Raw genomic sequence first — 56,131 nt, 5'->3', positions numbered from 1 at the left:
GAGCCAGGCGTTGCGGGCCGGGTTCATGGACTGTTCGCCGGCGTGGGTGACGGTGCCGCCGACGATCTGTTCGACGCAGTCGGCGTGAATGCCGGTGCGGCCGAGGAGTTCTCGGTAGGTCTCGCCCAGCAGATAGCCGGGGTGCAGATTGGCGAGCGCGCCTCCGCGCTTGCCGATGGGGGTGCGTACGGCTTCGACGATGACGGGTTCCGCGGCCATGAGCTCGTCCTCTCCTCGCGCTTCCGCAGGGGCGTCCCGGCGCCCGCGGATGGAACTAGTACGCGTTCTAGTTCTGCAAGCAGTCTTATGAGGCTTACCCCCGGTACGCAAGAGTGCTGCACGCCCTTGCGCACCACTTCATACCGGCCTCACTCACCCTTCACGCAACAGAACGGACCGCCGCTCTTGCCAGTTGTAGAACTCGTTACTACCTTTCCGTCAACATCTGATGGGTCGTCAGGCAACGTCCGGGCGGCCCTCGGACCGACCTGGAGCTGCCGATGTCCTGCCCCCATCTGCCCGCAGGGTTCGACTTCACCGATCCCGATCTGCTCCAAGCCCGCATCCCGCACCCCGAGTTCGCGCAGATGCGGCAGACCGCACCGGTCTGGTGGTGCGCCCAGCCGACCGGCATCTCCGGTTTCGACGACGAGGGCTACTGGGTCGTCACCCGGCATGCGGACGTCAAGTACGTCTCCACCCACCCCGAGCTGTTCTCCTCGAACACCAACACCGCGGTCATCCGCTTCAACGAGTCGATCAGCCGGGACCAGATCGAGGTCCAGAAGCTGATCATGCTGAACATGGACCCGCCCGAGCACACCCGGGTCCGCCAGATCGTCCAGCGCGGCTTCACCCCCCGGGCGGTGCGCTCCCTGGAGCAGGCGCTGCGCGACCGCGCCCGTTCGATCGTCGAGACCGCGCTCGCCTCCGCCGACGAGGACGGATCGTTCGACTTCGTCACCAACATCGCCGTCGAGCTGCCGCTCCAGGCGATCGCGGAACTCATCGGCGTACCGCAGGAGGACCGGTCCAAGATCTTCGACTGGTCCAACAAGATGGCCGCGTACGACGATCCCGAGTACGCGATCACCGAGGAGGTCGGCACCGAGGCGGCCATGGAGATCGTCTCGTACTCGATGAACCTGGCGGCCGCCCGCAAGGAGTGCCCGGCCAAGGACATCGTCTCCCAACTGGTCGCCGCGGAGGGCGAGGGGAACCTCTCCTCCGACGAGTTCGGCTTCTTCGTGATCCTGCTCGCCGTGGCCGGCAACGAGACCACCCGCAACGCCATCAGCCACGGCATGCACGCCTTCCTCACCCACCCCGACCAGTGGGAGCTCTACAAGAGCGAACGCCCGGAGACGACCGCCGAGGAGATCGTCCGCTGGGCCACCCCCGTGGTCTCCTTCCAGCGGACCGCCACCCAGGACACCGAACTGGGCGGGCAGCGGATCAAGAAGGGGGACCGGGTCGGGCTGTTCTACTCGTCGGCCAACAACGACCCCGAGGTCTTCGAGAACCCGGAGACCTTCGACATCAGCCGCGATCCCAACCCCCACCTCGGCTTCGGCGGCGGCGGACCGCACTTCTGCCTCGGCAAGTCCCTCGCCGTGATGGAGATCAACCTGATCTTCAACGCGATCGCGGACGTACTGCCCGATCTGCGGCTGGTCGGCGATCCACGGCGGTTGCGCTCGGCGTGGCTCAACGGGATCAAGCAGCTTCAGGTCAGCACCGCCAGGAGCTGACCCGCTGCCGTCCGTACGCCGGAGACGTGCGCAGGAGAAGTACGCAGGAGACCTGGGCCGGAAACGCACGCCGGAACCGTACGCCGGAGACGCGCCTCCCTCCGAACCCCCGCGCGGGAGGCGCACAACGGCGCGAGGATCATGGCGGGCATGCACGCCCTGCTCTCCGCCTTCGCGCCCATCTGGATGCTCACCGCGGTCGGCTACGCGGTCGGCCGCAGCGGACTGCTCGGTGCGCAGGCGGAGGCTGTGCTCGGCCGGTTCGTCTTCCATGTGGCCATGCCCGCCGCGCTGTTCACCATGGTTTCCGGGGCCCGGCTGAACACCTTCGCCAACTCCTCGATGGTGGCCTTCGCGGCGGGCACCGCGCTGGTCTGCGGCCTCGGATTCCTGGCGGCCGGGCGGCTCTTCGGGCGGGGCACGGCGGACCGGGCGATCGGCAGCATGACGTCGGGCTACGTCAACTCCGCCAATCTCGGCATCCCGGTGGCGGTCCAGGTGCTCGGCGACGCGTCGTTCGTCGCCCAGATCATCCTGTTCCAGGTCCTGTTGGTCTCCCCGGTGATCCTCGCGCTGCTGGACTCGGGGACGGGGGCCGGGGCTGGGGCTGGGACGGGGGCGAAGCCGGGCTCCGGGAGGGCGGTCGTGTTCCGGCGGATGCTGACCATGCCGGTCCGCAACCCCATCATCATGGCCTCGTTGCTCGGGGTGGCCGTGTCCGCGCTCGGCCTGCGGCTGCCGCACGCGCTCGCCCACTCCTGCGATCTGCTCGGCGCCGCCGCCGTACCGACGGCCCTGATCACACTGGGTCTGTCCCTGAACGCCCGCCCGGCCGCCCCCGGTTCGGCGGAGCTCGTGCGAAACACGGCACGGCCGGAGCGCACGGCACGGCCCGAGCACATGGAACAACCGGTGCGCACGGCGCGGCCGGTGCGCACGGCGCGTGCCGAGGTCGTCGTGGCGGTGGCGCTCAAGACGCTGGTCCAGCCCCTGACGGCCCTGGCCGTCGGCGGCCCGCTGCTGCATCTGCCGGAGCACCAACTGCTCGCCGTGGTGCTCTGCTCGGCTCTGCCGACCGCTCAGAACGCCTTCATCTACGCCCAGCAGTACGGTCTGGACACCCGGCCGGCCCGCAATGCCGTGGTGACCTCGACGGTGGTCTCCATGGGCACGCTCTCCCTCGCCACCTGGGCCCTGGGAACGACCGGCCCCTGAGCCGTTCGAGTGGCGGACTCGGGCCGGCGGGCGGATGCTGGTCAGGCGGCGATCCACGCCGAAGGGGTGCCAGGACGATGTGTTCGTCCCGGCACCCCTTCGGCCCTCCGGGGCTCCGGCCCATCGGCGCCGTCAGAGCTGCTTGCTGCCCAGTGCCTCGTCCGTCGCTCTCGGTTCCGGCACCGGCGCCGACGGCTCCGGGCCGACCCGCGTTCCGGTCACCGCCGGTACGGCCGCCGGGCGCGGCCTCCGCGGACCGGCCAGCGCGTGGGTGAGCGCGAAGCCGAGCATGACCACGGCCGCTCCGCCCACCGCGTCCAGCACCCAGTGATTGGCCGTGGCGACGATCGCGGAGACCGTGAACAGCGGGTGCAGCAGCCCCAGCGCCTTCATCCACGCCCTCGGGGCCAGTACGACGACGACCGCACCGCACCAGAGCGACCAGCCGAAGTGCAGCGAGGGCATCGCCGCGTACTGATTGGTCATCGCGGTCAGGCTCCCGTAGTCCGGCTTCGCGAAGTCCTGGACGCCGTGGACCGTGTCGATGAAGCCGAGCCCCGGCATCAGGCGCGGCGGGGCCAGCGGGTAGAGCCAGAAGCCCACCAGCGCGAGCACCGTGGCGAAGCCGATGGCGGTGCGGGCCCAGCGGTAGTCGGCGGGACGCCGTACGTAGAGCACACCGAGGATCGCCAGCGGCACGATGAAGTGGAACGTCGAGTAGTAGTAGTCGAAGAAGGCCCTCAGCCAGCCGATGTCCACGACCGCGTGGTTGACCCGGTGTTCGATGTCGATGTGCAGCCACTGCTCGATGGCGTGGATCCGGCGGCCGTGGTGTTCGGCGGTGCCGCGGCCGGCCGTCGCCGCGAGCCTGACCTGGGCGTACGCGGAGTACACGACCCTGATCAGGAGCAGTTCCAGCAGCAGGTTGGGCCGGCTGAGCACCCGCCGCCAGTACGGCGGCAGCGGAATCCGGCTCCGGCGGGCCGGGACCGGGTCGGCCCGGTCCGTGGGAACCGGGTGCTGCCAGTGCTCCGAGGCGCGCGGCAGGAACGGCACGACGCAGGCCGCGGCGAGCGCGGCGATCAGCAGCACGTTGTCGCGTAAGGGGAAGAGCACCTCGATGTTCGGCAGCAGCATCGTCCCCGGCAGCGTGAGGACGAGCGCCACGACGGCGGGCCAGACCAGCCGGTCGCGGGCCCGCCTCCCGACCCGGCCGACCACGGCGAGCAGCACCCAGAGCAGCTGGTACTGCCAGGCGGCCGGCGAGACGGCGACGGCGACGCAGCCGGTCACGGCGACGGCGAGGAGCAACTGCCCGTCGCTCGCGTACCGGGCGGCACGGCGCAGCCCCAGGAGGCAGACGGCGACCGCCAGCGCCGCGAAGAGCGCGGCCTCCGGCGGACCCGTGAGCCCGAACCGGAGCAGGGCACCGTGCAGGGACTGGTTGGCGAGGCTGTCCGCGCTGCCGCCGAGCCCGGTGCCCGCGACATGGTGCACCCAGTACGTCCACGAGTCGCCCGGCAGCGCGGCCCAGGCGAGCGCCGTGCAGACGGCGAACAACGCGCCGCCGGTCGCCGCGGCCTGCCGACGCCCGGTCAGCCGGAGGAGTACGGCGAAGAGCAGCACGGTCGGCTGGAGTGCGGCCGCCAGCCCGATCAGGACACCCGAGGCGCGTTCCCCGCGGACCGCGCAGCAGCCCAGCAGCACCAGCAGGACCGGCAGGACGCTGGTCTGCCCCAGGTGCAGCGCGTTGCGGACCGGCAGCGAGAGCATCAGCAGGCTGATCGCGACGGGTGCGGCCAGCAGCGCGGTACGGCGGGCCACCGGCCCCGGCAGCGCACGCGCGGCGACGACGCCCAGCGCGGCGACGAGCAGCAGCGAGCCGAAGGTCCAGACGACGCCCAGGTTCTGTTCCGCGGCACGGATCAGCGGTTTCAGCACCAGCCCGGCGAAGGGGGTGCCGGTGAACCGGTCGCTGTCGTACAGCGACCCCGGCACGCGCAGGACGCTCTTCCCGCTGATCCAGGCCGTCAGGTCGGTGAGCCGTTCGCCCGGTGGCTGCCCTATCACCACCGCCATCTGCCGTACGGCCAGCGCGGCCACGATCAGCCAGAGCAGGACCCGGGCCGCCCCGGTCCTCGCTCCGGTCGCCGGATTTCCCCGCACACTGTGCTCCGCATTCGCCACGCCGCGCGGCCCTCCCGCCGTTCCGGTGCCCCCTTGATCCGGGCACGCTGTGAAACCATCGCATTACGCTATGAGACAGCCACAATCACCCTTGTCATTGCTTGACCGCCATGCCGGTTTTTTCCGAATACGCGTTCGTGCAGTCGAAATCGGAAACGAAGCCGGAGCCGAAACCAGGGCTGGAACCGGGGCCGGAACCGGATTCACGGCGCGCACGTCCTTCCCCCGTGTTGTCGATCACGTCGTCGATCACGGGGGAGCCGGACGGGACATGCGGTGCGCAAGGGTGAAACGGAGTGCGCGGGGCGTACGGGGCGTGCGGGGTGTGCGAGGCGGGGAGCGCGGGTGGCCGGCGCGGGCGCTGTCACTGCTGCTGATGGTGGTGTCGTTGCAACTGGGGTCGCTGATCAGCCCGGCGTACGCCTGTGGCTGCGGGGCGATGGTCCCGAGCAAGGAGTCCCAGGTCTCGGTCGACGAGGAGACGTCGGTGGTCGACTGGGACGGCCGGACCGAGCAGATCGTCATGCGGCTCACGGTCCGCGGGAACGCCCCCGAGGCGGCGTGGATCATGCCGGTGCCGCACCGCGCGAGCGTGGAGCTCGGCGATCCGGCCCTCTTCTCCGAGCTCTACCTCCTCTCCGCACCGGAGCGGGTGACCAGGCACTACTTCTGGCCCCGCTCCCGCGACTGGCCGCTCGGCGGCTCCGGCGGCGTCGGGGACTCGGCCGCCGCTCCGTCGGCCGGGGCCCGGACGGTCGACGTGGTCGGCCGGCAGCTCCTCGGCCCCTTCGATGTGGCGCGGCTGGCGGCGACCGACCCGGAGGCGCTGCAGAAATGGCTGGAGGACAACGGCTTCGACCTGCCCGACCGGCTGGCGACGGCACTGAAGCCCTATGTCGAGCAGAAGTGGGAGTACGTCGCGATCCGCCTCGCTCCCCGGGACGACGGCATTCCGCTCGGTGGCCCTCTCCAACCACTGCGGTTGACCTTCGCCAGCGACCGGCTGGTCTACCCGATGCGACTGTCGAAGCTCGCCTCGACGCCGCAGCGCCTCGGCCTGTACGTCCTCGCCGATCACCGGATGGAGCCGAGCGGGCCGATCGGCGGCGATGCGCCGCAGGTGACGTACGCGGGCAGGATCGATCCCCGGTCGTCATCGGAAGACACGGACTCGGTCGAGAAGCTGACGGGGGCGGATCCGGTGTTCCTCACCGCGATCAAGCAGTCGTTCCCGCACCCGGAGCGGATCGACGGCGACCACCGGCTGCGCGCGGCCGACGCCGACACCCCGTACCGGATGACGGTGTACCGGGACCGGCTGCTGACGGTGGGGGACATCCCCGTCTGGGTGCTGTCGCTGCTCGCGGTCGTACTGCTGGCGGTCGCCGCGGTGCTGCTGAAGCGGCGGGCCCGGCGGCGGGGCGCGAGTACCGGGGGAACCGAACACCTGCGTACGGGGTGAAGGGCGGTACCCGCAAACCATTGGTCCACTTGATCGTGTTCAGGTCAGAATGACCGGCATGACCTGGACGCTGGCCCACGAACCGTTCGACTCCCCCGACTCCTCGCTCCTGCGCCGCGACTACTACGACGAGGTCGCCAGCCGCTACTGGGGACGGCCCGCCACCGCCGAGGAGATCGACGAGGGTCTCACCGACGACGGGGCCGACCGGCTCGTACCGCCCACCGGTCAGTTCGTCGTCGGCCGGTTCGACGGAAAGCCCGCCGCCTGCGCCGGGCTGCTGGTGGTGGACGCGGACACCGCGGAGCTGACCCGGGTGTTCGTACGCCCCGGGCACCGCGGCACGGGCGGCGGCGGGCTGCTCCTGGCGGCCGTCGAGAACGCGGCGCGCGCCTTCGGCGTACGCACCCTCCGGCTCGACACCCGCGACGACCTGGTCGAGGCGCGGGGGCTGTACGCCAAGCACGGTTACCGTGAGGTCCCGGCGTTCCACCGGCGGCAGTACGCGGAGCACTGGTTCGCGAAGGAGCTGAGCCCGAGGCCGTAGGCCGCGGGGCTGATGGGGCCGGTGAGGGTCAGGCCGCGTGGTCCCGCTTCGGTTCGGGGCTGTGCGGCCGTTCCCTGCTCGACCCGTTCGTCTCCGCGGTCAGCTCCTCCACGAGCCTGACCAGGTCGGTCGGCCGGTCCGGCCCCCACCAGTCGCCCAGCAGCTCGGCCATGGACGCCTCACGGGCCTCCGCGAGCTTCACCACGGCCTCCGAACCCGCCTCGGTGAGCACCAGTTGCACGCCCTCGCGGCGGGCCAGCCCGCGCTCCTCCAGTTGCCGGGCCGCGTCGCTGATCACCCGCAGCGGCACCGGGGTGATGTCGGCGAGCATGGCCGGTTCGACCGTGCCGTGCCGTTTGATCCGCAGCAGCATCCAGCTCGCCGCGGGCAGCAGGTCGTAACCCGCCCGCTCGGTGATCTTCACGTAGATCTCCCGGCGCCCCGCACGCGTGGCGAGCACCGAGAGGGCGCGGGCGCATTCGTCGTACGAGGACCGCTCGACCGGGTTCGACGCCAGGGTCTCGCTGGCCTCCGGAGCGGTCACCGAGCCGCGCAGCTTGTCCTCCTTGAGGAACCAGGCGAAGACGAAGGCGATCAGCACGACGGGGGCCGCGTACAGGAACACGTCCGTGATCGACGTCGCGTACGCGTGGAGCACCGCCGGCTGCAGCGCGGGCGGCAGTTGCCCGATGGAGCGCGGGTCGGAGGCCAGCCCGTTCACACCGACCCCGGGGGGCAGCGGTTGCCCGGCGAGCGCGACGGTCAGTTTGTCGAGGAGCCGGTTGGTGAAGATCGTGCCGAACACGGCGACGCCGAACGAGGCGCCGATGGAGCGGAAGAAGGTGGCGCCGGAGGTGGCGACGCCGAGGTCCTCGTACGTGACGGCGTTCTGCACGACCAGCACCAGGACCTGCATCACCAGGCCGAGTCCGGCGCCGAACACGAAGAAGTAGCTGCTCATCACCCAGGTGCTGCTGGTCTCCGTGAGCCGGTGCAGCAGCAGGAGTCCGATCGCGGTGAGGCCGGTGCCCGCGATCGGGAAGACCTTCCAGCGGCCGGTGCGGCTGACGATCTGCCCGGACGCGGTCGAGGTGATGAGCAGGCCCAGCACCATCGGGAGCATGTGCACGCCGGACATCGTCGGCGTGATGCCGTGCACCACCTGGAGGAAGGTCGGCAGGTAGGTCATCGCGCCGAACATCGCGAAGCCGACGACGAAGCTGATGACGGCGACGAGGGTGAAGGTCCTGATCCGGAAGAGCTTCAGCGGGATGACGGGTTCGGCGGCCCGGCGCTCCGCGTACACGAAGGCGATCAGCAGCAGGACGCTCAGTACGGCGAGGCCGATGATCTGCGCCGATCCCCAGGCCCAGGTGGTGCCGCCGAGCGAGGCGACGAGAACCATGCAGGTGGCGACGGAGGCGATGAGGAAGGTGCCGAGGTAGTCGATGGTGTGCTTCGTGCCGCGGACCGGGATGTGCAGCGCGGCAGCGATCACGAGGAGCGCCACGACGCCGATCGGCAGGTTGATGTAGAAGACCCACCGCCAGCTGAGGTGCTCGGTGAACAGACCGCCGAGGAGCGGTCCGAGGACACTGGTCGCACCGAAGACCGCACCGAACAGGCCCTGGTACTTGCCGCGTTCGCGCGGCGCGACGATATCGCCGACGATCGCCATCGAGAGCACCATGAGCCCGCCGCCACCGAGGCCCTGAAGAGCCCGGAAGCCGATGAGCTGGGGCATGTTCTGGGCGATGCCGCAGAGCGCCGAGCCGATGAGGAAGATGACGATGGCGGCCTGGAAGAGCTTCTTGCGGCCGTACTGGTCGCCGAGCTTGCCCCAGAGCGGGGTCGCCGCGGTCGATGCCAGCAGATAGGCCGTGACCACCCAGGAGAGATGTTCCAGGCCGCCGAGCTCGCTGACGATGGTCGGCAGTGCGGTGGAGACGATGGTCTGATCGAGTGCGGCCAGGAGCATGCCGAGGAGCAGCGCACCGATGGGCACGAGGACCGACCGCGTGGAGGGCTCCTCGCCGGGGGCCGGGGCCGGGGCCGGGCGGCTCAGGTGCTGGGCCATGGACATCTCCTCGGATCCGCTACATCCCCATCCTGGCCTTCTCATGCCGTTATGGCCTGCCGAGTCGGCGATACGGGAGCGGGCGACGCGCCTTGGTGCGCGGCGCCCGGGTGCGGCGTTGGGCGTTCCGGCGGCGCGCTGCATAATCGCAGGGCATTCAAGGGGAGGGATCCACAATGACCGGACATATGTGCCCGGAGTGCGGTATGGACAGCAGACCCGGGGCCGGGGCCGGAGACGTGCCCGGGGCCGGGACCGGGGCCGGGGCCGGGGACGCAACCGGGGCCGGAGCCGGGTGCGTATGTGCGCTGCGGGCCGCCGAGCAGCACCGGGCCACCGAGCGGTCGGCGGCCGAGAAGGCGGAGATGGCGGCCGCCGAGGACTTCAATCCGTTGCGGATACGTCCGTACGTGACGCTGGGGGTCGACGGGGCCCCGGCAGGCGGCGACGAGACCCCGCAGGAGCGGGGACCGCACCACCCCTCGCAGGACGCGGCCACGACGATGCCGCTCTTCCTCGGCCCGACCGCGGTGGGCCCGCTGCCCGACACCGCCGGTCCCGACGGCCCCGGCCTTCCCGACGGCCCCGGCCTTCCTGCCGGGGCGCCCGACGAGGAGCCCGGCAGCCCTCGACGCCGCCGCCCCTTCGCGGCCGTCGCCGTGGGGGTGGCCCTGACCGCCGTGGTGGGCGCGGCGGCCTTCGCGGCCGGACTGCTCGGTGGCGGCGACAACGGGGACACGGACCGGCGGCAGGCCCTGCCCGGCGCGGCGGTCGACGTGCCCGAGGCGAGCATCCCCGCCACGAAGCCGGCACCGGCCTCCGGACCGCCCTCGCCCTCCGCGTCGGCCTCCGTGTCACCGTCCGCACCGGTCTCGCCCTCCCCTTCGGCGAGCACCTCGCCGTCCCCCTCCACGTCCACCGCCTCCTCGCCGCCGGCCTCCGTCGCACCCTCGCACCCCGCGAGCAGCCCGCCGGCGGCCGAACCTCCCGCGTCCCTGGCCGGCCCCACGCTGCGCCCCGGCGACCAGGGGCCCGCGGTGGCCGAGCTGCAGCGCCGCCTGGAGGAGGTCTGGCTCTACCACGGACGCGACGACGGCGACTACACGAACCAGGTCGAGCACGCGGTGAGCGTCTACCAGTCGTACAAGTCCATCGAGGGCGATCCGCCCGGGGTGTACGGCCCCAGCACCCGCCGCGCGCTGGAGGCGGAGACAACGGGCCGGTGACCGGCCGGTCACGCTCCGCCGGACCGGCCGGTCGCGTTCCGCCGCCTCCGCCCGCACCCTGCCGCGCCGGCCACCCGAAACCGACGGAATTGGCTTTCTCGGACAGGTTTTTGTATCGTGATGAAACAAAGTAGCCTCCGCCCGCCACTCCCTGACCGGCGGGCGAGGCTGCTTGTTCTCCTTCCCGCGTCGTCGCTTCCCGGCGCCGTCGCTCCCCCGCGCCCTGGAGCCCGCCCATGCCGGCCACCGTCCTCACCGCCCGCGCCCTCCTTTTGGACATGGACGGCACCCTGGTGAACTCCGATGCCGTCGTGGAGCGCTGCTGGCGGCGCTGGGCACTGCGCGAGGGGCTGGACCCGGAGGCCGCGCTCAAGGTCGTCCACGGACGGCAGGGGTACGCCACCATGGCGGTACTCCTCCCGGACCGCCCGATGGAGCAGAACTACGCGGACAACCGGGCCATGCTCGCCGAGGAGACCGCCGACACCGAAGGCGTCGTACCGATCGGCGGCGCGCCCGCCTTCATGGACGCGATCACCGCGCTGCCGCACGCCCTGGTCACCTCGGCGGACGAGGCGCTGGCCCGGACCCGGATGACCGCGTCGGGCCTGCGGATGCCCGCCGTCCGCGTCACCGCCGAGAGCGTGGGCGCCAGCAAGCCGGACCCCGAGGGCTTCCTCAAGGGCGCGGCCGAGCTGGGCTTCGACCCGGCGGACTGCGTCGTCTTCGAGGACTCGGAGGCGGGCATCGCGGCAGGCCGGGCGGCGGGCATGCGCGTCGTGGGCGTCGGCCCGCGTGCCGGAGCGCTCTCCCCCGACGTGCACGTCGAGGACCTGACGCGGATCCGGGTGGAAGCGGCCCCGGACGGCGCGATCCGGCTGCACATCAGCGCGCGCTGACGTCACCCCCGGTGCAGCCGTCCCCGCGCCACCAGTTCGAGCACCGCCGTGACGGCCACCGCCTGCACGGCCATCAGGGCGACCAGTACGAACAGCTGCACGGCCCCCGCCTGCACCGGTGAGGCGCCGCCCAGCAGCATGCCCACGAAGGCCCCGGGCAGGGTGACGAGCCCCACCGTCCGGGTCTGATCGAGCCCCGGCAGCAACGCGTCCGACGCCGCGGGCCGGGCGATCTCCAGCCGCGCGTCACGGTCGAGCAGCCCGAGCGCCATACCCGCCTCCACCTCCCCGCGCCGGGACGTCAGCTCGTCCAGTGCCCGCCTTCCGCCGAGCACGGTCGCGGTCAGCGCACCGCCGATGAGGATGCCGGTCACCGGGATCAGCGCGATGCCCCGGACCGGCACGAGCCCGGTGAGCAGCAACAGGGCGACCACCGGAACGACCCCTGCCGCGATCGGCAGCGCCGCCCACCACCAGGTGCGATTGCGGGTGATCCGGCGCCCCGCGGTCCGTACCGCCACGGCGTACATCAACGCCACGAACCCGAGCAGCGGCGGCAGCGAACGGACCACCCAGCCGATGAGCAGGGAGACGGCGGCGAGTTGGACGGCGGCCCGCAGCCCGGCCAGCAGGATCTCGCGCGACCGGCCGAGCGAGGCCAGAGCGGCGACCGTGGCCGCCGCCGCGAGCAGCAGGGCGAGTACGACCCCGAGCGTGATGTTGACCGGTAGCAGCACGCCGCAACCCTACGACCGGCCCGGCCGACCCTGCCCGACCCGATCCGATCCGATCCGGTCCGAGCCGGTCCGGTCCGGTCCGGTCCGACCGAGCCGATCCGGTCCGCCCCGATCCGGCCCGATCCGGCCCGATCCGGTCTGATCCGGCTGGCCTTGCCCAATCCGAACCGGCCCGGCCCGTCCCGACCTCCGACCCACCGCGCGAATCAGCCACCGGCGTACCCGAACTGTCGCCGCGTCAGCCTGTGCGCCCGCGCAGATGCGGACGTACGCCCCCATGCTCCAGCCCTGTTCGTCGGAACTCTTGATGTGACGTGCCCATGTCGTCACTCTGTTACCTGGTGCCCACCCCACGGAAACCTGGCTTGGCCACGATGGCCGGGCTTCACGGGTCACCCGTCCAAGGTCCCCCCACATCAAGGGAGTTCGCATGTCCGGTGTCTACGCGCGTCGCGTCGCCGTCCTCGCCGCATCCGCCGCCTTTGCCGCAACCACCACCCTGCTCACCGCCCCCACCGCGCAGGCAGCCATGCCCACCCCGGTCTCCGCCTCGACCGCCCGCACCTACCTCAGCCAACTGACCGTCGCCGCGGAGGGCTCGTCGACCGGCTACAGCCGCGACAAGTTCCCGCACTGGATCACCCAGTCGGGCGCCTGCAACACCCGCGAGGTCGTCCTGGAGCGCGACGGCACCAACGTGACGCAGGACTCCAGCTGCGCCGCCGTCAGCGGCACTTGGTACTCGGAGTACGACGGCGCCACCTGGACCGCCGCCTCCGACCTCGACATCGACCACATGGTCCCGCTCTCCGAGGCCTGGCGGTCGGGCGCCAGCAGCTGGACGACCGCCGAACGCCAGGCGTACGCCAACGACCTGACGCGACCTCAGCTCATCGCGGTCACGGACAACGTCAACCAGGCCAAGGGCGACAAGGACCCGGCCGAATGGATGCCCTCACGCACCGCGTACAAGTGCACGTACGCGCGCGCCTGGGTCCACGTGAAGCACTACTACGACCTGACCGTCGACTCGGCCGAGAAGAGCGCCCTGCAGTCCATCCTGAACGGCTGCTGAGCGGAGGTGCGGAGCCGTGCGCACCGCGCGGCTCCGCACCCGCAGGCGCATCCCCGTCCCCGATTCCGCCCCCGGCGGGTTTTCGGCCGAGTACGGCCGGCCCCGGCCGGCACCCGCACGCCCCGGGAGCCCGACGGGCAGCGGTGACCGGCGCACGGCACCGGGCCGGCCCGCCGGCCACCCGGGAACCCCCTTGCCACCCCGGCCCGTACGGGGCCGGGGCACCCCACCGCCGCGGCTCCGGCCGCCACTGGTCCACACAACGTCGCCGGAGCGTTCGGAGCCGCCTCCCCTCCGAACACTCCGGCGACATTTTGTTCACCGTCAGGCGATACACCCCATACCTGCACAGCCACGCCGCGCACCCCCGCCCAAGCACCGGACGGCACCCCGGGACCCGCATCCGGCAGCTGACCTGCCCCGCCCGCGCACACCTCGCCGCCGGACGCCCCGGAGCCGGTATCCACTCCGGCCGGAGCGGGACATGACGGCGAACCAGCAAGCCGCACCGCACGGCACGGCCGGGCGAAGACATCAACGGCCCAGTGGTACACCACCGGCGGACCAGGACTCGGCAAGCAACCCACCCCCCTCGCCCCGCATGGCCGGAAAGCTGCGCCGCCATTGGTTCAGGCCAAGACAGCAGGCAGGGGTTCGCAGTTGGAGGCGGTGCCGAACCGAAGCCTGACCGAGAACCATGGGGCAACTTTCAGCCAGTCGACAGAAACTTGAACTTGCAAGCATTGGTGAGGTTTCCCTAATCTGAGGCACTCAATCGGTTCACGTCCCCATCAGACCGAAGGAGCCCTCCCCCCATGCACACACGCTTGAACCAGGCTCAGCCCTACGCACTCGGCCTCTTCCGGATCGTCATCGGCCTGTTCTTCACCTGCCACGGCACCGCCTCGCTCTTCGGCGTCCTCGGCGGCGCCATGAACGGCGGCTCCATACCCGCCGGCACCTGGCCCGGCTGGTACGCGGCGGTCATCCAACTCGTCGGCGGCGCCCTCGTGACGGTCGGGCTCGGCACCCGTGTCGCCGCCCTGATCTGCTCCGGCTCCATGGCGTACGCGTACTTCAAGGTCCACCAGCCCGAGGCGCTGTTCCCGCTGCAGAACGGCGGCGAGCCCTCGGCCGTCTTCTGCTGGGCGTTCCTGCTGCTGGTCTTCACCGGCCCCGGCGCACTGGCCCTGGACCGGCTGTTCGGCCGGGGCGGCACGGAGCACGGCAAGGACCGCGTACCCGAGCAGGCACCGCCCGTAACGGTCTGATCCACCCCCCTCGCCACCCACCCGCACCCGCCCGCGCCCGCCGCCCACGGGACCGCTCTCCCGCAGTCGGCGCGGGCCTCCTCCCACCCGCGCACAGCGGACCATTCCTCACGTACATCCGGCCGGACACCCGGAACCGATGCTTCCCATTTCCGGATGTACGTGAGGTTCCCAACATCGCTCGTATTTGTGGATCACCGGATGAACGCCAGGCGTACGCTCTACAGCTGACCCTGCCGCTCCTGCCGCTCCCCTGCGACGTCGCGGCGTTGTTCCGAATCGGGGAGTAGTAGGTGCTTGAGAGTGTGGGCGCACTGACCGGCAGCCCATGGATATACGTCGTGGTCGCCCTTTCGGTGCTCCTGGACGTCTTTCTGCCCCTGCTGCCCAGCGGGGTCCTGGTGATCACCGCCGCCACGGCCGCCGCCGCCGGTTCGACGACCGTCGCGGGCGCGGGCGCCGCCGAGCAGGTGACCGAGGTTCCCTCGCTCCTCGCCCTGATCCTCTGCGCGGCCACCGCCTCGGTGCTCGGCGACCTCGTCGCGTACCGGCTGGCCTGGCGCGGCGGGGAACGACTGGACCGGGCCATAGCCCGCTCCCGCCGCCTCACCTCCGCGCAGGAGCGGCTCGGCGCCGCCCTCGCCCGGGGCGGCGGCATCCTCGTGATCATCGCGCGCTTCGCCCCGGCCGGACGCTCGGTGGTCTCCCTGGGCGCGGGCGCCGCGCACCGCAAGGTCAAGGAATTCCTGCCCTGGTCGGCCCTGGCAGGCGTGGCATGGGCCGTCTACAGCGTGGGCCTCGGCTACTTCGGCGGCCAGTGGCTCGGTGCGACATGGGTGGCCACGGCCATCTCGGTCCTCGCCCTGTTCATGGCGGGCGCCCTGGCCGCGTATCTCGTGCGCCGCCCGACGGCGGAGGCGGCAGCCGCGGCATCGGCGACCGCCACGGCCACTACGACGTCCTGACCGCGCCCCGGACCTCCAGCCCGTCCAGCAGTCCGACGGTCGCCTCGGTGATCTCGTCGACGGCCCGGTCGAACACCTCCTGGTTGTGCGCGGCCGGAGCGCGGAAGCCGGACACCTTGCGCACGAACTGCAGGGCGGCGGCCCGGATCTCCTCCTCGGTGGCCTCTTCGGGGATGGCTGGCGGGCGAAGGGTCTTGATGCTGCGGCACATGACTCAAGTGTGAACCGCACCACTGACAACCGCCCGCCTCGCCCCCACTACCCGGCTTCCCGGCTCCCCTCACCGAACCCGTTCGACGGCGGGGAACTCGTACGTACCGTCGAGGATCCCGGCCTCCGGCGCACAGAGCCCGAGCACGGCCCGGAAGTCCCCGTCGGGCACGGGCAGCCAGTTCGCCGCCGCGACCGGATCGCCCGGCCGCTCCCGCTGGACCCGGACCGTCAGCGAACCGTCCTCCGCATACGCCGGGCCGCGCCCCGCCGGGGACTCGCCGATCCGCCGACCGGCCGTGCCATGCCCGTCCAAGCCATGCCCGTCCATGCCCCGCCCGTCCACGCCGTCCCCGTCCACTCGACGCCCGGCCATGTCGTACACGGCCAGCGACCAGCCCGCCCCGGCCGGCGGCCGCCCCGCGAACCGCAGCACGTAGGAGCGGGCCCCGTTCAGCCGCTCGCCCCCGGCGTCACACAGGGTGTGGGCGTGCACCGCCTCGTAACCGTGGACGCCCCACAGCGCGCTCCGTGCCGCCACCGCCCTGGTCAGGTAGGACTCCTCGCGGTCGGCGATCCGCCACTGCGGGGAGTCGATGGTCCCGACGCCGTAGTGGTCGAGGTTGTAGTCGAAGAGATGCGGCTCCATCACCCACCCCACGGGAACCGCATCGGCCCGGCTCGCCTCCTCCACGCGCGCCCTGCCCCGCGCCGCCCCCTCGGTCAGTGCGCGCACCAGGGCGGCGTCGGCACGGACGTAGGGCGAGGGCCCTTCCTCCAGCAGCCCCAGCGGCTGGAACCGGTCCTGATACGCCTGGTCGGGCGCGGCCGGTGGGAAGTCGGCCATCCACACCCTGAGCTGCTCGAAGAACCGCAGCGCCTCCGGTACGTCGGGGTCGGGCGCGGGCAGCCCCGTGCGGTGCGTACCCGGTTCGGTGTACGTGACGGTCAGCTGCTCCTGGAACGCACGGACCCGCTCCAACCCGTCGCCGTCGCCGTCGGCATCGCAGACGCTGCGGCCGATGACGGTGACGACGGAGGTGGGCGCGTCGATGACCCCGAGCACACCGTCGGGCTCGCGGCCCGCCCAGCCGGGGGGAACGACGAGCCAGTCACCGGCCCGGACAGCGGTGGCGCGGCGGCCGACGTACGCGAAGTTGTTGGTCCACACGTCGACGAACTGCAGCACGCGGTACGCGCCGTCCGGGCCGGGGACGTGGAGCAGGACCGGCCCGCCGGTGAGGTCGAGATGAGCGACGGACCGGACGGTGTCGTCGCCGACGGACACGAAGGGTGTGTCGGCAGGCACCGGCCGGTCCGCGTGCGCGAAGTGGTTGAAGGGGGTGGGAGGCAGCGGACCGAAGCCCGTGTACATGGCGCCTTCGACCACCGACAGGTCCCGGACCAGCGGATACCCGTAGATGTACGCCTCGGCGGCAAGTGCGACGAGTTCCACCGCTGCCTCCTCCCGGCCTCCGCACCCCTCGGAACTCCCCTCAGATGACCGCCTTCGAGCGGTCCGTGCACAGGGCCCAGATCACGAACACGTCGATGGCGATGGAGATGATCGCCCAGGTCGGCTGGTACGGAAGCCAGACGAAGTTGATGATGATGCTGATGGCGGCCAGCACCACACCTGTGGCACGGGCCCATTCGGCACCCTTGAGGATCCCCCAGCCGACGACGGCGAGCACGATGCCGAGGACGAGGTAGATCCATCCCCAGGAGGTCACATCGAACTTGAACGTGTAGTTCCTGACGTGTGCGTACACATCGTCGGTGGCGAGACCGGAGATGCCCTTGATCACTCCGAGGGCACCGTCGACGAGCAGCAGGACACCGGCGAAAATGACTCCGCTGGCCGCCCAGGGATTGATGTCCCCGTGGCCGGCGGAACCGGCGGTGCCGGGCGTGGGCGCTGTGTGAGCCATCGGAACTCCTTGGACCGGATCGGGACTGCGGAACAGAACCGACCCTGCGCGCCACCTCCCCGCACGACCACCCGGCCGCACCCATCCGGGTGAACCACCCCGGACGAACCCCCGGACAGAACACCGGGCAGGCCACGCGGACAGAACGCCCGGCCACGACCGTCGTCACGACGAGGGAAGCCGCGTCACCTTCGAGATCTTGCACGTCATCTTGCCCGGGACCTTCCCCAGTCCCTGGGCCTTCTGCACCGACTTCTGCCCCGCCGCCAGGTCGGTCGCCGTCGCCAGCCCCGAAGCCCGGCGCGTACCGTCCCCGTCCACGAACTCCACGGACACGATGTAGGACGCCTGGGCGTCGCCGTGGTTCACGATCTCCACATCCGCATCCGGCCACTCGGTCAGCGAGTCCACCTGGCACCGGGTGATCCGCACATCGCCCTCGCCGTCCGTACCCTCCAGGGCCGGCAGTTCCGAGGGCGCGTCGGAGGCGTCTCCGGGCGCGGGCGCACCGCTCGCAGCGGGGGACCCGCTCGCCGTGGCCTCCACCCCCGACGGCTTCGGCCCGGCCGTCGACGACGTGCCGCCCCCGCTCGTCACGGCGACCAGCACCCCGGCCGCCAGCAGAAGGACCACCCCACCGATCACGGACAGGGTGACGATCAGCCCGGTACGGGACTTCGTGGGCGGCTGCGGACAGCCGTACGCCCCGGGCACGGGCTGCGGCCAATGCGCGTACGGCGACGAGCCCGGCGGCTGCTGACCGGACTGGAAATCCTGGCCGGGCCAGGGGGACGGACCGGGCTGGGGCTCCTGGCCGGGCCGGGGTTGCGGACCGGGCTGGGGCGGCGGATAGCCGTACGACATGTATCCCCCCTGGGACGGTACTGACGTGACCAGGACACGTTACGGCGAGCCGGGGCTTGACTCTCCCGCAGGGGGAGGCCCGAGGGTTACGGACATGAACGGCGACGCGCTCCTCCCGATCGGGGATCTGGCCAGGCAGACCGGGCTGACGGTGAAGACCGTCCGCTTCTACTCCGACCGCGGGATCGTGTCCCCCGCCGCCCGCAGCCCTGCGGGCTACCGCCTCTACGACCCCGAAGCCGTGGCACGCCTCCGCCTGGTCCGTACTCTGCGCGAGCTGGGGCTCGACCTGTCCACGACCCGCAAGGTCGCCGACCGCGAACTCTCCCTGCCCGAGGTCGCCGCGACGCACGCCCGGGCGCTGGCGGTGCAGATCCGTACGCTGCGGATGCGGCAGGCGGTACTGACGGCTGCGGCCGGGCGCGGTTCCACACCCGAGGAGCTGGAAGCCATGCACGAACTGACCAGGCTCTCCGAGAACGAACGCCGCCACCTGATCGGCGACTTCCTCACCGCCGTGTTCGGCGGTGAGGACGCCGCACCGGCATTCGCCGGAATCATGCGCTCGATGACCCCGGAGCTGCCCGAGAACCCCGACGCCGAACAGGCCGAGGCCTGGATCGAGTTGGCCGAACTGACCCGAACCCCCGGCTTCGCCGCCTTCATGCGCCGCCTGGCCACCCACGTACCGGCCGACCTCACCCGCCCGGACCCCACCGCGACGATCCACACCCACGTCGCCCCGGCCCTGCGTGCGGGCATCGCCCCGACATCATCCCGGGCCGCCCGGATCGTCAAGGCGGTCGAGGCCGAGTACGCCGACACCACTACGGGCCACGACCTGCTGACCTTCCTGAGAACGGCGAACGACCCCCGCCGCCTGCGCTACCTCCAACTGCTCGCCGTGGTCAACTCCTGGCCGCCCCCCGAAGACCCGACCCCGGCCTTCACCTGGCTCATCGAGGCCCTCACCGACACAGCTGATGCGGCCGGGACGGGCCGAACCTAAACTGGCCAAGGCCCAGAAACCCCCAGGTGAGGGAGGCAGGTCATGGCCAAGCGAGGAAACAAGCGCCGCGCCCGCAAGAAGAAGAACGCCAACCACGGCAAGCGCCCCAACGCCTGAACCGAGCCCCCGTGGTGCCCCGAGAAGCGCTCATGCTCCCCGGGGCACCACGGACGCTCCGGCAACCTCCCCTGAGTCCACCCTGCCGGTAGCCGCTCACCTCTTGGGCTCAGGTCTTGGGCTCAGGTCTTGGGCTCAGGCGAGACTCTCCAGGCCGAGCTTCGCCAGCCGTGACCGAATGGCGCCGGGCTTCCGGCCGAACTGCTTCCCGAGGACGTCGAGATCGCGTTCGCCCTGTTGGTAGAGCGCGAGAAGCCTGGCGTCGTCCTGCTGTGCCCATGGCTCACCCATGTGCGGGTAGCGGGAGCGCAGTTCGTCCGGCGACGCCCGCCTCCTGCCGGGGTCTCCTTGTGGACAGACCGACTCGATCACGTCCAGCGGGAAATCGCCGACCAGCGTTCCCGTGAGCCAGAGCTCCAGCTGGTTCTCCCCGAACGTGATGCGGTCCGCCAGGACGGTGACCGCTCGCCGGAGGACGTCGCTGTCGTCCGGGTCCTGCTGGTAGTCGGTGAACGTCACACGGAACGCTGCCTGCGCACTGGAATCCCCCATGTGGCCATCCTGGCCCTGTGGCCATGGATGCGGAAGATCATTTCTCGCCCGTCCGAGTGCGGTGGCAGGCACCGACCGCGTCCAGGGCGAGATGCCAGGGAAACCCCTCCGGCCGGCGCTCGCCCGGTTGGTTCGGCTCGAAGCCCCCTTCCCCGTAAAGCACCGTCACCCCGGCGCCCCGCAGTGTCTCCAAGGACCGGGCGAACTGCGGATGCTGCGCGTAGGCGGCGTTCACGCACGGCATCGTCACCGTGGGAATCCGCTTCCCGACGGCTTCCGCGACCACACCGACGACGAAGCTCGAAGTCAGGCCGTACGCCCAGTGATTGATCGTGTTGAAGGTGGCCGGGGCGAGCAGGATCGCATCCGCCGGGGGCCACACGTCCGGTTCGCCCGGCATCTTGTACTCGGAGCGCACCGGGTGCCCGGTCAGCGCCTCCAGCCCCTCCAGCTCCTCCGGTCGCGCCCCCACCCACTTGGCCGCCGTCGGCGTCAGCCCCAGACACACGTCCCAGCCCCGGGTCCGGGCGTCCGCCACGACCCGGGCCGCTTCGAGGACCGGCGGGGCGGCGGAACCGAACAGGTACAGGGTCTTCATCCACCCATCCCACCGCGCCGGGCCCAGGGCGCGCAACCACCCCCGAACCGGGTGGAATCGGCGGTAACGCCGGGTCCCGCACCGCACGGCACGGGTACCGTCCCGGATGACGAGTCAGGAACGGAGAGCGACATGCCCCGACTGGACGGCGATCACACAGGTGCCCGGATCAGAGAGCAGCGGAAGCTGGCCCGCCTGACTCAACGGCAACTCGCGGAACGGATCCCGTACTCCTACAGCCTCCTCAACCAGGTCGAATGCGGCGCCAAACCCGCGAACCTCGACTTCATCGCGGCGGTGGCACGGGCCCTGCGGGTCGACGTCGCCGTACTGACGGGGCAGCCCTACGTGACCGAACTGCGGCAGGACCGCCTCGCCGAGCTCGTACGCCCCATCCGCGAGGCCCTCGACCTGTACGACCTGGGCGCCGACGACGCCATCCCCGGCCGCCCGCCGGGCCACCTCGTCGAAGCCGCGGCCGCCCTGTGCGAGCAGGTGCGCGCCACGCGTCTGCGCAAGGCCGCCCTGGCGCTGCCCGGAACGATCGCGGAGCTGACCACCGCGGCCTGGCGCACCCCGTCGACCGAGCTGTGGCAGGCCCTCGCTTCCGCGTACCGGACCGCCCACGACATCAGCGTGAAGCTGGGCTACTACGACCTGTCCGCGGTTGCCCTCGACCGGATGGACTGGGCCGCCCGGCGGGCGTCCGACCCGTGCCTGTCCGCGATCCGCCAGTACATGCGGGCCCTGGTCTACTTCCGGGAAGGGGAGTACCGGATCGGCCGGCGTCTCGTGGAAGTGGGCCACGGCATCGTCGGCGCCTCGGAGCAGACCCGTGAGGCCGTGGCCGTCACCGGGCAGCTCCACCTGGGAGCGTCCGTGATCGCCGCCCGCGCCGACCAACAGGATGCCGTCGACACCCACATCGCCGAGGCGGGGCGCTGTGCCGAGCGGACCGGCGACGCGTCCGAAGTCCACTGGCTCTCCTTCGGCCCCACGAACGTCGCACTGCACAGAATGTCGGCGGCCGTCGAGATGCGGCAGTACGACGAAGCCCTGAAGCAGGCCCGGACGATCAACCTGCCGACGGCTCTCGCCACCTCCCGCCGCGCCCATTTCCTCATCGACAGGGCACGCTCGGAGATGGAGACCGGGCGCACGGAGGCGGCGCTGAGCAGCATCGTCGACGCCCGGCACGCCGCCCCCGAGCAGACGCGCTACCACCCGGGAGCCCGCGAGACGATCAAGGGCCTGGTGCACATCTCGCGCCGCACCCCGGACACCCTCGGCCACCTGGCCGCCTGGATCGGCCTGTGACCCCGCCCGCTCCCCGGCCCGGCCTGCCGACACTCACGGATCCGTGAGCGCTGGGCCCTCCCCGGCCCGTCACGCTGGACTCACCTGATCACTGACGAGCCGGGGACGCCATGACCGCGAGGGACGTACCGCCAGCCATCGAACTGACGGAGCAACAACAGCGCGGCGCGACCTGCGTCTGGTGCGCCGCCCCCCTGTCGAACACGGCCGCCCACGACCTCGGCCCACGCACCATGAACGCGCACGGGAGCGCCGCCCGATGGTTTCCGCGCTGCTGCGCCACGTGCTGGAGGAACCACTCCTGATCACGCCGCCGAGCGAGGCCGCCCCGGCCGGCCGAGGCGGCGACACACTGACAGCGGCCATCCACACACCGTGTTCGCGGGGTGTCAGGATGATCAGGATGGTGCCGCGTCCGCGTACCCCGGGGTCAGGAGGACCATTGACCGCCAACGAGAAGTCCCTCCCCCTGCACCGGCTGGTGTTCGCCGCCCCCGGCCCGCCCCGGCGGACAGCGCTGCCCGGCGGCAGCCCTGCCTGGCACTTCACCCGCTACGACGACGTCCGCCAGGTGCTGGCCGAGGACCGGTTCACCCGGGCCCTGCTGCCCGCGACGGCCGCCTCGCCCCTGACCGGATCCCCCGACGCCATGACCAAGCAGGACGGCGACGGACACCTGCGACTGCGCCGCACCGTCAAGGGGCTCCTCACCCCTCGCGGGGTCGGCCGGCTGACGCCCATGGTCGCCGAGGTCACCGACCGGCTCGTCGCCGGGCTCGCCGAACACGGCCCGCCCGCAGACCTCGTCGACCACTACACCCGCCCCCTGCCCATCGCGGTCATGAACAAGCTGCTGGGCGTCCACGACATCGACGAAACCCGGCTGCTGCGCTGGACCGAGCTAGCCTTCCCCGACCCCTCCGCTTCCTCCGCTCCCTCCGCTCCCAGCGACGAACCCGCCGAGGCCGCACGCGAGTTCACCGAGTTCGCCACCCGTCTCATGGCCGACCGCCGACGCACCCCGGGCCCTGACCTGATCAGCACCCTCGTACAGGCCGCCGACCGCGAAGGCGGCATCCCCGAATCCCAACTCGTCCACTTCGTCAGCACACTTGTGGTGGCCGGCTACGACACCACCATGACCGTGCTGGGCAACTCCCTCCTCTATCTCCTGGACGAACGCCCGGCGGACTGGGCCCGCCTGGGCTCCGACGAAGCGGCCGCCGGCGTACTGGCCGAGCGCCTGACCCACCTGATCCCGCTCAACGACCCCGCGAAACACTTCAACCCGTTGCGGGCCACCGAGGACCTGGAGATCGGAGGGGTGACCGTACGGGCCGGAGACCTCGTCACCCTCGACCGCGGCGCGGCCAACCGTGACCCCGCCGCCTTCCCCGGTGACCCCTTCGCCGACCTGTTCGCCCCGTTGGAACACCCCACCCTCGCCTTCGGCGGCGGACAGCACTACTGCCTGGGTGTCTCGCTGGCCCGTACGGAACTCCGCCTCGCCCTGCACCGACTGGCCGCCCGGCTCCCCGGTCTGCGGTTGACCGTGCCGGTCGACGCCGTCGAGTGGCGCACGAGCGCACTCACCCGAAGCCCCCGGCACCTGCCCGTGACCTGGTAGCCGTCTCCGGGCGGCGAACAAATAACCGGTTGCCTCCGGGCGTTGGTGGTGGATCCAATGACCGCCTGATCACCCGGGCTCGCCCCCGCGCGCGAGGCATGGCGCGAACGCGAACCGCCGGCCCCGGCCGGCACACGATCCGGGCGGACCACGACCGCATCACGCCAACCGCATCACGCCAGGGGAGACGCCACCCGATGAACACACCCTCGTCGCCGCCCGTCCGCCTGGGCGCCCTCGTCCCGCTGACACCGCCCGGCTGGGTCGGGGCGGGCCGTCACCTGCTCACCGGACTCGACCTCGCAGTCCGCGAGGTCAACGACGCCGGCGGGATCGACGGCAGGCCGCTGGAACTGGTGGTCCGGGACACCGCGGCCGATCCGGAGCGCGCCGCGGCGGCCGTGGACGAGCTGGCCGGCCTGGACGTGGCCGCCGTGGTGGGCGAGTACCACAGCGTCGTCGCCCGCGCCGCCGCCACACGGGCCGACGCCCTCGGCATCCCCTTCCTCTGTTCTTCCGCGGTGCTCGACGCGCTCACCGAGGAGCCCACGGAGTGGGTCGCACGCCTGGCCCCGGCCCAGTCCCGCGGCTGGCGGATCTACGCGGACTTCCTCCTCGGCGCGGGCCGGCGCCGGATCGCCGTGGCGACCCAGCCGAGCGTCTACTGGGCGTCCGGGACGCGCATCCTGCGGGACCACCTGACTCCCCGCGGTGGCACCGTCATCGAACTCGACACGAACGCGCTCACGCCCCGGGCCCTGTGCGACGCACTCGTCGAGCACGACGCGACGGCCCTCCTCCTGCTGGTCGGCCATCCGGAGCCGGCGATACCCCTCGTCAGGGCCGTCCGCGCGGATGGGCGCCTCCCGGAGATCCTGATCGGCGCTCCGGCCGGACAACCGGAATTCGCCGAATGGGCCGCAGCGCTCGGCGAGCACGGCGCCGGGATCCCGTTCCTGCGCTACCTGCCCGAACACCTCGGCCCGCTCGGCGAACGCGTCGGGAAGGAACTCCGCGCCCGGCTGGGCGAACCGCCCTCCTTCGTCGCGTTCGAGGGCTGGGACACCGTGACCGTCCTCGCCGAGACACTGCGCTCCCACGGCACGGACCGTGCGGCCATAGCCGAGTCATGGCCGCACGTGGCGACCGAGGGCACCCGCGGACCGATCCGGTTCTCCCGGGTCCCGGGCATCGGCGTTCGGCAATGGACGTGGCCCCCCATCCAAGTCGTCGACCGCGACCCTGCGGCCCCCGATCACTTCCGGACCCTCCACACCGGCTGAGAGCACACGGACGCCGACTGCCCACGGCCTTCCGGACTCGGCACTGTCCACCCGTCTGTGTATCCGTACGGGCCGTCGTATCCAGCCACACCCGGAAGAGCGCCCATTGAAGTACGGCATCGCGATCGAACACGGCCACGACCTCGGCCCACGCACCGTGAACGCACAGGGGAGCACCGCCCGTTGGTTTCCGCGCTGCTGCCCCACGGGCCGGAAGAAGACGGCTGCTCCTACGGCGTGATCCAGTTGGCCCAGCCGAACGTGAACTTGTACGCGACACGCACCGCGCTCCGTCCTCGGCGACCCGCCAGCAGCGCCACGCACAGAGCTACGACGAACAGTGCGGCAAAGGATCCCGCGATGATCACGCCTGTTCCGGGTGCCCAGACCACTCCCGCGAAGACACTCGCGATGATCACGATCGCCAGGCCCATGTGGGCCATGGGCAACTCCACACGGAACAGCTCCCCCAGCGAACCACGCGATGCCCGCATGTCTGCGTTGTACCGGTTCCTCGCAGCGTCGGGATCGGCATGCCGCCCCTCTGGCCATTGCTGCTCCACCAGTTCCCCTCCCAGTCGTCAGTGCCGCTGACCCCAGACCCTGCCCCCGAAGCCCGAGAGCCCCGCCGCTCGTTCGGGTGCGTATCTCGTGCAGGTTCTGGCCCGGATGTCCAGGCTTGGCCTCACGACGTGTCTCCTCGTGAGGATGAAAGAACATGCCGACGTACGTCACCTTGCTGAGCTGGACCGATCAAGGGGTCCGAAACTACAAGGACACCGCAAAACGCTCCGAGGCCTTCGGGTCAGCGGTACAGAAGCTCGGGGCGAAGCTCCTGAGCATCTACTGGACCGTCGGTCCGTACGACCTCGTGGCCGTCGTCGAGGCGCCCGACGACGAAACTGCCACGGCAGCGCTCCTGCAACTCGGCGGGGTGGGCAATGTCCGTTCCACGACCCTGCGGGCCTTCGGCCCAGAGGAGATGGAGCGCATCATCGCCAAGGCTGCCGGTTGACGACCCACGTCGTCCAGGACACGCGGCGCGAGGCCGTGAGTCACCTGGACCGGATGCCGAAGCGGCAGCGTCCAACCGTGCGTGACCGCACCCGTTGATGTCAGAAGCAGACGTCGAAGGCCCCCAACCGTGATCGGTTGGGGGCCTTCGCACTGGTGGGCGCGGACGGTTTCGAACCGCCGACATCTGCTTTGTAAGAGCAGCGCTCTACCCCTGAGCTACGCACCCGTGGATGAGACAACAGCGTACATGGACTACGGCCCGTGGTCACAAACGATTCCCGGAGGCCGCGATCGGGAAGCCCCTCGACGTGCGGGGCGGGGGTTATCCCCACCCCTCGCACGGTGGCCGTCCGGATTCTGGTGGGGGCGGGTGCGTACGTACGGTGAGGGTCGCAGTATCGGAGCGTCCGTCGTACGACCTGGGGGAAAGATCATCGTGGCAGTCCGTACCCGCACTCTCATCGCGTCCGGTGGCGCCGTGCTCATGGCTCTTGTTCTTTCCGGTTGTGGCAGTACGGATGTCAGCGACGCGCCTGCCGAGCACAAGTCGTTCGCGTTGAGCGGGAAGACGCTGACCATCCGTGCCGGGCAGTCCTCGCTGGAGCTCGTGCCGGCCGATGTGCGGAAGGTCGAGGTGACCCGGCGGGTCGACGGTTGGGTCGTGTTCGGGGACGGGCCCGATCCCCGGTGGGAGATGCGGGACGACACCCTCACGCTCGGGGTGGAGTGCGATGCGCTGATCAGTGACTGTGCCGCGGAGCACCAGGTGAAGGTGCCGCGCGGGGTGGCGGTGGTCGTGGAGGGGAACAACGGGAAGATCGTCGCCTCCGGGTTCCGTACGCCGCTCACGCTCACCGCCGACAACGGCAAGGTGACCGTCCGGGACTCCACCGGGCCGCTCAAGCTGGCGAGCGACAACGGGGGCATCGTCGCCGAGGGGATCTCGGCCGGGTCCGTGTCGGCGCGGTCGGACAACGGCAGCATCCGGCTGGGGTTCACCGCCGTGCCGGATCTCGTGGACACCGTGAGCGACAACGGGGCGATCACCATCGAGCTGCCGGGCGGCTCCGCGAAGTACGCGGTGGACGCCGCCGCCGACAACGGGCGCACCTCGGTGGACGTACCGCGCGGCGAGAGCAGCGGTCATGTGGTGAAGGCCCGGAGCGACAACGGCGAAGTCACCGTCCGAAGCGCGAACTAACCGGCCCGTGTGTTCGTCCTTACCTGGTGGGAGAATGTACCGGGCAGGGCGAAACGGCACGGGAGAGGGATGTGACGGCGACACACGCGCAGCCGCGGGCGAGAGCGGGTGGGGTTTCCGCCGTCAGGGACGTCTTCGGGCTGATGCTGTTGCCGGTGCCGCTGCTCGCCGCCGCGTTGCCGGCCGCCTTCGCGGGCGGTGGTACGAGGCGCTGGTTCGGCGGGCGCGGGGAGAGTCAGCGCGCCGAGGCGCAGGCCGCGAAGGACGCCGCCGCCTCGGCCTTCTACGAGCTCGACACGGCCCAGCGCGATCTGCGGATCTCCATCGAGACGATCACCGCGGTGGACAGCTCGCCCGCCGCGCGCAAGGCCGTGGACGACTTCGCCGCTCTCGGACGGCGGATCGACGAGGTCAGCCATACGTACATCACGGCAGTCGACGCGCACGACCTGGACCGGGACGATCTGGAGCACTCGGTCGCCTCCCGCGCGCGGGCCGAGCTGACCACGGCCAAGGACGAGCTGGTCCGGGTCAAGGCCGAGCTGGACCGGTTCGCACAGGGGCTCGGTCCGCTGCTGGGCAGTGCGGAGACGCAGCTCGCGCGGCTCGCGCCCGCCGTGGAGCGGGCCCGGCAGGCTCTGCTGGGTGCGAGCAACGCTCTCGACACGGTGCGCGCGTCCGGGCTGCGGGCGGATGAGCTCGCCGCCCGGCTGGCGGCTCTCGCCCCCGAGCTGACCAAGCTCAACCAGGGCGCCGGCCGGCACGGCGTCGCGGAGACCCTGCAGCGCGCCGATCGGGTGCTGCGCGATGCCGAGGCGGTACGGGCCGAGGCGGACAAGTTGCCCGAGCGGGCCGCCGAGATCGACCACCGGCTGGTGTCGTTGCGTACCCGCGCCCAGGCGTTGACCACCCGGGCGGGGTCGGTGGAGCCGGTGCTGAGCGAGTTGCGGCGACGGTTCTCGGCGGCGTGCTGGCAGGACCTCCAGCCCGTTCCCGAGCAGGCGGCCGTCAATGTGCGGCAGGCCGAGGAGAAGCTGAAGGAGGCCGCCCAGGCGCGGGACGAGCAGCGGTGGGCCGATGCGACGTCCCGGCTGAGCACGGTCCGCGCCTTGCTGAACGCGACGGACGAAGCGGTGTCCGCGGCCGGTGACCGGCTGCACCAGCTGGACGGCGTGGCCAAGGATCCGCAAGCGGAGATCCAGCGGACCCGGTTCGCGGTCCGCGACGCGCAGCGCCTGGCCATGGACGGCCGGAGCACGCCCGATCCGCGCCATGCCCGGCCGCTGGACGATGCCGTGGCCCGGCTGGACCGCGCCGTCGCCGGGCTCGACGGGCGTCACCCCGACTACTGGCACTTCCTGACCGAGACCGATGCGGTGCGGCGGACGGCCGCGCGGGTGGTCTCCGAGATCCGCGAGGAGCGTGGGGCGGGCGCCTGAGCCGAGGTGCGTTGGCCGAGCCGCGCCGGCCGAGCCGAGTCAACCAGGCCATGCTGGTCGAGCCGAGCCGTGCCGACTGCGCGGTGCCGGCCTGACCGAGCCGACCTGCGCGGTGCAGGCCGAACCGCTCCGGCCGCGCGTGCCGCGGCCTCCCGGGGCTCTGGTGTGCGGTGACAACGCCTTGGGCGGATCCTGGTAGTACGCCCGAAGGAGACGACCGACATGGCCACCCACGTGCTGCACACCCGGGGGCGACGGGCCCCCCGCCGCCGCAAGGCCACCCGGCTCGACCAGCATCTGCCGGTCGATCACCGGCTCAGCCGCGTCTACCGGGTCGGAGCGGGGCTGATGGGGCTGGTGCTGCTCGCCTTCGGTGTCCTGGGGCTGATCGACAAGATCGGTTTCTTCAACACCGGCGGAGCCACCGTCGCGGGCCTCAACACCAACGGCGCGCTGAGCGTCCTGTCCATCTGCGTCGGCCTGCTCCTGTTCATCGGGATGGTGATCGGCGGCAACTTCGCCTCGACGCTCAACATGATTCTGGGCATCGCCTTCATCCTCAGCGGCTTCGTCAATCTCGCGCTGCTGGAGACCGACTACAACTTCCTCGCCTTCCGCATCCAGAACGTGCTGTTCAGCTTCGTGGTCGGCCTGATGCTGATGGTCTTCGGGATGTACGGGCGGGTCAGCGGCGGACTTCCGCACGACAACCCGTACTGGCGGGCGCGCCACCCCGAGGAGGCCGCGCGGGAGATGCGGCTGAGCCGGCGGGCGGCCACGCCGCCGATGCCGGTCGTCCGGCGTACCCCTTGAGCCTGCCCCCCCTGAGCTGCCCCCCTGAGCTGCCCCCTGAGCCCGCGGTCGCGGTTAGCCTGGGGCCATGCCTCGTTACGAATTCCGCTGCCGCTCCTGCGGAGACACATTCGAACTCAGCCGCCCGATGGCCCAGTCCTCCGACCCGGCGTCCTGCCCCGCCGGGCACGCGGACACCGTGAAGCTGCTCTCCACCGTGGCCGTCGGCGGGTCGTCCGCCAAGTCCGCCCCCGCCGCCCCGTCGGCCGGTGGCGGGGGCGGTGGTGGCGGGTGCTGCGGTGGGGGCTGCTGCGGCTGAGAGCGGAACGGCGAGTGGTCCCGGGGCGTCGTCCGGGGCCACCGGGCGCCTGGCCCCGGGCGACGCTCCGGTTTGCCGGGCGGGCGGGCTTCTAGCGTTTGCGGGAGAGGGTCAGGCCGTCGGACACGGTCAGCAGCACGCTGTCCATCCGCTGATCGGCGGCCACGTGCTCGTTGAACTCCTTGATCGCCGCCGCCGCGCCGGTCGCGTCCGGGTCGGTCACCGCGCCGTGGAAGAGCACGTTGTCCGTGACGATCAGGCCGCCCTGCCGCATCCGGGGCACCAGCTCCTCCCAGTACGGGATGTAGTTGCCCTTGTCCGCGTCCAGGTAGGCGAGGTCGATGTGCGGCTCGGCCGGCATCGCCCGCAGGGTGTCGAGCGCGGGGGCGATACGGAGCTCGATCCGGTCCGCGATGCCCGCCTTCTCCCATGCCTCCCGGCCGTAGGCGGTCCACTCCTGCGAGATGTCGCAGGCGATCAGCCGTCCGTCGGCGGGCAGGGCCTGCGCCATCGACAGGGCGGAGAACCCGGTGAACGTCCCGACCTCCACGATGTGCCGGGCCCCGGTCAGCCGGACGAGGAAGGCGAGCAGCGGTCCCTGTTCCTCGGCCGACTGCATGCCGGCGTGCTCGGGCAGGCGCGCGTACGTGGTCTCCACGAGCTCGCGCTGCACCGGGTCGAGCGGTGGGTTGTGCGCCAGCATGTACGCGTACAGCTCGTCCGTGATCTTGGTTTCGTTGCCCTTGGTCATCCTGCGCTCCTCGCAGCGTGGATCGGCCGGTGCGCGTGCGCCCGGTGTCAGGACGATCTTGCCTCGCCGGCCGCCCGGGGCCCGTCGGCGGCTCGGAGGAAGTGGCGGAGGATCTCCTCTCCCGCCGCCACCCCTCGCTCGGCCGTCACCTCGGTGTGCGGAGCGCTCCAGCCGGTGTCGGCCAGTTCGCCGTGGGCCGGGCGCCAGGCGCGGTCGGCGGCGAGGAGCAGGTCGGCGTCCAGGAGGCTGTCGCCGGCGGCGAGGGTGAGCGTGGCGCCGGTGCGTCGGGCCACCTCGGTCATGGCGGCGCTCTTGGTGAGCGGGCCCGGAACGGCGTAGATCTTGCGGCCCTGGAGGGAGACCGTCCAGCCGCGCGTCAGCGCCCACTCCCCCAACTCCTTGACCCAGTCCTCGGGCAGCAGCGGGCGTTCCACCACGAGATAGGCGAAGAGGTCCTCGGCTACCCGTTCCTTCAGCAGCCAGGCGGGGTCGGCCGCGGCCAGGAGGTGGGCGCGGACCTCGGCGAGCGGCGCGGATTCCTCGGCGAGCCTGCGGGCCACCTGCTGCTGCCAGTCGGGGTCGGACTCGCCGTCGACGAGGAGGTGTCCGCCGTTGGCGCAGATCGCGAACCGGGGTGCGGGGCCGGGCAGGTGGATGCGTCCGTACTGCTCGCGGGTGCGGGTGGTGGTCGGGACGAAGACCGTGGTGCGGGCCAGTTCGTCCAGCAGGGCCGCGGCCGTCTCCGTCAGGTAGGAGAGCGGCTTGTGGTCGTACACCTCCACGCAGTGCAGCCGGGGGGCCTCGGCGTCCGGCATGGCGAGCTGGAGCGCTGCCGTGGAATAGATCAGGGTGCGGTCGAGGTCGCTGGCGACGAGCGTCACGGGGGCGCCGGCATCGGCGGTCGCCGGGGGCGGGGGTGCGGGGGTGGTCACTTGGACTCCACCGCCTTGCCGTCGGCGCCCGTCGCGCCCCTGGTGTACTTCGGGTGGATCAGGCCGACGCAGCTGTACGGGAGTCCGTCGACCTCCTCCACCGGTACGCCCCGCTGCTCGGCCAGCAGACGGATGTGATCGAGGTCCGCTCCCGCCCCTCGCTTCGCGAGGATCTTCCACGGGACGCGGCGCAGCAGTACGCGGGTCGTCTCGCCGACGCCCGGCTTGACGAGGTTCACGTCGTGGATGCCGTACTCCTCGCTGATGCGCTCCACCGCGGCCCAGCCCTCCCAGGTGGGCGCGCGATCGGCCGCGAGCAGCTCCTTGACCTCGGCGTCCACGGCGTCGACGACCTCGTCGAAGTGCGCGGCGACGGTGTCGAGGAAGTGGCCGGACACATCGGTGTCCGCGAGCTCCCGGTAGAACTTCGCACCGTGGAAGTCCTCGGGGCCGACCAGGTCGGCGCGCAGGACGGTCCGCGAGATCAGCCCGGAGACGGTGGAGTTGAGGCAGGCGGACGGGATGAGGAAGTCCTCGCGGGTGCCGTAGGTACGGACGCAGCCGCCCGGGTCGGCCAGTACCGCGATCTCGGGGTCGAATCCGTCGAACCCGTCGAGCGCAGCGGACAGTTCGCGGGTGATCGCGCCCTTGCCGGTCCAGCCGTCGACGAAGACGACGTCCGCCGGGTCGTGGTGGGCGGCCAGCCAGCGCAGGGCGTTGGCGTCGATGCCGCGGCCCCGCACGATGGAGACGGCGTAGTGCGGCAGGTCGATGCCGTGCCGGTGCCCGGCCCAGCGGCGCATCAGTACGCCGACGGGCGTGCCGGCCCTGGCGAGCGAGACCAGGACCGGGCGGGGGCCGCGCTCGGCGAGGACCGTCTCGGTGACGGTGCCGACGGCGCGGGCGACCCGGGCGGCCGACAGCTCCAGCGCCGCATTGAACAGCTCCTGGTACGCGGCGGACGGCTGGTACTCGACGGGCAGCGACTCGGCGTAGTGGGCGCCGCCGCTCTGTATCGCCTCCTCGCGCTCCTCGGTGGGCGCCTCCAGCTCGGTGTCCGAGAGGTCCTGGAGCAGCCAGCCGACCTCGTCGGGCGCGTAGGAGGAGAAGGCGGGGCCGCGGAGGGGCTCGGACAGCATGGGGGGTTCCTGCCGTTCGGGGGCGCGCGGGTGGGGGCGCGACGGTACGTACGTGGGGACGACCGCGAGCAGGACGTGGTCGGTGTGCGCGGCGAGCTGCGCCAGCAGGCCGTCGGGGGCGTGGAGTTCGGGGGTGTCGGCGGCGGAGTCGACGGCGAGCACCACGGCGTCGAAACCGGCGCCCGCGACGTTGTACGCGTACCGGTCGCCGGGGCCGTCGGCCGGGTTGTCGTGGGCGGGGAAGACCAGCCGGGTCCGTATCGCGTAGCCCGGGTCGTCCACGGCGAGGACCGGGGAACGCGTGGTGGTGGAGTAGCGCACCTCGGCGTCGGTGTGGTCCTCCAGGGCCGTGCCCAGCCGCAGGGGCGCGTACATCAGCTCCTCGAAGCCGAGGACCAGTACGCGGCGGGCGTCGCCCAGGGCTCCGGCTATGCGGGCGGCCATGGCGGGGAGGGCGGGTTCCAGGACGGCCCGGTGGGCGGGGGTGAAGCCGTGCCGTCCGCCGTCGGGCACTCCGGCGGGCCATCGGAGGTCCACCCGGGTGCAGGGCCTGGAGCCGGGGGCCGTGGGGGCGTCGGGGCGGGCAGGACCGGCGGGACTGTCGGAACCGGCGGGGCCGGCAGGGGCGTCGGGACCGGCCGCTTCGTGCGCCGCGGCACCCGCGGGCTCCGGCTCGTGCGCGGCGACCAGTGCCTGGCCCTTCGCCAGCACGCCCTCCGGGAGGGTGACCGTGCCCGAGCCGCGCGCCACCAGGTCGACGCGGGCGCCGATCTCCGCGGCGAACCCGGCCAGCCGTCCCCGGTCGGCCGGCGACCTCATGTCCACCAGGGCGACGATGACGTAGCGGCTCCGTGGATACCGCTCGTGCAGGGCGCGGATGGTGTTGAGCACGGTGTTGCCCGTGGAGAACTCGTCGTCCACCAGCACCAGCGGCGCGTCCGTGCCCGTGTTCTCCGCGCCCTTTGGACCCGCCGGGCCGCGGTCGCCCGCCAGCAGTGCCGGGTCCTCCGGGAGCAGCAGGTGCGAGGTGGCGTGCGAGTGGGACTCCTCGAAGCCGCCCGCCCGTGCCACGCCTTCGACGGGGCGGCGGGTCGAGTGGAGGTACGGTGCCACGCCCAGCCCGTCGGCGACCGCGTGCCCGAGGCCGGTGGCCGTCTCCGCGTAACCGAGCACGACGGCCCGGCGCGCCTCGGCGTCACCGAGGAGTTCGCGCACCCGCCGGCCGAGCTCGAATCCGGTGCCGTAGACCACGGAGGGCTTCTGCGGCACGTGCTTGCCGAGCACGTTCGACACGAGGAGGTGGGCCCGCTTGGGGTTGCGGCGCAGGGCGAGGCCCAGCAGCTCCTTGAGCTCTCCGTCGCCGTCGGGCCTCCCGTCGCCGACGAGCTCGACGCCCAGTCGCTCCGCCACCCAGCTGCCCGACCACACCACGTCCGCCGTCTCCTTCTCCTTGGCCGTCCTTGTCACGCCTGCCGCCCTTGTCACGCCTGCCGTCCTTGCCGACGGCTCTTTCGCCGTGCTCGCCGGGTGCCCGCTCGCTCCGGGAGCCCCGCTCACTCCGCGAGGCCCGCGGCCAGCAGTTCCACGAAGCCGACGTCCTGCCCGGCCACGCCGAAGACATCGGCCCGCAGCAGGGTCCGCTCGGCCCAGGCCCGGTGCGGCTTCACCTCGTTCATCTTGTTCGTGTACGCGGAGCGCATGACTCCACCGCCGCCGCGCTCCGGCCGCAGGATGTCCTTCGCGTCGCTGTACTCCTCGTGGCTGACCACGGACAGCGCGTGCACGGGCGCGACGTGCGAGGGGTGGATGCAGGTCTTGCCGAGCAGGCCGTTGGCCCGGTCGAGCTCGATCTCGCGCAGCAGCCCGTCCAGGTCGTGCTCGATCAGTGCCGTGCGCAGTTCCTCGGCCCGGCCCTCCAGGAAGGGGCTGCGGCGCAGCTGGGGCTTGAACATGCGTTCCTGGAGCCGGAAGTACTCCCACACCGGCCCGGTGATCGTGAAGCCGGTGCCGTCCGCGCGGCCCAGCACATTGACCACATCGGCGATGACGGCGCCGACGATCTGGACGTCGTACGCCGTCATGTCGGGGGCCCTGCGCAGTCCGTACGCCGAGCAGAAGTCGGTGACGCCGAGCCGCAGCGCGAGCACCCGGTCGCGGTATTTGTCGACGGTGCGGGCTATTCCCTGGAGAGTTTCGCTCCGGGTCTCCAGATGCAGCAGCTCGGGCGATTCGAGAACGGGCATCGCGAACAGGCGCCGCCCGCATGCCCTTTCGGCATTGGCGAGCGCTTCCATGAAAGGCACGCCACGCTCTTCGGTGAACTTCGGAAGTACAAAACCAGACAACATGCGGACGGTGTCACCGAGGCGGTGCACCAGGTCGCCTATCTGGCGCGGCTCGCGGACCCGGATGAAGAGCAGCGGCACCTCGACGCTGCTCGCATCGAGATCGGCGAACTGTCTGACCAGGTTCTCCTCGGCACCGGCGACCTCGGAGTCGTCGATGGAATCCTCCAGGCACAGCACCATCGAGACGACGCCGCGCCCGGCCTGCTTGACGATGTCGTCAGCGAGTCTGGGGCGGGTGGCAGGGCTGTACAGGGTCGCTCCCAGGGCGGCCGACAGCACCCGGGCCGACGAATCCGGACCGAACTCGCACGGCTCCTGGAAGAACAGACCCTCCCTCGTGGCGGGCGCAATATGCCCGAAATGACGCATGTAACTCCCCCGAACTGACCGACCGGCCGGAAAACGCATGGCCGGTAATAGTACGTATGGACGGGTGTCAACAGTTCCCCACGTGCATGAATTCCGGGTAACTCGTCCATTTCCCGACGGTTCGCAGCGCCTCGGACCGTGCGCTTCCGGCGCACCTCGCAGACATCGGGTACGACCCCGCGTTGTCCGCGCGGGCAGCCAGCAGGCAGGATGACGGGCATGACGCACGCGATGGTGAAAGGCTCGAACGTCCCTCTGGACGCCATGGCCGTACGGGCCGTGCTGTGCTGGACCCCGGGCGCCGGAGTTCCTGACGTGGACGCCTCGGCCCTGCTGCTCGGAGCCGGTGGCCGCGTGCGCTCGGACGAGGACTTCGTCTTCTACAACCAGCCCCGCCACCCCTCCGGCCTGGTACGACGGCTGCCCAAGCGCAGCCTCCCCGAGGGACTCACGGACACCATCGAGGCCGACCTGGGCGGGCTGGACGCCTCGGTCGAGCAGGTGGTCGTCGCCGCGTCCTCCGACGGCGCCGCATTCGCTCAGGTGAGCGATCTGCGCATCCTGCTGTACGACTCGGCGGCGGCCGGCGGCGATCCGCTCGCGGTCTTCGACGTGCGGCCGGAGACCGGCGAGGAGACGGCGATCATCTGCGGCGAGCTCTACCGGCGCGGCGATGGCTGGAAATTCCGGGCCGTGGGGCAGGGCTATCCGACCGGTCTGGTCGGTCTGGCGACGGCCTTCGGCATCTCGGTCGACGAGACGGCGGCCGAACCGGCCCCGTCGCACGCGGCGGCCCCCTCGCCCGCGCCGGTGACAACGCCCGGGTTCCCGCCCGCACCGCAGTTCCCCCCGGCGGCGGCGCCCGACCCCGACGCACAGGCCACGGTCCAGCACCAGCAGCCCGCGTACGGCTACCCGCAGCCCGCGGCGGCCCAACCCGCTCCCCAGCCCGCGTACGGGTACCCGCAGCCCGCCGCCCGGCCGGCCCACGGCTATCCGCAGCCGGCCGCCGCCGCGGCACCCGCCCCGGACCCGAATTTCGTGCTGCCGCCGCAGGGACCGCAGTTCGTACGGTCCTGAGGCGGAATCGAAACAGGCGGGACGGAACAGGCAGGACGGAACAGGCAGGACGGAACGGGCGGGCCGGGGCAGGAGAGGCAGAAACGGGAGAGGCGGAACAGGAGCAAGCGGGGAGCGGAAGCAGGGGCCGGTCCGCTCAGGTCCGGGACTTGTAGCCGCGCCCCCATTGCATGCCGAAACCGTACAGCCGGTCCAGCTCCGACTGGAATCCGTAGACGAACCTCACCTCGCGCCGCACGATCAGCTCGTCCTTGATGTTCTCCAGCGTGAACACGGCGCAGGAGCGGGCCTCGGGGGCGTGCTCGTCGAGCTCGATCTCGATCCGCGGGCCGTTGCCCGGGTAGAGCGTCACCTTGGCGTGCGTACGGTCGAAGGCCGGTGTCTGGTCGTAGATGTAGACGAAGAACAGCAGCCGTTTGATCTGGTCGCGCTGGTCGAGATTGACGTAGACGGTCTCCCCCGACGGCGCCCCGAAGCGGTCGTCCCCGCTGAGCCGGATGTACGGCGGCCCGTTCAGATCGCCCATGAAGTTGCCCAGCGGCTGGACCACACCCTTGGTGCCGTCCTTCAGCTCGTACATGCAGCCCAGGTCCAGGTCGACGTTGACCATGCCCTGGGTGTGTGCCTGGACCACATCGGGCTTGAAGAGCTTCATCGGCCGCAGCAGCCGGCCGCTCTGCCGCGACCGGCCCATGATGTCCGACGTACGCATCTGCCAGGAGAGGTTGACCCGCAGATTGCCGGTCAGCGCCCCCTGTTTGGTGAGCGAGACCGTGGCGTGCCGCCGGGACAGCACGATGGAGCTGGTCGCCGCGCTGCCCGACTCGAACTGTGCCTCCCGCCGCGGCCACAGGCCGTCCCAGAACGCCATCCCCAACCCCCATGCATCTCGGTAGAAAAGTGCCCCGGTCCCGTGGCCGCCCCGTGCCTCGCCGGGGACGCCCGCAGCACTGCGGGGCGGCCGCGGGGCCGGGTCCGGATGTCTCCGGAGAACCGTTGCCTCACGGACCGCCCCGCAGAAGAGCGTTCCTCAATCCCTACCGGGTCACACCCCGGACGGGACTTCCGCCTTGGAACCCTCGCCGTCGCCGCCTTCGGCCTCCAGCGCCTTGTTGCGCCGGACCGAGGACCAGAAGGACCAGGCGATCAGCACGACGCCGGTCAGGCCGGTGATGAGCTCGTTGATCTGGTACTGGATGGTGACGAGCAGGAGCACGGCCAGCGCGCCGATGGCGTAGTGGGCGCCGTGCTCCAGGTAGACGTAGTCGTCGAGCGTGCCCTGACGGACCAGGTAGACCGTGAGCGAACGGACGTACATGGCACCGATACCGAGGCCGAGGGCCATCAGCACGATCTCGTTGGTGACGGCGAAGGCGCCGATGACACCGTCGAACGAGAAGGACGCGTCGAGCACTTCCAGGTAGAGGAACATGAAGAACGCGGCCTTGCCGGCGAGCACCACGGAGGAAACCTTCTTGCCGCTCCGCTTGGCCTCTTCCTCGGCCTCGTGCTCGCGCTCTTCCTCCTCCTCCAGCTTGTTCTCGAAGAAGCCGGAGAGGCCGCCGACGATGAGGTAGGTGATCAGACCGGCGATACCGGCGAGCAGGACCGTCTCCGCCTTGTCCGCGTGACCGCCGCCGTGCTGGTGCGCGTGGGTCGCGACGGTCATGGAGGCGACCAGCAGCACGATCAGCGCGATGCAGACCGACAGCATGTCGACCTTGCCGAGCTTGGCGAGCGGACGCTCGATCCAGCGCAGCCACTGGATGTCACGGTCCTCGAAGATGAAGTCGAGGAAGATCATCAGCAGGAACATGCCACCGAACGCGGCGATCGCCGGGTGGGCGTCGGTGACGAGTTCCTGGTAGCGCTCGGGCTGGTTGAAGGAAAGGTCGATCGCCTCGATCGGACCCATCTTGGCGGTGATGGCCACGATCACGACGGGGAACACCAGCCGCATACCGAAGACCGCGATGAGCACACCGATCGTGAGGAAGATCTTCTGCCAGAAGGCATTCATCTTCTTCAGGATTCCGGCGTTGACCACCGCATTGTCGAAGGACAGCGAGATCTCCAGGACGGAAAGAATCGCGACGACCCCGAAGGCTTCCCACCCCCCGTAGATCCAAGCTGCGACAAGGCCGAGCGCGGTAACCGCGAACGACCAGCCGAAGGTTTTCAAAAGCACTGGCTACCCCATCGTGTTATGTAACGGGTCTCCCCTGAGATGTACGGGGCTCCCCCGCGCCGTGCGCGGCTTTACGAAACGTTGACCCCGAAGTCTAGAGCGATACCGCGCAGCCCGGACGCGTACCCCTGTCCCACTGCGCGGAACTTCCACTCGCCGTTGTACCTGTAGAGCTCGCCGAAGATCATCGCGGTTTCCGTCGAGGCGTCCTCGCTGAGGTCGTAACGCGCGAGTTCCTGGCCGTCCGCCTGGTTCACCACGCGGATGAACGCATTGCTGACCTGACCGAAGGTCTGGCCCCTGTTGTCGGCCTCATGGATCGAGACCGGGAAAACGATCTTGTCGCAGTGCGCCGGTACCTGGGTGAGATTCACGATGACCGATTCGTCGTCGCCGTCGCCCTCACCCGTGAGGTTGTCACCGGTGTGCTCGACGGAGCCGTCGGGGCTCGTGAGGTTGTTGTAGAACACGAACCATTCGTCGCCGAGTACCCGGCCCGACTGGCACAGCAGCGCGCTGGCGTCGAGGTCGAAGTCGGCGCCCGTGGTGGATCGTGCGTCCCAGCCGAGACCGACCAGCACCTGGGTGAGGTTGGGTGCGGCCTTGGAGAGGGAGACATTGCCTCCCTTGGCGAGCGTGACGCCCATGGTGTGTGTCCTCCCCGAGTCGATGAACCGTCTGCCGGGCCCGTCGGGCCGTCCGGGCCCCCGAGCCGTCTGTCGAGCGCGTCCGGCGCCGCACGAGGGTGCGGCGCCGGACGGGGCACTGCTTGGGCGTGACCCGGGCCGCGCCTCGGCGGCCCGGCCCGGTCGCGCTTTCTCAGACGTTGACGCCGAAGTCCTGCGCGATGCCGCGCAGCCCCGAGGCGTACCCCTGACCGATGGCGCGGAACTTCCACTCCGCCCCGTTGCGGTACAGCTCGCCGAAGACCATGGCGGTCTCCGTCGAGGCGTCCTCGCTCAGGTCGTAGCGGGCCAGCTCGCTGTTGTCGGCCTGGTTGACCACGCGGATGTACGCGTTGCGCACCTGGCCGAAGCTCTGCTGCCGGGTCTCGGCCTCGTAGATCGAGACCGGGAAGACGATCTTGTCGACGTCGGCCGGGACACCGGCCAGGTTCACCTTGATGACCTCGTCGTCGCCCTCGCCCTCACCGGTGAGGTTGTCACCGGTGTGCTCGACGGAGCCGTCGGGGCTCTTGAGGTTGTTGAAGAAGACGAAATTCCCGTCGCTGCCGACCTTGCCCTCGGCGTTCGTCAGCAGGGCGCTGGCGTCGAGGTCGAAGTCACCACCGGTGGTGGTGCGGGCGTCCCAGCCGAGACCGACGACGACCGCCGTCAGGTTGGGCGCGGCCTTGGTCAGCGAGACGTTGCCGCCCTTGCTGAGGCTGACTCCCACGAGTCCTCCCATTGGTTTCCTTGGGGGCCGGCAGGCGCCGGCGCCTCCACTTGCGTTGGCATCCGATCAACGACTGGATCCTAGTGACCGGTTCCCGGCGAAGCAGGGCTTTTCACCAGGTCGCGTGCGGATCCGCCGGTGCCGGATCAGAGCGCGCCGAGCGCCTTGACGTAGTCGTTGAGGTCGCGGGCGTCGGGCAGACCGTTGACGACGGTCCAGCGCACCACGCCCTCCTTGTCGATGATGAAGGTGCCGCGCACCGCGCAGCCCTTCTCCTCGTCGAAGACGCCGTAGGCCCGCGAGGTCTCGCCGTGCGGCCAGAAGTCCGAGACCAGCGGGTATTCGAGGCCCTCCTGCTCGGCGAAGACGCGCAGGGTGTGGATGGAGTCGTTGGAGACGGCGAGCAGCTGCGTGTCGTCGTTCTCGAACTTCGGCAGCTCGTCGCGGAGCGCGCAGAGCTCACCCGTGCAGACGCCCGTGAAGGCGAACGGGTAGAACAGCAGCACCACGTTCTTCTCGCCGCGGAAGTCGGAGAGCTTCACGGTCCGGCCGTGGTTGTCCTTCAGCTCGAAATCCGGGGCCTTGGTGCCGACCTCGATCGCCATGAGAAGCGTCCCTTCGCTACGTACACCGGGCTGGGCTGTCCGGGTGGCTCCCACCCTACGCAGATCCCGCGGCGGGCCACGCGGCGCCCGCACGGGGCACCACCGGCCCCGGTCGCGCGGGCGCGGGGCAGCGTCGGCCCCGGTCGCACGAAGGCCCCCGGCGGCTCGGTGCCGTCGGGGGCCTTCAGGGCGAATGCGTGGCGGGCGTGGTTCAGCGCTTGGCCTTGGCCGCCTTCGGCGTGACCAGGCGGCTGCCCGTCCAGTCCTTGCCCGCGCTGATGCTCTTGGTCTGGGAGAGACCGGCCGTCTGTGCGGCCTCGTTGATGTCGCTCGGTTCGACGTACCCATCACGGCCGGTCTTCGGCGTCATCAGCCAGACCGTACCGCCGTCCTCGATCAGACCAATGGCATCCACCAGCGCGTCCGTAAGGTCGCCGTCCTCGTCGCGGAACCACAGCAGGACGACGTCTGCGACGTCGTCGTAGTCCTCATCGACGAGATCCTGGCCGATTGCGGCTTCAATGCCCTCACGGAGCTCCAGCTCGACGTCGTCGTCGTAGCCGATCTCCTGGACCACCTGTCCGGGCTCGAACCCCAGGCGTGCTGCCGGGTTGGTCCGCTCCTCCGCGTGGTCCGCGGTCGCGCTCACGGGTTGCCTCCTGATCATGTTTCGGAAAATGCTTGAGCCACGCGCGTGCGCGGGGCGTTGGCCGTAGTCCACACGGGAGCGGCGGATCGCGCAAGTACCCGGCGTGCGAGACCGCCTAAACGGTGACGTTCCCTGCCACGTCGCCGCACTGTCGGCAGATCCCCTCCGGGGCCCGGCGCTACCGTCCACACCCTTTACGTCCTTCCACAGCTTATGCCGTTTCGATGCACCATTCGGAGTCGAACATCCTTTGGGAACGCTTGGACGGCTTGGGCGTATGGTTGCGGTTTGGTCCGACCCGTCCCCGCACTCCGGTCGCGATGTCCCGCAACACGGCGGTTACCCCGCGGTAGAGATGACGTTTGCGCCCTCGCGGTACACGATGGTGTTGGCGTACTTGCATACATCCCGGGGGCATGTTCTCCCTCGATCAGGCCCCGTAGAGCACCACCGAACAGCGAAGGAACAGCGTGGCTTCCGGATCCGATCGCAACCCGATCATCATTGGCGGCCTGCCGAGCCAGGTCCCGGACTTCGATCCCGAAGAGACCCAGGAATGGCTCGACTCGCTCGATGCCGCGGTCGACGAGCGAGGCCGTGAGCGGGCCCGTTACCTGATGCTCCGGCTCATCGAGCGTGCGCGCGAGAAGCGCGTCGCCGTGCCGGAGATGCGCAGTACGGACTATGTGAACACGATCGCCACGAAGGACGAGCCCTTCTTCCCCGGCGACGAGGAGATCGAGCGCAAGGTCCTCAACGCGACCCGCTGGAACGCGGCCGTGATGGTGTCGCGCGCCCAGCGTCCGGGGATCGGCGTCGGCGGCCACATCGCCACCTTCGCCTCCTCCGCCTCGCTGTACGACGTGGGCTTCAACCACTTCTTCCGGGGCAAGGACGACGGTCTGGGCGGCGACCAGATCTTCTTCCAGGGGCACGCGTCCCCGGGCATCTACGCCCGCGCCTACCTGCTCGACCGGCTGAGCGAGGCCCAGCTCGACGCCTTCCGCCAGGAGAAGTCGAAGGCGCCCAACGGCCTGTCCAGCTACCCGCACCCGCGGCTGATGCCGGACTTCTGGGAGTTCCCGACCGTCTCGATGGGCCTCGGCCCGCTCGGCGCGATCTACCAGGCCCGGATGAACCGCTACATGGAGGCGCGCGGCATCGCCGACACCTCCAAGTCCCATGTCTGGGCCTACCTGGGCGACGGCGAGATGGACGAGCCCGAGTCGCTCGGCCAGCTCTCCATCGCCGCCCGCGAGGGCCTGGACAACCTCACCTTCGTGGTCAACTGCAACCTGCAGCGGCTCGACGGCCCGGTGCGCGGCAACGGCAAGATCATCCAGGAGCTGGAGTCGCAGTTCCGCGGCGCCGGATGGAACGTCATCAAGCTGGTCTGGGACCGCTCCTGGGACCCGCTGCTCGCGCAGGACCGCACGGGCATCCTGGTGAACAAGCTGAACACCACGCCGGACGGCCAGTTCCAGACGTACGCCACCGAGTCGGGCGCGTACATCCGTGAGCACTTCTTCGGGGACGACCCGCGGCTGCGCGACATGGTCAAGGACATGACCGACGACCAGATCCTGCACCTGGGCCGCGGCGGTCACGACCACAGGAAGGTCTACGCGGCCTACGCGGCGGCCAAGGCCCACAAGGGCCAGCCGACGGTGATCCTGGCGCAGACGGTCAAGGGCTGGACCCTGGGGCCGAACTTCGAGGGCCGCAACGCGACCCACCAGATGAAGAAGCTCACGGTCGAGGACCTCAAGCGGTTCCGCGACCGGCTGCACATCCCGATCACGGACAAGCAGCTGGAGGACGGCCTGCCGCCGTACTACCACCCGGGCCGTGACTCGGAGGAGATCCAGTACATGCACGACCGCCGCAAGGGTCTGGGCGGTTACGTCCCGACCCGGGTGGTGCGTGCGAAGCCGCTGGTCCTGCCCGAGGACAAGACGTACGCGACCGCGAAGAAGGGCTCGGGTCAGCAGTCGATCGCCACCACCATGGCGTTCGTCCGCATCTTGAAGGACCTCATGCGGGACAAGGAGATCGGCAAGCGTTTCGTGCTGATCGCGCCCGACGAGTACCGCACCTTCGGTATGGACGCCTTCTTCCCGAGCGCGAAGATCTACAACCCGCTGGGCCAGCAGTACGAGGCGGTGGACCGCGATCTGCTGCTCGCGTACAAGGAGTCGCCGACCGGTCAGATGCTGCACGACGGCATCTCGGAGGCCGGCTGCACGGCCTCGCTGATCGCCGCCGGCTCGGCGTACGCCACGCACGGCGAGCCGCTGATCCCGGTGTACGTCTTCTACTCGATGTTCGGTTTCCAGCGCACCGGTGACCAGTTCTGGCAGATGGCCGACCAGCTCGCGCGTGGCTTCGTGCTGGGCGCGACCGCCGGCCGTACGACGTTGACCGGTGAGGGTCTCCAGCACGCGGACGGCCACTCGCAGCTGCTCGCCTCCACCAACCCGGGCTGTGTCGCGTACGACCCGGCGTTCGGGTACGAGATCGCGCACATCGTCAAGGACGGTCTGCGGCGGATGTACGGCGAGAACAGTGAGGATGTCTTCTACTACCTCACCGTCTACAACGAGCCGATCCAGCACCCGGCCGAGCCGGAGAACGTGGACGTCGAGGGCATCCTCAAGGGCGTCTACCGCTTCAGGGCCGCCGACCGGGGCGAGATCCCGGCCCAGATCATGGCGTCCGGTGTGGCGGTCCCGTGGGCGGTCGAGGCGCAGCGGATCCTCGCCGACGAGTGGAACGTCCGGGCGGACGTCTGGTCGGCGACCTCCTGGAACGAGCTGCGCCGCGAGGCCGTGGACGTGGAGCGGTACAACCTCCTGCACCCGGAGGAGGAGCAGCGCGTCCCGTACGTCACGCGGAAGCTCTCGGGCTCCGAGGGTCCGTTCGTGGCGGTCTCGGACTGGATGCGTTCGGTGCCGGACCAGATCGCGCGCTGGGTGCCCGGTGCGTACCAGTCGCTGGGTGCGGACGGCTTCGGGTTCGCCGACACCCGTGGCGCGGCCCGCCGGTTCTTCCACATCGACGCGCAGTCGATCGTCCTGGCGGTGCTCACCGAGCTCGCGAAGGAGAACCGGATCGACCGTTCGCTGCTGAAGCAGGCCATCGACCGGTACGAGCTGCTCGATGTGACCGCGGCCGACCCGGGCGCGGCCGGCGGCGACGCGTAGGCACGACCGGACGGATCCGAAGGGCGGCGGGGCCGGGTGGCCCCGCCGCCCTTCGGCGTCAGTTCTCCCAGATCTTGAAGGCCCTGACCTGGTACGGGGACCGGGGCACCCAGGTGCCGCCGCCCGGGTAGGTCTCGAACTCTCCGGTCTCGGCGCATTCCGCCGACTGGTACGTGGTGACGGGGCGGCCGGTGCGGTTGGCGAGCGCCTGGACCTTGCTGCCCTTCGGCAGTGGGACGCAGCTCTCGATGTCGGTCGTGGACAGCTCGTGGGTCCGGCGGGTGCCGGTGAACTCCGGTTCGTCCCAGAGGCAGAGCTGACCGGCGGCGCAGGACCCGAGCGCGACGGGCGCGGAGTGGGCGTCGGTCTGCGGGATCAGCGCGGTGGCGGCCAGGGAAGCGGCGGCCAGGGTGGTGACCAGAACGGTCGTACGCATGGAAATCATCCCCCGTGGTGGTGCGGATCGGTCGTGCGGATCAGATGTCGGATCCGTGGTGCGGGTCCAGTGCGCGGATCAGCCCTGCGGATCGGTCGTATGCACCCTGACCTGCGCGGAAGTGCCCGGGGAAGGGGGTGCGGGGGCACACCACCCTGATAGGCGACAGCCCCGCCGGAAGGGTCCGGCGGGGCTGTCGTCCGTACGGTGTTGACGCGTGGGCGCGGGCCCGGGGCGGCGTCGTGGGGTCCGGTCAGATGTGACCGACGCCCGCGCCCGCCTCGGCGTTCGCACCGCGCTTGGTGAGTGTGGCGACCAGTGCGGCGACCACCGCGACGATGCCGGCGACCATGAACGCCGTGCTCATCCCTGACACGAAGGTGTCATGGGCGACGCCCGCGATCTTCCCCGCGATCTCCGGCGGGACCTTCCCGTCCACCGGCGGGATGCCGACCTCGACGGCCGAGGACGCCTGGTCCAGCTGCTCCGGGCTCAGCGGCGGGAGCTGGGCCGCCTTCCAGTTGTCGGCCAGCTTGGAGTCGACCTGGGAGGCCATGACGGCGCCGAGCACCGCCGTACCGAGGCTGCCGCCGACCTGCATGGCGGCCTGCTGGAGGCCGCCCGCGACGCCGGAGAGCTCCATCGGGGCGTTGCCGACGATGACCTCGGTGGCGCCGACCATCACCGGGGCGAGGCCGAGGCCGAGCAGACCGAACCAGATCGACATGGTCAGGGTGCTGGTGCCGATCTCCAGCTGGGACATGCCGAACATGGCGGCCGCCGTGCACACCATGCCGCCGACCAGCGGGACCCGCGGGCCGAACTTGGTGATCATGGCGCCGGCGAGCGGCGAGGCGACGATCATCATGCCGGTCAGCGGCAGCAGGTGCAGGCCGCTGTCGACCGGGCTCAGACCGTGCACGTTCTGGAGGTAGAAGGTGACGAAGAACAGCCCGCCCATGAACGCGAAGGCCATCAGCACCATCAGGACCGCACCCGCGGACAGCGGTACGGACTTGAACATGGCGAGCGGGATCAGCGGTTCCCGGACGTTCTTCTGGGAGAGCGCGAAGACCACGAACAGGGCCACGGCGGCGCCCAGGAAGCCGAGCGTCTTGTAGTCGCCCCAGCCCCACTCGGCGCCCTTGATGAGCGCCCAGATCAGGCAGAACATCGCCTGCGACAGCAGCACGATGCCGCCGATGTCGAAGGAGCGCGGCGCGTTCTCGGCGCGGTGGTCCTTGAGGATCACCAGGCCCAGCACCAGCGCGAGCACCCCGACCGGCACATTGATGAAGAAGACGGACTGCCAGTTGACGTGCTCGACGAGCACACCGCCGAGGATCGGGCCACCGGCGGTCGAGGCGCCGATCACCATGCCCCAGATGCCGATCGCCATGTTCAGCTTCTCGGCCGGGAAGGTGGCGCGCAGCAGGCCGAGCGCGGCGGGCATCAGCAGGGCGCCGAAGAGGCCCTGGAGCACCCGGAACACGATCACCAGGGCGACGCTGTCGGAGAGGCCGATGGCCCCGGATGCCGCGGCGAAGCCCACGACACCTATGAGGAAGGTCTGGCGGTGACCGAACCGGTCACCGAGTTTGCCCGCGGTGATCAGGGAGACCGCGAGGGCGAGCATGTAGCCGTTGGTGATCCACTGGACGTCCGCGAGCGAGGCGTTCAGGTCCTGCTGGATGGCGGGGTTGGCGATCGCGACGATCGTGCCGTCGAGCGCGACCATCATCACGCCGATGGCCACGGAGAAGAGCGTCAGCCAGGGGTGGCCGCGCAGCCCCTTGGCGGGTGCGGGAGCGGCGGTTTCCTGCGGCTCCCGCGACGCCTTGTCGACGGTGGTCTGACTAGTCATGCCGGGGACATTAGTGTCAGCCTCTGACAGTTGACAAACCATTTCACAAGTCGGTAACTGTCACGTAGCTCACAGGTACGCTGAGCTGGACAAAGCAGGAGAAAGAAGGCCAGTTAAGTGACCGATGGGCAGCGGGCGACGCATCCGACCGGGCTGCGTGAACGGAAGAAGCGACGCACCCGGGACGCCCTGCTGCACGCCGCCCTCGATCTCTTCACCACGCAGGGGTACGACGAGACCACCGTCGACGAGATCGTCGAGGCCGTGGAGGTCTCCCAGCGCACCTTCTTCCGCTACTTCGCCAGCAAGGAGGAGGCCGCCTTCGCCATCCAGGAGATGGTGGAGTCGCGCTTCCTCGCGGAGCTGCGCCGACGCCCCGCCGCCGAGGCCCCGTTCGAGGCGCTGCGCAGCGCGGTCCTCGCCGCCTGGAACAGCATCGGCGAGACGATCGAGGAGATCGTCACGGTCGAACTCCACATGCGTACGTACCGGATGATCGAGTCGACGCCCTCGCTGCTCGCCGCCCACCTGCGCCGGTGCACGGGCCTGGAGAACCAGATCGCGCTGCTGATCGCCGGGCGCGAGGGGCTCGACGTGGACAAGGACCCGCGGCCGAGGGTCGCCGTGGCCGCGTTCTGCGGGGTGATGCGGGTGAGCGGTCAGCTCTGGGGGCGGGGCCGGGACGCCGGCGTGGATTCGCTGCGCGCACTGACCGAGGCGTACCTGGACCAGCTCGGACCGGCCCTGGCCGGCGACTGGCGGGCGGACACCCGGCCGGCGTGACGGCGGGAGCCCCGCACACCGCTCTCCGCCCCATGTGCCGCATGCCTCACTTCCGCGGCATGACCGACTTCACAACAACCGTGCCCCGACGGCCAGATGCGATCTCCAGGAGGCACTTCGCGCGCCTGAGCGTGCGTGTGACAACCACACAGCGTGAAAAGCGAGCCGCCGAATTCCCCGCAGCGGAGTGATCTGTGTCACCCTCTTCACGGCTGTGGTCGCGCGTCTCCTAATGTGGGCCGGAGTGACTTCCTTCGACTCCTCCCCCACGCTCACCGCATGGCGCGCGCTGCTCGCCGTCGCGGTCGTGTTCGTGATGCTGGCGACCACTGGCTGGACCGCCGTACGTCACCAACGCTCCGACGAGCCACGCACCGTCGCACTCGCCGCCTGGGCGCGGGGGCAGGTGGCGGGTCATGCGCTGCCGGACGCCGACGCGCCGCCGTACCGGCTGGCCCAGTTCTTCGCCACGCTCACGGCCGCGCAGCGCACCGCGCTGGCCGACAAGTACCCCTTGGTCGTGGGAAATCTGAACGGCGCGCCGGTGACTCTGCGCTACCGCGCCAATCGGCTGGCCGTGGCGCAGGCCCGGAAGGTCGAGCGGCAGCGCATGCACGATGTGCGGCTCTCCCCCGACGGCCGCGCCGAGGCGGTCCGCCGAATGCACCGCTTCGAATCGATGCTCGCCCGCGGCCGCCACTTCCTCGCCTTCGACCCGTCCGGCAAGGGCCGCGCCGCGGAGGTGTTCGGCAGTCTCGACCTGGCCGAGCGGATCTCCGTGATCGTCCCCGGCGTCGACACCAACCTGCTGACGCTGGAGCGGACCGGGGCCAAGGTGAACGCCGCCCCGGTCGGCATGGCGAAGTCGCTGTACGCGGCGGAGCGCACCGCCAGCCCCGGCACCCGTAGCGCCGTCATCGCCTGGGCCGACTACACCACGCCCGCCGGGATCGGCATGGACGCGGCCCTGGGCAACCTCGCGGAGCGCGGGGCGGTGCGGCTGAACGCACTGGTGGGCGCGCTGCCCGGCTACGCCCCGGTCTCGCTGTTCTGCCACAGCTACGGATCGGTGCTGTGCGGGGTCGCCGCGCATGAACTGCCCGCCAGGGTCGGCGACATCGCGGTGGCCGGCAGCCCCGGCATGCGGGTGGAGAACGCCGCGCAGCTGCGCACCGGGGCCAGGGTGTGGGCGATGCGCGACCGGGACGACTGGATCGAGGACGTGCCGAACCTGGAGCTCGGCGGCCTGGGCCACGGGGCCGACCCGGTCGACCCCGGCTTCGGCGCGCGGATCGTCTCGGCGGGCGACGCGGTCGGGCACAGCGGCTATTTCGAGCCGGGGACCGAGAGCCTCGGCAACTTCGCCGCCATCGGCGTGGGCGCCTACGACTCGGTGAGCTGCGCGCCCGCCGACAGCACCTGCCACGAAACAATCACCGGTAGCCGAGCCGTCTGACAGCCGCAAGGCCTCGGTGCGCCATCGATCGCGGCCTGCGCCGAGGGGGGACGTGTGGGGCAAGTGCCGCATACGATGAGGCACATGGGTGATGTGCTGGCCGGAATTCATGCCACCTGGGAGTTCGACACCGACTCCGTGCTCATCCGCTTCGAACGGGGGATCCGCACGCCGAAGCTCTTCCAGAGCCTGCGTGAACGCCGCGTCCCGCACGCGGCGCTGTCGTCGGTGACGCTCACCCCGGGCAAGCGGGGCACGGTGGTCCTGCGTGCCGTGCCGAGACACGGTGCCGACCCGCTGGTCGAGGCCGCGGCCGGGCAGCTGAAGGACGGCTGCGATCCGTACCGGCTGGTGCTGCCCGCCGAGCGCGAGACGCTGGCCGAGTACTACGCGGACGAACTGCGCGCCCGGCTCGGCGCCGACGCGGCGGAGCCCGCCGACCGGTTCCTGGTCGCGGCGCCCGAGGCCCCGATGCAGTTCAAGGCGTACGACGGCCGGGCCGCCTTCGACGGCCACCGGGTCTCCTTCCGCTGGTTCTGGACGGGCGCCTCCACCACGAAGTGGAAGGCCGGCGACCAGACGTTCCCGGTGACGGAGCTGAGCGATGTCGAGTGGCGCTCCCCGGAAGGGTTCGAGGGCTATCTTCGGCTGGTGCCCAGGGGCCTGGAGAACGCGGTCCCAGGACCGGGCGCGGGCCCCGGCCGGAGCGGTGGTCCGGGCCTGGTCACGGATCCGGATCCGGATGCGGCGCACGGCCCGCAGCCGATGGCGCCCCGCCCCACCAGCGCCGATCAGGACCCGGCCGCGGTGGTCTTCGGCCTCGGCTACGGCCCGGTACACGAGTCGCTGCCGTTCGCCGCGGCCGTGCTGGAAGCGGTGCGCAGGAACCATTCAGCTGCCGTCGCGCCCGCCTCCGTCCTCGCGGGCGCCGGGCGGCGCGACCCCGCGGACATCGCGGAGCGGATCCGGCACCTCGGGGAGCTGCACCGGTCCGGTCTGGTGACGGACGACGAGTTCAGCGCCAAGAAGGCCCAGCTCCTCGCCGAGCTGTAGAGCGCTTGCGGCGTTACGGCATCGCGGAGTTACGGCCTTCCGCCCCGCGGACCGGCCGGTAGTACGCCGTACGAGAGGACCGGCCCGCGGACCGGCCGGTAGTACCCCCGTACGAGAGGACCGGCCCGCGGATCGAGCCGGTAGTACCCCCGTACGAGAAACCCGGCGGCCGACCGCAACCCCGGTATGACGCCACCGGCCCGGTCCGCTGCCTACGCTGATGCGGCCATGACCACTTCCCCGCCGTACGTCCCGCCCGAGGCGCCGCCGCGCCCGCCACCCGCCGCGGACGGCCTGGTGAGCGCCGCCCGCCGCAATCTGCGCGAGATCGCCCACGGGCTCGCCCACCCGTCCCATCCCCCGCTCCCACCCCTGGCGGGTGCGCGCAAGAGGTGGCGGAGGCTGCTGCCGTACGCGGCCGTCCTCGCCCTCGCGGCGATCTTCGTCCCGACCACGCTCACGACGCTCACCAACGAATACGGGGTGGCCGACGCACTGGCGGGCCTGCTGACCGTCGCCCAGACGGCGCCGCTGCTGATGCTGGCGCACCGCCCGTTGCAGGCGTGGTGGATCATCTTCCCCGCCGACATCCTGGGGGCACTGGTCCTGCTCGGGTACCCGGACCCGCCGCAGGGCATCTGGCCGTGGCCCCCGCCCACGCTGATCTGCTACTTCTTCGTGATGCTGGCGGTCGCCCTGCGCGAGACCCGGCAGACCGTGATCGCCGTCTGGGCGCTGACCGCCGTGGCGAGCCTGGTCCTGCACGTGAGCGCCACCGACCGCAGCAACGGCACCTCGGCGCTGCTCCCGGCGTTCGGCGCCGTGTTCATGGTGATCGGTGCGGTGATCCGGGAACGGGGCGACGTACAGCGCCGGCTCGCCGAGCAGGAGACCATCAGCGAGGCCGAGCGGGCGCAGCGCACCCTGCTGGAGGAGCGCGCCAGGATCGCCCGTGAGCTGCACGACGTGGTCGCGCACCACATGTCCGTGATCACGGTCCAGGCCGACTCCGCGCCCTACCGGATCAGCGGGCTGCCCGAGGAGGCGCACGAGGAGTTCGCCGCGATCGCGGCGAGCGCCCGGGAGTCGCTGACGGAGATGCGGCGGCTGCTGGCGGTGCTGCGCAGCGACGGCACCCAGGGCGAACGGGCACCGCAGCCGGGGCTCGACCGGGTGCAGCAGCTGGTGGAGGCGACGGTACGGGCGGGGCTGCCGGCCGAGCTGTCGCTGTCCGCCGGGCTGCCCGACGTACCGCAGGCGGTGGACCTGTCGGCGTACCGGATCGTGCAGGAGGCCCTGGCCAATGTGATCCGCCACGCCCCTGGTGCGCGGACCCGGGTATCGATCACGTCCGACGGCGCGCATCTGACCGTCCTGGTGGTCAACGACCGTGCGGAGCAGCCCGATTCGCCGCTGGAGACGGCCGGGACCGGGCACGGCCTGGTCGGTATGCGCGAGCGCGTACGGTTGACCGGCGGCACGCTGGACACCGGACCGCTGCCCGACGGCGGTTTCCGGGTGGCCGCGCGGCTGCCCCTGGCCCCTGCTACGCCCACGCCCCCGTCCTCGGAGGACTCTTGACCATTCGCGTGATCATCGTCGACGACCAGGCCATGGTGCGGGCGGGGTTCGCGGCACTGCTCGCGGCGCAGAGCGACATCGACGTGGTGGGTGAGGCGCCGGACGGGCGCCGGGCCATCGACCTCAGCCGCAGCGTCCACCCGGACGTGGTCCTGATGGATGTCCGGATGCCCGAGATGGACGGCCTGGCGGCGGCCCGCGAGCTGCTGAACCCGCCGGTGGGGGTGGTGCACCGGCCGAAGGTGCTGATGCTCACCACGTTCGACGTGGACGACTACGTGTACGAGGCGCTGCGCGCCGGGGCGTCCGGCTTCCTGCTGAAGGACGCGCCGCCCGCCGATCTGATCTCGGCGGTACGGGTGGTCGCGGCGGGCGAGGCGCTGCTCGCCCCGTCCGTGACGCGCCGCCTGATCGCGGACTTCGCCCGGCAGGGCCCGACCGGGGCCACCCGGAGCGGCCAGTCGCTGCGGCTGAACGGGCTGACTCCGCGCGAGACGGAGGTGCTCGAACTGATCGCGCGGGGCCTGTCGAACCAGGAGATCGCGGGAAAGCTGGTGCTGGCCGAGCAGACGGTGAAGACCCACATCGGCCGGGTGCTGGCCAAGCTGGACCTGCGGGACCGGGCGCAGGCGGTGATCTTCGCGTACGAGGCGGGGGTCGTGGTGCCGGGCGAGGGGTGAGGGGCGAGAGGTAAAGGGTGAAGGGTGAAAGGCCGGGTCCGCCCCCTGACGGCGGACCCGGCCCCTACGCCTTCGCTCCGGTCTTCTCGGCCGCTACGCCTTCGGGTTCTTGTGCCACTTGCCCTTGACGCAGGTGTCGCCGGTCCCCCAGACGTCGTTCTTGCAGACCACCACGCGGGCCTTCAGCACGTTGAAGGTGTCCGTGTAGCCGGGGAACGTCGTGGTCCTGCCCTTGCCGACGCAGTCCGCGTTGTCGTTCCAGGCCCGGCTCTCCCCGTCGGTGACGGTCTTGCCCCACCTGCCCCCCAGGAACTGCATGAACGCGAACGTGTCGTCTCCGTCCTTGCAGCTCTGGTCGTTGACGTAGACCTTGATCTTTCCGGTCTTGCCGGGCCCCGTCCACGTCCACGTGGCGTGCGCGTACCCGAACTTCGCGTTGGCGATCGACGAGCCGCTGGTGCCGCGGATCTGCGCGCTCGACGCGGTGTCCGCCGACGCCTGGGCGGTCGTGGCCGTGACGCCTGCGGCAAGCAGCGCGGCGGTCCCCAGGGCGGCAAGGGCTGTCTTCGTCCTGAACATGATTTCTCTCCGTTCTGCATCTGCCCCCGTGGGCCGATGCTGTGCAGTACGGGCTGTTCGGAACGAGTTGAGCACTCGGCCGAGAGGACCAGAAGCACCGATTTGTGTGCACGCCGCCCAATCCCTGCCCCCGCGCTGTGCACGCTGCGCAATCCGGGCACGAGGCAGGGCGTGATGCACAGCCCGGTTCCCGCCCGACTGCGCACGGTGCACGGCGCAGGACGCACGACGCACGGCGCACGACACGCGGTGCGCCGTCAGAGCGGGGAGTCGCCCGCGAGACTGAGTGCGTGGACGAGGTCGTGGACCCCCGAGCCCGAGCTCAGCAGATCCCGCGTCAACCGCCGCTCGGCGGTGCGCAGATGCGCGGTGACGGTGGTCCGGCTGCATCCCAGACGGCGGGCTGCCCGCTGGGCGTCGGCGTTGGCATCGATCCAGGCGCGCAGGGTGTGGTGCACGGGTTGGTACCGGGCGTCCTGGAGGGGCGCCAGGAACGTACGGCCCCACTCCGCCGCCGGCCGGGTGCGCAACAGCTCTTCCAGGGCGGGCGGGTCCGCATGCGCGGAAGTCCGCCCGACCTCCGGGTGCAGGGCGGCAACACCCAGGGCCAGGGCCAGGGTTGCCCGGCAGCGGATGTCGCGGAGGTTCAGGCCGAGTGCCGACTGCGCGCGGCCGAGGTGGGCGGTGACCGTGTTGCGGCTGACGTTCAGGATGCGTGCCACGCCTGAGCGGTGGAAGTGCATCGCGAGACGGGTGATCTCGGTGGTGAGCTCCGGTAAGGCGGCCAGCGGTCCGAGGACGGAGCCGGCCCACTCGATGGCCCCGGCCCGGGGCAGCAGCCGCTCCAGGGGTTCCTGACCGTGGTAACCGGCTACCCGCCCCCGGGTGTTGGACGCCACGGCGAGGGCGTGCCGGGCCTGCTCGTACGCCTCGGCCGTCGCGGGGAGCGGATGGGAGCCGCTGATACCCAGCGCGTAGTGGGGGTTGTCCGCGACGAGGTCGCGGAGCACCGCGGCCAGGCCGTCGGTGGCTTCGGCGCCGCTCCCGTCCCGGTCCCGGTCGGCGATCAGGCAGACGAGATGCTCGTCGTAGACGGGGCACCGCACCATCAGGCCGTCGCCGTGGTATCCGGACGGGTCCTGGTGGGCCTGGTCGATCCGCTCGCGGTCGTCCTTCCCGCACCGCAGGATGTGGACGCGCAGCCGGTCGCATTCGAGCAGCTCGGGCACGGCGCCGATCGTCATGCGGCGGGCCAGCAGGGGATCTCCCGCCTGAAGGGCCATCAAGACGCCCATCCGCAGCTGGTGCGCCTTCTGCTGGTAGCCGCGGGTCCTCCGGTCGGTCTCCCGGGCGCGGTGCAGGGCGGCGAGAATCCCGCCGGTGTGGGAGGCCAGGGCAGCGGCCCGGCGGGTCAGCGGGGCGGGGCTGACCAGCACCAGCACCCGGCGCGGCAGCTCCGTGCCGACCGCTTCGAGCCGCACCTGCGCCGTCCCGACGTCCATGGCGGCCGAGGCCACCCGCCCGGTGGTCAGCCGTGCGAGCATCGGTTCGAGGTGTTCCAGGACGCGCTCGGAGAATCCGGACGTCGACAACTCCACCGTCTTCATCGTGCCGTTGACGATCGCCACTTCCGCACCGAGCTCACGCGGCAGCCACTCGGCGATCATCCGGAGATCGGCGTCCGGCTTCCAGGCCGTCTGGCCGACCAGGGACAGGAACTCGTCGAGCCGCTCGGCGGGCCGGCGCGTCATGGGGTCCGTCATGCTCAGGTTCCTCCTGAGTCGTCCTGGGGCATATCGCCCCGAAGGAGGGCCGGCCCTGCGGGCGGCCAGGGTCTTCTGCTGGCTACCCGCTCACTCGAAGCGCATACGCCCTACCCCGGTATGACCCCGTACTTGGCCCCGTGGTGTGACGCCCCCGGCCCCGTCCTCTCCCTAACTTCCTCCCGTCGCGCCGAACGGCGCACGGAAACCGGATCAGCCGGTTCGACCGGAGAGGGAGGACGACGGAATGCGCCGTTACGCGAGGACTCTGGTCGCGGTCGCGCTGGCCACCACCGTGGTGACGGGAACGGCCGGCTGGGCGTCCGGGAACGCACAGCAGGCCCTCACCGGGCCGCCCCCGGGCACGGCGGCCTGGCGCACCGATCACACGCTGGGGCGGGAGATGCCCGACCCCGGGCGCAGCACACCCGCCGAAGTGGCGCGCTTCTTCCGGGGGTTGACCACCACGCAGCAACAGGCCCTGGCCGTACGCCATCCGCTCGTCGTCGGCAACCTGGACGGCGTTCCGGTCGAGCTGCGCTACCGGGCCAACGCCCTTTCCCTGCAGGCCGGTCACGACCCCCGGTACGCACACCTCGCACAGGACCGGCGGCGGCAGATCCTCGCGTTCGACCCGCGCGGACGCGGTCAGGTCGCCGAGGTCTTCGGGGACCTGCGCACCGCTCGCCATGTCGCGGTCGTGGTGCCGGGCTCGGACATCGACGCCGGGACATTCGACCGTACGAACGATGTGTACGGCACTCCGGCGGGCATGGCGAAGGCCCTGTACGCCCGGACCGGGCCCGGCAGCGCCGTCGTCGCCTGGGCCGGGTACACCGCCCCCGTGGGCCTCGGCGTCGACGCGGCGACGGGGTCGCTCGCCGAGGCGGGGGCCGGCCGGCTGACCCGGTTCACGGACGGCCTCGCGGCCGACGGCGTGCCCGCGCCCGCCGTGTTCTGCCACAGCTACGGCTCCGTCGTGTGCGGGCTCGCCGCGTCCCGGCTGCGCGCCAGGGACCTGGTGGTCCTCGGCTCGCCCGGGATGCGCGCGGACGACGTCGCCGATCTGCGCACCGGGGCCCGGGTATGGGCCGCGAAGGACGCCACGGACTGGATCGACGACGTGCCGAACGTCGAGTTGGCGGGGCTCGGCCACGGCCCCGACCCGGCCGCCCCGGAGTTCGGCGCACGCCGGGTCCCGGCCGACGACGCCCGGGGCCACACCGGCTACTTCGCCCCGGGCACGGACTCGCTCCGCGCCTTCGCCGCGATCACCGAGGAGAGGGCGCGGTGAGCGGAGCGGGCAGCGGCTACTCGCGGGCGGTGGCCGTCGAGCTCATGTCCGGGTACCGGTCCCCCGCCACCTGTCCGGCGATCGGCTCCAGCTGCGCCAGCTCCTCGGCGGTCAGGACGAGCCGGGTGGCGGCCACGTTCTCCAGCAGCCGGCTGCTCTTGCGGGTGCCCGGGATCGGCACCACGGTCAGCCCGTGCACCTGGGCCCGCTGCTGCACCCAGGCGAGCGCGACCTGCGCGGCCGAGGCCCCGTGTGCCGCCGCGATCTTGTGGACGGGCTCCAGCAGGGCGGCGTT

54 protein-coding genes and 1 tRNA gene (2 of these 55 only partly in view) are annotated in these 56,131 nt (G+C 71.0%); 27 read left to right on the top strand and 28 right to left on the bottom strand.

Going from position 1 to position 56,131, the window contains the following annotated elements:
• A protein-coding gene (locus ACFYY1_RS02980) for a steroid 3-ketoacyl-CoA thiolase (protein WP_376627276.1) crosses the window boundary here: on the bottom strand, positions 1-219 show its start. 951 nt of this gene lie to the left of the window's left edge; the window shows 219 of its 1,170 coding nt (coding positions 1-219); it begins with the start codon at positions 217-219; the stop codon falls past the left edge of the window.
• A gap of 281 nt (positions 220-500) precedes the next feature.
• On the opposite strand from ACFYY1_RS02980, the gene ACFYY1_RS02975 reads away from it, so the two are divergent.
• Together ACFYY1_RS02975 and ACFYY1_RS02970 are read left to right on the top strand one after the other, a co-directional pair.
• Positions 501-1,751: a cytochrome P450 gene (locus tag ACFYY1_RS02975; RefSeq protein WP_388579979.1), complete on the top strand. Its 1,251-nt coding sequence runs from the start codon at positions 501-503 to the stop codon at positions 1,749-1,751.
• A gap of 150 nt (positions 1,752-1,901) precedes the next feature.
• The gene (locus tag ACFYY1_RS02970) at positions 1,902-2,966 is read left to right on the top strand and encodes an AEC family transporter (RefSeq protein WP_388579976.1); all 1,065 of its coding nucleotides are present in this window, start codon (positions 1,902-1,904) and stop codon (positions 2,964-2,966) included.
• Between the two features lie 132 nt (positions 2,967-3,098).
• On the opposite strand, the gene ACFYY1_RS02965 is transcribed toward ACFYY1_RS02970, so the two are convergent.
• Together ACFYY1_RS02965 and ACFYY1_RS02960 are read right to left on the bottom strand one after the other, a co-directional pair.
• Positions 3,099-5,084, bottom strand: coding sequence for a bifunctional glycosyltransferase 87/phosphatase PAP2 family protein (locus tag ACFYY1_RS02965; RefSeq protein WP_388581455.1), 1,986 nt, complete (start codon positions 5,082-5,084; stop codon positions 3,099-3,101).
• 163 nt (positions 5,085-5,247) lie between these two features.
• Positions 5,248-5,406, bottom strand: coding sequence for a hypothetical protein (locus ACFYY1_RS02960; protein WP_388579973.1), 159 nt, complete (start codon positions 5,404-5,406; stop codon positions 5,248-5,250).
• A gap of 123 nt (positions 5,407-5,529) precedes the next feature.
• Here ACFYY1_RS02960 and ACFYY1_RS02955 point away from each other — a divergent pair, with 123 nt between their 5' ends.
• Together ACFYY1_RS02955 and ACFYY1_RS02950 are read left to right on the top strand one after the other, a co-directional pair.
• The gene (locus ACFYY1_RS02955; protein WP_388581452.1) at positions 5,530-6,615 is read left to right on the top strand and encodes a DUF2330 domain-containing protein; all 1,086 of its coding nucleotides are present in this window, start codon (positions 5,530-5,532) and stop codon (positions 6,613-6,615) included.
• A 58-nt stretch (positions 6,616-6,673) separates the two neighbouring features.
• Positions 6,674-7,162, top strand: coding sequence for a GNAT family N-acetyltransferase (locus ACFYY1_RS02950; protein WP_388579971.1), 489 nt, complete (start codon positions 6,674-6,676; stop codon positions 7,160-7,162).
• A gap of 28 nt (positions 7,163-7,190) precedes the next feature.
• Here ACFYY1_RS02950 and ACFYY1_RS02945 read toward each other — a convergent pair whose 3' ends face one another.
• A complete protein-coding gene (locus ACFYY1_RS02945; protein ID WP_388579968.1) occupies positions 7,191-9,239 on the bottom strand; it encodes an MFS transporter in 2,049 nt (682 codons plus the stop codon).
• 206 nt (positions 9,240-9,445) lie between these two features.
• On the opposite strand from ACFYY1_RS02945, the gene ACFYY1_RS02940 reads away from it, so the two are divergent.
• A complete protein-coding gene (locus ACFYY1_RS02940) occupies positions 9,446-10,465 on the top strand; it encodes a peptidoglycan-binding protein (RefSeq protein ID WP_388579965.1) in 1,020 nt (339 codons plus the stop codon).
• Positions 10,466-10,701: 236 nt separating this feature from the next.
• A complete protein-coding gene (locus ACFYY1_RS02935; protein WP_388579963.1) occupies positions 10,702-11,364 on the top strand; it encodes an HAD-IA family hydrolase in 663 nt (220 codons plus the stop codon).
• A 2-nt stretch (positions 11,365-11,366) separates the two neighbouring features.
• Here the strand turns inward: ACFYY1_RS02935 and ACFYY1_RS02930 are convergent, their stop codons facing one another.
• Complete coding sequence (locus ACFYY1_RS02930; RefSeq protein ID WP_388579960.1) at positions 11,367-12,101, bottom strand: ABC transporter permease; 735 nt, start codon at positions 12,099-12,101, stop codon at positions 11,367-11,369.
• A gap of 430 nt (positions 12,102-12,531) precedes the next feature.
• Here ACFYY1_RS02930 and ACFYY1_RS02925 point away from each other — a divergent pair, with 430 nt between their 5' ends.
• The 3 genes from ACFYY1_RS02925 to ACFYY1_RS02915 all read left to right on the top strand — a co-directional run bounded on the left by ACFYY1_RS02925 (position 12,532) and on the right by ACFYY1_RS02915 (position 15,412).
• Positions 12,532-13,176, top strand: coding sequence for an HNH endonuclease family protein (locus ACFYY1_RS02925; RefSeq protein ID WP_388579958.1), 645 nt, complete (start codon positions 12,532-12,534; stop codon positions 13,174-13,176).
• An 815-nt stretch (positions 13,177-13,991) separates the two neighbouring features.
• On the top strand, positions 13,992-14,447 hold the full coding sequence (locus ACFYY1_RS02920) for a DoxX family protein (RefSeq protein WP_388579955.1): 456 nt from the start codon (positions 13,992-13,994) through the stop codon (positions 14,445-14,447).
• Positions 14,448-14,740: 293 nt separating this feature from the next.
• The gene (locus ACFYY1_RS02915; protein WP_388579952.1) at positions 14,741-15,412 is read left to right on the top strand and encodes a DedA family protein; all 672 of its coding nucleotides are present in this window, start codon (positions 14,741-14,743) and stop codon (positions 15,410-15,412) included.
• Here ACFYY1_RS02915 and ACFYY1_RS02910 read toward each other — a convergent pair.
• From ACFYY1_RS02910 to ACFYY1_RS02895, 4 genes are all read right to left on the bottom strand, one after another.
• The gene (locus ACFYY1_RS02910; protein WP_388579950.1) at positions 15,399-15,623 is read right to left on the bottom strand and encodes a DUF2277 domain-containing protein; all 225 of its coding nucleotides are present in this window, start codon (positions 15,621-15,623) and stop codon (positions 15,399-15,401) included. The genes ACFYY1_RS02915 and ACFYY1_RS02910 overlap by 14 nt on opposite strands.
• A gap of 69 nt (positions 15,624-15,692) precedes the next feature.
• Complete coding sequence (locus ACFYY1_RS02905) at positions 15,693-17,078, bottom strand: DUF1254 domain-containing protein (protein ID WP_388579947.1); 1,386 nt, start codon at positions 17,076-17,078, stop codon at positions 15,693-15,695.
• 40 nt (positions 17,079-17,118) lie between these two features.
• On the bottom strand, positions 17,119-17,553 hold the full coding sequence (locus tag ACFYY1_RS02900; RefSeq protein WP_388579944.1) for a hypothetical protein: 435 nt from the start codon (positions 17,551-17,553) through the stop codon (positions 17,119-17,121).
• Positions 17,554-17,718: 165 nt separating this feature from the next.
• Positions 17,719-18,417, bottom strand: a complete 699-nt coding sequence (locus ACFYY1_RS02895) for a hypothetical protein (protein WP_388579941.1) — start codon at positions 18,415-18,417, stop codon at positions 17,719-17,721.
• Between the two features lie 94 nt (positions 18,418-18,511).
• Between ACFYY1_RS02895 and ACFYY1_RS02890 the strand changes: the two genes are divergently transcribed.
• Together ACFYY1_RS02890 and ACFYY1_RS02885 are read left to right on the top strand one after the other, a co-directional pair.
• Complete coding sequence (locus ACFYY1_RS02890; RefSeq protein ID WP_388579938.1) at positions 18,512-19,426, top strand: MerR family transcriptional regulator; 915 nt, start codon at positions 18,512-18,514, stop codon at positions 19,424-19,426.
• 42 nt (positions 19,427-19,468) lie between these two features.
• Positions 19,469-19,543, top strand: a complete 75-nt coding sequence (locus ACFYY1_RS02885; RefSeq protein ID WP_015034725.1) for a 50S ribosomal protein bL37 — start codon at positions 19,469-19,471, stop codon at positions 19,541-19,543.
• A 135-nt stretch (positions 19,544-19,678) separates the two neighbouring features.
• Here the strand turns inward: ACFYY1_RS02885 and ACFYY1_RS02880 are convergent, their stop codons facing one another.
• Both ACFYY1_RS02880 and ACFYY1_RS02875 read right to left on the bottom strand, forming a co-directional pair.
• A complete protein-coding gene (locus tag ACFYY1_RS02880) occupies positions 19,679-20,095 on the bottom strand; it encodes a hypothetical protein (protein ID WP_388579935.1) in 417 nt (138 codons plus the stop codon).
• A 37-nt stretch (positions 20,096-20,132) separates the two neighbouring features.
• Positions 20,133-20,693, bottom strand: a complete 561-nt coding sequence (locus ACFYY1_RS02875; RefSeq protein ID WP_388579932.1) for a flavoprotein — start codon at positions 20,691-20,693, stop codon at positions 20,133-20,135.
• 132 nt (positions 20,694-20,825) lie between these two features.
• On the opposite strand from ACFYY1_RS02875, the gene ACFYY1_RS02870 reads away from it, so the two are divergent.
• The 3 genes from ACFYY1_RS02870 (at position 20,826) to ACFYY1_RS02860 (ending at position 24,920) form a co-directional block, all read left to right on the top strand.
• Positions 20,826-22,010 (top strand): helix-turn-helix domain-containing protein, encoded by a 1,185-nt coding sequence (locus tag ACFYY1_RS02870; RefSeq protein ID WP_388579930.1) that lies wholly within the window; start codon positions 20,826-20,828, stop codon positions 22,008-22,010.
• A gap of 442 nt (positions 22,011-22,452) precedes the next feature.
• A complete protein-coding gene (locus tag ACFYY1_RS02865; protein ID WP_388579927.1) occupies positions 22,453-23,637 on the top strand; it encodes a cytochrome P450 in 1,185 nt (394 codons plus the stop codon).
• Positions 23,638-23,834: 197 nt separating this feature from the next.
• Positions 23,835-24,920 (top strand): ABC transporter substrate-binding protein, encoded by a 1,086-nt coding sequence (locus tag ACFYY1_RS02860; protein WP_388579925.1) that lies wholly within the window; start codon positions 23,835-23,837, stop codon positions 24,918-24,920.
• Between the two features lie 230 nt (positions 24,921-25,150).
• Here the strand turns inward: ACFYY1_RS02860 and ACFYY1_RS02855 are convergent, their stop codons facing one another.
• Complete coding sequence (locus ACFYY1_RS02855; RefSeq protein ID WP_388579923.1) at positions 25,151-25,414, bottom strand: hypothetical protein; 264 nt, start codon at positions 25,412-25,414, stop codon at positions 25,151-25,153.
• 224 nt (positions 25,415-25,638) lie between these two features.
• On the opposite strand from ACFYY1_RS02855, the gene ACFYY1_RS02850 reads away from it, so the two are divergent.
• Complete coding sequence (locus tag ACFYY1_RS02850; RefSeq protein WP_351251482.1) at positions 25,639-25,935, top strand: GYD domain-containing protein; 297 nt, start codon at positions 25,639-25,641, stop codon at positions 25,933-25,935.
• A 153-nt stretch (positions 25,936-26,088) separates the two neighbouring features.
• Here ACFYY1_RS02850 and ACFYY1_RS02845 read toward each other — a convergent pair.
• Positions 26,089-26,163, bottom strand: a tRNA-Val gene (locus ACFYY1_RS02845).
• A 258-nt stretch (positions 26,164-26,421) separates the two neighbouring features.
• On the opposite strand from ACFYY1_RS02845, the gene ACFYY1_RS02840 reads away from it, so the two are divergent.
• The 4 genes from ACFYY1_RS02840 (at position 26,422) to ACFYY1_RS02825 (ending at position 29,688) form a co-directional block, all read left to right on the top strand.
• A complete protein-coding gene (locus tag ACFYY1_RS02840) occupies positions 26,422-27,138 on the top strand; it encodes a DUF4097 family beta strand repeat-containing protein (RefSeq protein ID WP_388581449.1) in 717 nt (238 codons plus the stop codon).
• Positions 27,139-27,209: 71 nt separating this feature from the next.
• On the top strand, positions 27,210-28,577 hold the full coding sequence (locus ACFYY1_RS02835; RefSeq protein ID WP_388579919.1) for a hypothetical protein: 1,368 nt from the start codon (positions 27,210-27,212) through the stop codon (positions 28,575-28,577).
• A gap of 222 nt (positions 28,578-28,799) precedes the next feature.
• A complete protein-coding gene (locus ACFYY1_RS02830) occupies positions 28,800-29,390 on the top strand; it encodes a DUF4383 domain-containing protein (RefSeq protein ID WP_388579917.1) in 591 nt (196 codons plus the stop codon).
• 67 nt (positions 29,391-29,457) lie between these two features.
• The gene (locus ACFYY1_RS02825; RefSeq protein ID WP_266733278.1) at positions 29,458-29,688 is read left to right on the top strand and encodes a zinc ribbon domain-containing protein; all 231 of its coding nucleotides are present in this window, start codon (positions 29,458-29,460) and stop codon (positions 29,686-29,688) included.
• A gap of 91 nt (positions 29,689-29,779) precedes the next feature.
• Here ACFYY1_RS02825 and ACFYY1_RS02820 read toward each other — a convergent pair whose 3' ends face one another.
• The 4 genes from ACFYY1_RS02820 to ACFYY1_RS02805 all read right to left on the bottom strand — a co-directional run bounded on the left by ACFYY1_RS02820 (position 29,780) and on the right by ACFYY1_RS02805 (position 35,227).
• Positions 29,780-30,439, bottom strand: coding sequence for an O-methyltransferase (locus ACFYY1_RS02820; protein ID WP_388579914.1), 660 nt, complete (start codon positions 30,437-30,439; stop codon positions 29,780-29,782).
• A gap of 47 nt (positions 30,440-30,486) precedes the next feature.
• Positions 30,487-31,371, bottom strand: a complete 885-nt coding sequence (locus tag ACFYY1_RS02815; protein WP_388579911.1) for an HAD family hydrolase — start codon at positions 31,369-31,371, stop codon at positions 30,487-30,489.
• Positions 31,368-33,995, bottom strand: a complete 2,628-nt coding sequence (locus tag ACFYY1_RS02810) for a phosphoribosyltransferase (RefSeq protein ID WP_388579909.1) — start codon at positions 33,993-33,995, stop codon at positions 31,368-31,370. Before ACFYY1_RS02810 ends, ACFYY1_RS02815 begins: the two co-directional genes overlap by 4 nt.
• 68 nt (positions 33,996-34,063) lie before the next feature.
• Entirely contained in the window at positions 34,064-35,227 is a 1,164-nt protein-coding gene (locus ACFYY1_RS02805) for an HpcH/HpaI aldolase/citrate lyase family protein (RefSeq protein ID WP_388579906.1), read from the bottom strand.
• A gap of 219 nt (positions 35,228-35,446) precedes the next feature.
• Between ACFYY1_RS02805 and ACFYY1_RS02800 the strand changes: the two genes are divergently transcribed.
• Positions 35,447-36,307 carry a TerD family protein gene (locus tag ACFYY1_RS02800; protein ID WP_388579904.1) on the top strand — a complete coding sequence of 287 codons (861 nt, stop codon included), beginning with the start codon at positions 35,447-35,449 and terminating at the stop codon, positions 36,305-36,307.
• A gap of 136 nt (positions 36,308-36,443) precedes the next feature.
• On the opposite strand, the gene ACFYY1_RS02795 is transcribed toward ACFYY1_RS02800, so the two are convergent.
• The 6 genes from ACFYY1_RS02795 to ACFYY1_RS02770 form a co-directional block, all read right to left on the bottom strand.
• The gene (locus ACFYY1_RS02795) at positions 36,444-37,178 is read right to left on the bottom strand and encodes a Tellurium resistance (RefSeq protein WP_388579902.1); all 735 of its coding nucleotides are present in this window, start codon (positions 37,176-37,178) and stop codon (positions 36,444-36,446) included.
• Positions 37,179-37,352: 174 nt separating this feature from the next.
• Positions 37,353-38,495, bottom strand: coding sequence for a DUF475 domain-containing protein (locus tag ACFYY1_RS02790; protein WP_388579899.1), 1,143 nt, complete (start codon positions 38,493-38,495; stop codon positions 37,353-37,355).
• Between the two features lie 71 nt (positions 38,496-38,566).
• The gene (locus tag ACFYY1_RS02785) at positions 38,567-39,142 is read right to left on the bottom strand and encodes a TerD family protein (RefSeq protein ID WP_360861086.1); all 576 of its coding nucleotides are present in this window, start codon (positions 39,140-39,142) and stop codon (positions 38,567-38,569) included.
• Positions 39,143-39,314: 172 nt separating this feature from the next.
• Positions 39,315-39,890, bottom strand: a complete 576-nt coding sequence (locus ACFYY1_RS02780; RefSeq protein WP_037696943.1) for a TerD family protein — start codon at positions 39,888-39,890, stop codon at positions 39,315-39,317.
• Between the two features lie 146 nt (positions 39,891-40,036).
• Positions 40,037-40,495 (bottom strand): peroxiredoxin, encoded by a 459-nt coding sequence (locus ACFYY1_RS02775; protein WP_388579896.1) that lies wholly within the window; start codon positions 40,493-40,495, stop codon positions 40,037-40,039.
• A 211-nt stretch (positions 40,496-40,706) separates the two neighbouring features.
• The gene (locus ACFYY1_RS02770) at positions 40,707-41,144 is read right to left on the bottom strand and encodes a DUF3052 domain-containing protein (protein ID WP_388579893.1); all 438 of its coding nucleotides are present in this window, start codon (positions 41,142-41,144) and stop codon (positions 40,707-40,709) included.
• Between the two features lie 470 nt (positions 41,145-41,614).
• Between ACFYY1_RS02770 and aceE the strand changes: the two genes are divergently transcribed.
• A complete protein-coding gene (gene aceE, locus ACFYY1_RS02765) occupies positions 41,615-44,347 on the top strand; it encodes a pyruvate dehydrogenase (acetyl-transferring), homodimeric type (protein ID WP_388579891.1) in 2,733 nt (910 codons plus the stop codon).
• Between the two features lie 58 nt (positions 44,348-44,405).
• Here aceE and ACFYY1_RS02760 read toward each other — a convergent pair whose 3' ends face one another.
• On the bottom strand, positions 44,406-44,783 hold the full coding sequence (locus ACFYY1_RS02760) for a peptidase inhibitor family I36 protein (protein ID WP_388579888.1): 378 nt from the start codon (positions 44,781-44,783) through the stop codon (positions 44,406-44,408).
• Positions 44,784-45,036: 253 nt separating this feature from the next.
• On the bottom strand, positions 45,037-46,647 hold the full coding sequence (locus ACFYY1_RS02755) for an MFS transporter (RefSeq protein WP_388579885.1): 1,611 nt from the start codon (positions 46,645-46,647) through the stop codon (positions 45,037-45,039).
• A gap of 117 nt (positions 46,648-46,764) precedes the next feature.
• Between ACFYY1_RS02755 and ACFYY1_RS02750 the strand changes: the two genes are divergently transcribed.
• The 5 genes from ACFYY1_RS02750 to ACFYY1_RS02730 all read left to right on the top strand — a co-directional run bounded on the left by ACFYY1_RS02750 (position 46,765) and on the right by ACFYY1_RS02730 (position 52,200).
• The gene (locus ACFYY1_RS02750) at positions 46,765-47,430 is read left to right on the top strand and encodes a TetR family transcriptional regulator (protein WP_388579882.1); all 666 of its coding nucleotides are present in this window, start codon (positions 46,765-46,767) and stop codon (positions 47,428-47,430) included.
• A gap of 244 nt (positions 47,431-47,674) precedes the next feature.
• Positions 47,675-48,886: an alpha/beta hydrolase gene (locus ACFYY1_RS02745; RefSeq protein WP_388579879.1), complete on the top strand. Its 1,212-nt coding sequence runs from the start codon at positions 47,675-47,677 to the stop codon at positions 48,884-48,886.
• Positions 48,887-48,970: 84 nt separating this feature from the next.
• The gene (locus ACFYY1_RS02740; RefSeq protein ID WP_388579878.1) at positions 48,971-49,939 is read left to right on the top strand and encodes a DUF4429 domain-containing protein; all 969 of its coding nucleotides are present in this window, start codon (positions 48,971-48,973) and stop codon (positions 49,937-49,939) included.
• A 228-nt stretch (positions 49,940-50,167) separates the two neighbouring features.
• Positions 50,168-51,520 (top strand): sensor histidine kinase, encoded by a 1,353-nt coding sequence (locus ACFYY1_RS02735; RefSeq protein WP_388579875.1) that lies wholly within the window; start codon positions 50,168-50,170, stop codon positions 51,518-51,520.
• Positions 51,517-52,200: a response regulator gene (locus ACFYY1_RS02730; RefSeq protein ID WP_388579872.1), complete on the top strand. Its 684-nt coding sequence runs from the start codon at positions 51,517-51,519 to the stop codon at positions 52,198-52,200. Before ACFYY1_RS02735 ends, ACFYY1_RS02730 begins: the two co-directional genes overlap by 4 nt.
• 93 nt (positions 52,201-52,293) lie before the next feature.
• On the opposite strand, the gene ACFYY1_RS02725 is transcribed toward ACFYY1_RS02730, so the two are convergent.
• Positions 52,294-52,779, bottom strand: a complete 486-nt coding sequence (locus ACFYY1_RS02725; protein ID WP_388579870.1) for a hypothetical protein — start codon at positions 52,777-52,779, stop codon at positions 52,294-52,296.
• A gap of 257 nt (positions 52,780-53,036) precedes the next feature.
• Positions 53,037-54,542 (bottom strand): helix-turn-helix domain-containing protein, encoded by a 1,506-nt coding sequence (locus tag ACFYY1_RS02720; RefSeq protein ID WP_388579867.1) that lies wholly within the window; start codon positions 54,540-54,542, stop codon positions 53,037-53,039.
• 247 nt (positions 54,543-54,789) lie between these two features.
• Between ACFYY1_RS02720 and ACFYY1_RS02715 the strand changes: the two genes are divergently transcribed.
• The gene (locus ACFYY1_RS02715) at positions 54,790-55,836 is read left to right on the top strand and encodes an alpha/beta hydrolase (protein ID WP_388579864.1); all 1,047 of its coding nucleotides are present in this window, start codon (positions 54,790-54,792) and stop codon (positions 55,834-55,836) included.
• A 16-nt stretch (positions 55,837-55,852) separates the two neighbouring features.
• Here the strand turns inward: ACFYY1_RS02715 and ACFYY1_RS02710 are convergent, their stop codons facing one another.
• Positions 55,853-56,131, bottom strand: partial view of an aldo/keto reductase gene (locus ACFYY1_RS02710; protein WP_388579862.1) — the 3' end only. It continues 738 nt past the right edge of the window; 279 of the gene's 1,017 nt are visible here — the last part of the coding sequence; its start codon lies beyond the right edge, outside the window; it ends in the stop codon at positions 55,853-55,855.

The sequence above is a fragment of the Streptomyces sp. NPDC001890 genome, from assembly GCF_042891445.1.
Classification (GTDB): domain Bacteria; phylum Actinomycetota; class Actinomycetes; order Streptomycetales; family Streptomycetaceae; genus Streptomyces.
The sequence above is the reverse complement of the archived record's forward strand: the minus strand, read 5'-3'. Positions and strand labels throughout refer to the sequence as shown.

Excerpts from the sequence above, each read along its gene's own strand:
- ACFYY1_RS02900 (WP_388579944.1), bottom strand. The coding sequence starts at position 17,553 with ATGGCTCACACAGCGCCCACGCCCGGCACCGCCGGTTCCGCCGGCCAC.
- ACFYY1_RS02875 (WP_388579932.1), bottom strand. The coding sequence starts at position 20,693 with ATGAAGACCCTGTACCTGTTCGGTTCCGCCGCCCCGCCGGTCCTCGAA.
- ACFYY1_RS02880 (WP_388579935.1), bottom strand. The coding sequence starts at position 20,095 with ATGGGGGATTCCAGTGCGCAGGCAGCGTTCCGTGTGACGTTCACCGAC.
- ACFYY1_RS02920 (WP_388579955.1), top strand. The coding sequence starts at position 13,992 with ATGCACACACGCTTGAACCAGGCTCAGCCCTACGCACTCGGCCTCTTC.
- ACFYY1_RS02855 (WP_388579923.1), bottom strand. The coding sequence starts at position 25,414 with ATGCGGGCATCGCGTGGTTCGCTGGGGGAGCTGTTCCGTGTGGAGTTG.
- ACFYY1_RS02935 (WP_388579963.1), top strand. The coding sequence starts at position 10,702 with ATGCCGGCCACCGTCCTCACCGCCCGCGCCCTCCTTTTGGACATGGAC.
- ACFYY1_RS02785 (WP_360861086.1), bottom strand. The coding sequence starts at position 39,142 with ATGGGCGTCACGCTCGCCAAGGGAGGCAATGTCTCCCTCTCCAAGGCC.
- ACFYY1_RS02830 (WP_388579917.1), top strand. The coding sequence starts at position 28,800 with ATGGCCACCCACGTGCTGCACACCCGGGGGCGACGGGCCCCCCGCCGC.
- ACFYY1_RS02720 (WP_388579867.1), bottom strand. The coding sequence starts at position 54,542 with ATGACGGACCCCATGACGCGCCGGCCCGCCGAGCGGCTCGACGAGTTC.
- ACFYY1_RS02955 (WP_388581452.1), top strand. The coding sequence starts at position 5,530 with ATGGTGGTGTCGTTGCAACTGGGGTCGCTGATCAGCCCGGCGTACGCC.
- ACFYY1_RS02795 (WP_388579902.1), bottom strand. The coding sequence starts at position 37,178 with ATGGCGTTCTGGGACGGCCTGTGGCCGCGGCGGGAGGCACAGTTCGAG.
- ACFYY1_RS02860 (WP_388579925.1), top strand. The coding sequence starts at position 23,835 with ATGAACACACCCTCGTCGCCGCCCGTCCGCCTGGGCGCCCTCGTCCCG.
- ACFYY1_RS02925 (WP_388579958.1), top strand. The coding sequence starts at position 12,532 with ATGTCCGGTGTCTACGCGCGTCGCGTCGCCGTCCTCGCCGCATCCGCC.
- ACFYY1_RS02945 (WP_388579968.1), bottom strand. The coding sequence starts at position 9,239 with ATGGCCCAGCACCTGAGCCGCCCGGCCCCGGCCCCGGCCCCCGGCGAG.
- ACFYY1_RS02715 (WP_388579864.1), top strand. The coding sequence starts at position 54,790 with ATGCGCCGTTACGCGAGGACTCTGGTCGCGGTCGCGCTGGCCACCACC.
- ACFYY1_RS02895 (WP_388579941.1), bottom strand. The coding sequence starts at position 18,417 with ATGTCGTACGGCTATCCGCCGCCCCAGCCCGGTCCGCAACCCCGGCCC.
- ACFYY1_RS02950 (WP_388579971.1), top strand. The coding sequence starts at position 6,674 with ATGACCTGGACGCTGGCCCACGAACCGTTCGACTCCCCCGACTCCTCG.
- ACFYY1_RS02805 (WP_388579906.1), bottom strand. The coding sequence starts at position 35,227 with ATGCGTCATTTCGGGCATATTGCGCCCGCCACGAGGGAGGGTCTGTTC.
- ACFYY1_RS02740 (WP_388579878.1), top strand. The coding sequence starts at position 48,971 with ATGGGTGATGTGCTGGCCGGAATTCATGCCACCTGGGAGTTCGACACC.
- ACFYY1_RS02970 (WP_388579976.1), top strand. The coding sequence starts at position 1,902 with ATGCACGCCCTGCTCTCCGCCTTCGCGCCCATCTGGATGCTCACCGCG.
- ACFYY1_RS02775 (WP_388579896.1), bottom strand. The coding sequence starts at position 40,495 with ATGGCGATCGAGGTCGGCACCAAGGCCCCGGATTTCGAGCTGAAGGAC.
- ACFYY1_RS02755 (WP_388579885.1), bottom strand. The coding sequence starts at position 46,647 with ATGACTAGTCAGACCACCGTCGACAAGGCGTCGCGGGAGCCGCAGGAA.
- ACFYY1_RS02840 (WP_388581449.1), top strand. The coding sequence starts at position 26,422 with ATGGCTCTTGTTCTTTCCGGTTGTGGCAGTACGGATGTCAGCGACGCG.
- ACFYY1_RS02760 (WP_388579888.1), bottom strand. The coding sequence starts at position 44,783 with ATGCGTACGACCGTTCTGGTCACCACCCTGGCCGCCGCTTCCCTGGCC.
- ACFYY1_RS02940 (WP_388579965.1), top strand. The coding sequence starts at position 9,446 with ATGGACAGCAGACCCGGGGCCGGGGCCGGAGACGTGCCCGGGGCCGGG.
- ACFYY1_RS02870 (WP_388579930.1), top strand. The coding sequence starts at position 20,826 with ATGCCCCGACTGGACGGCGATCACACAGGTGCCCGGATCAGAGAGCAG.
- ACFYY1_RS02850 (WP_351251482.1), top strand. The coding sequence starts at position 25,639 with ATGCCGACGTACGTCACCTTGCTGAGCTGGACCGATCAAGGGGTCCGA.
- ACFYY1_RS02910 (WP_388579950.1), bottom strand. The coding sequence starts at position 15,623 with ATGTGCCGCAGCATCAAGACCCTTCGCCCGCCAGCCATCCCCGAAGAG.
- ACFYY1_RS02825 (WP_266733278.1), top strand. The coding sequence starts at position 29,458 with ATGCCTCGTTACGAATTCCGCTGCCGCTCCTGCGGAGACACATTCGAA.
- ACFYY1_RS02725 (WP_388579870.1), bottom strand. The coding sequence starts at position 52,779 with ATGTTCAGGACGAAGACAGCCCTTGCCGCCCTGGGGACCGCCGCGCTG.
- ACFYY1_RS02735 (WP_388579875.1), top strand. The coding sequence starts at position 50,168 with ATGACCACTTCCCCGCCGTACGTCCCGCCCGAGGCGCCGCCGCGCCCG.
- ACFYY1_RS02800 (WP_388579904.1), top strand. The coding sequence starts at position 35,447 with ATGACGCACGCGATGGTGAAAGGCTCGAACGTCCCTCTGGACGCCATG.
- ACFYY1_RS02975 (WP_388579979.1), top strand. The coding sequence starts at position 501 with ATGTCCTGCCCCCATCTGCCCGCAGGGTTCGACTTCACCGATCCCGAT.
- ACFYY1_RS02820 (WP_388579914.1), bottom strand. The coding sequence starts at position 30,439 with ATGACCAAGGGCAACGAAACCAAGATCACGGACGAGCTGTACGCGTAC.
- ACFYY1_RS02890 (WP_388579938.1), top strand. The coding sequence starts at position 18,512 with ATGAACGGCGACGCGCTCCTCCCGATCGGGGATCTGGCCAGGCAGACC.